Source organism: Bradyrhizobium sp. Ken01 (assembly GCF_055807355.1).
In genome coordinates this window covers 1-55243 of sequence record NZ_JBVVPC010000017.1, presented here as the reverse complement: position 1 = coordinate 55243, position 55243 = coordinate 1, and the positions used below count along the sequence as shown (strand labels likewise).

57 protein-coding genes and 2 pseudogenes (1 of these 59 cut by a window edge) are annotated in these 55243 nt (G+C 63.4%); 22 read left to right on the top strand and 37 right to left on the bottom strand.

Annotation, left to right across the window (positions count from 1 at the left end):
• Positions 1–741, top strand: partial view of a multidrug effflux MFS transporter gene (locus AC0L3S_RS18125; RefSeq protein ID WP_473280220.1) — the 3' portion only. The gene continues 471 nt to the left of window position 1, outside the view; 741 of the gene's 1212 nt are visible here — the last part of the coding sequence; the start codon falls outside the window, past its left edge; the stop codon is at positions 739–741.
• Between the two features lie 10 nt (positions 742–751).
• On the opposite strand, the gene AC0L3S_RS18120 is transcribed toward AC0L3S_RS18125, so the two are convergent.
• The 7 genes from AC0L3S_RS18120 to AC0L3S_RS18090 all read right to left on the bottom strand — a co-directional run bounded on the left by AC0L3S_RS18120 (position 752) and on the right by AC0L3S_RS18090 (position 7075).
• Entirely contained in the window at positions 752–1405 is a 654-nt protein-coding gene (locus AC0L3S_RS18120; protein WP_473280218.1) for a flavin reductase family protein, read from the bottom strand.
• Between the two features lie 135 nt (positions 1406–1540).
• Positions 1541–2554, bottom strand: a complete 1014-nt coding sequence (locus AC0L3S_RS18115; RefSeq protein ID WP_473258657.1) for an NAD(P)H-dependent flavin oxidoreductase — start codon at positions 2552–2554, stop codon at positions 1541–1543.
• A gap of 21 nt (positions 2555–2575) precedes the next feature.
• Entirely contained in the window at positions 2576–3763 is a 1188-nt protein-coding gene (locus tag AC0L3S_RS18110) for an acetyl-CoA C-acyltransferase (protein ID WP_473280215.1), read from the bottom strand.
• A gap of 14 nt (positions 3764–3777) precedes the next feature.
• A complete protein-coding gene (locus AC0L3S_RS18105) occupies positions 3778–4908 on the bottom strand; it encodes an acyl-CoA dehydrogenase family protein (protein WP_473280213.1) in 1131 nt (376 codons plus the stop codon).
• A 23-nt stretch (positions 4909–4931) separates the two neighbouring features.
• Positions 4932–6113, bottom strand: coding sequence for an acyl-CoA dehydrogenase family protein (locus AC0L3S_RS18100; protein WP_473280211.1), 1182 nt, complete (start codon positions 6111–6113; stop codon positions 4932–4934).
• Between the two features lie 10 nt (positions 6114–6123).
• Positions 6124–6861 carry an SDR family oxidoreductase gene (locus AC0L3S_RS18095; RefSeq protein WP_473258665.1) on the bottom strand — a complete coding sequence of 246 codons (738 nt, stop codon included), beginning with the start codon at positions 6859–6861 and terminating at the stop codon, positions 6124–6126.
• A gap of 19 nt (positions 6862–6880) precedes the next feature.
• Entirely contained in the window at positions 6881–7075 is a 195-nt protein-coding gene (locus AC0L3S_RS18090) for a hypothetical protein (RefSeq protein ID WP_473280209.1), read from the bottom strand.
• Positions 7076–7352: 277 nt separating this feature from the next.
• Here AC0L3S_RS18090 and AC0L3S_RS18085 point away from each other — a divergent pair, with 277 nt between their 5' ends.
• Both AC0L3S_RS18085 and AC0L3S_RS18080 read left to right on the top strand, forming a co-directional pair.
• Complete coding sequence (locus AC0L3S_RS18085; protein WP_473258667.1) at positions 7353–8096, top strand: SDR family NAD(P)-dependent oxidoreductase; 744 nt, start codon at positions 7353–7355, stop codon at positions 8094–8096.
• 1 nt (position 8097) lies between these two features.
• Entirely contained in the window at positions 8098–8775 is a 678-nt protein-coding gene (locus AC0L3S_RS18080; protein ID WP_473258669.1) for a glutathione S-transferase family protein, read from the top strand.
• Positions 8776–8808: 33 nt separating this feature from the next.
• On the opposite strand, the gene AC0L3S_RS18075 is transcribed toward AC0L3S_RS18080, so the two are convergent.
• Together AC0L3S_RS18075 and AC0L3S_RS18070 are read right to left on the bottom strand one after the other, a co-directional pair.
• Complete coding sequence (locus AC0L3S_RS18075) at positions 8809–10008, bottom strand: CaiB/BaiF CoA transferase family protein (protein ID WP_473280207.1); 1200 nt, start codon at positions 10006–10008, stop codon at positions 8809–8811.
• A 100-nt stretch (positions 10009–10108) separates the two neighbouring features.
• Positions 10109–10741, bottom strand: coding sequence for a DsbA family protein (locus tag AC0L3S_RS18070; RefSeq protein ID WP_473258674.1), 633 nt, complete (start codon positions 10739–10741; stop codon positions 10109–10111).
• Between the two features lie 239 nt (positions 10742–10980).
• Between AC0L3S_RS18070 and AC0L3S_RS18065 the strand changes: the two genes are divergently transcribed.
• On the top strand, positions 10981–11493 hold the full coding sequence (locus AC0L3S_RS18065) for a winged helix-turn-helix transcriptional regulator (RefSeq protein WP_440639825.1): 513 nt from the start codon (positions 10981–10983) through the stop codon (positions 11491–11493).
• A 33-nt stretch (positions 11494–11526) separates the two neighbouring features.
• Here AC0L3S_RS18065 and AC0L3S_RS18060 read toward each other — a convergent pair whose 3' ends face one another.
• Positions 11527–13329: an AMP-binding protein gene (locus tag AC0L3S_RS18060; protein ID WP_473280205.1), complete on the bottom strand. Its 1803-nt coding sequence runs from the start codon at positions 13327–13329 to the stop codon at positions 11527–11529.
• Positions 13330–13386: 57 nt separating this feature from the next.
• A complete protein-coding gene (locus AC0L3S_RS18055; RefSeq protein WP_473258679.1) occupies positions 13387–14586 on the bottom strand; it encodes an ABC transporter substrate-binding protein in 1200 nt (399 codons plus the stop codon).
• Between the two features lie 343 nt (positions 14587–14929).
• Here AC0L3S_RS18055 and AC0L3S_RS18050 point away from each other — a divergent pair, with 343 nt between their 5' ends.
• Entirely contained in the window at positions 14930–16090 is a 1161-nt protein-coding gene (locus AC0L3S_RS18050; RefSeq protein ID WP_473280314.1) for an iron-containing alcohol dehydrogenase, read from the top strand.
• On the opposite strand, the gene AC0L3S_RS18045 is transcribed toward AC0L3S_RS18050, so the two are convergent.
• From AC0L3S_RS18045 to AC0L3S_RS18015, 7 genes and pseudogenes are all read right to left on the bottom strand, one after another.
• Complete coding sequence (locus AC0L3S_RS18045) at positions 16087–16293, bottom strand: oxidoreductase (protein WP_473259421.1); 207 nt, start codon at positions 16291–16293, stop codon at positions 16087–16089. The genes AC0L3S_RS18050 and AC0L3S_RS18045 overlap by 4 nt on opposite strands.
• A gap of 158 nt (positions 16294–16451) precedes the next feature.
• Positions 16452–16595: pseudogene (locus AC0L3S_RS18040) on the bottom strand (xanthine dehydrogenase family protein molybdopterin-binding subunit); the annotation flags it as partial.
• Positions 16596–16653: 58 nt separating this feature from the next.
• A pseudogene (locus tag AC0L3S_RS18035) lies at positions 16654–16839 on the bottom strand (cyclic nucleotide-binding domain-containing protein); the annotation flags it as partial.
• A 287-nt stretch (positions 16840–17126) separates the two neighbouring features.
• The gene (locus AC0L3S_RS18030) at positions 17127–17540 is read right to left on the bottom strand and encodes a GFA family protein (protein WP_473280203.1); all 414 of its coding nucleotides are present in this window, start codon (positions 17538–17540) and stop codon (positions 17127–17129) included.
• Between the two features lie 52 nt (positions 17541–17592).
• Positions 17593–18297, bottom strand: a complete 705-nt coding sequence (locus AC0L3S_RS18025; RefSeq protein WP_473258684.1) for a class I SAM-dependent methyltransferase — start codon at positions 18295–18297, stop codon at positions 17593–17595.
• 79 nt (positions 18298–18376) lie between these two features.
• Positions 18377–19096: a class I SAM-dependent methyltransferase gene (locus tag AC0L3S_RS18020; RefSeq protein ID WP_473258686.1), complete on the bottom strand. Its 720-nt coding sequence runs from the start codon at positions 19094–19096 to the stop codon at positions 18377–18379.
• A 247-nt stretch (positions 19097–19343) separates the two neighbouring features.
• Positions 19344–21041, bottom strand: a complete 1698-nt coding sequence (locus AC0L3S_RS18015) for a methyl-accepting chemotaxis protein (RefSeq protein ID WP_473258688.1) — start codon at positions 21039–21041, stop codon at positions 19344–19346.
• A gap of 246 nt (positions 21042–21287) precedes the next feature.
• On the opposite strand from AC0L3S_RS18015, the gene AC0L3S_RS18010 reads away from it, so the two are divergent.
• On the top strand, positions 21288–21467 hold the full coding sequence (locus tag AC0L3S_RS18010) for a hypothetical protein (RefSeq protein ID WP_473258690.1): 180 nt from the start codon (positions 21288–21290) through the stop codon (positions 21465–21467).
• 3 nt (positions 21468–21470) lie between these two features.
• Here AC0L3S_RS18010 and AC0L3S_RS18005 read toward each other — a convergent pair whose 3' ends face one another.
• Positions 21471–21635 (bottom strand): hypothetical protein, encoded by a 165-nt coding sequence (locus tag AC0L3S_RS18005; protein ID WP_473280201.1) that lies wholly within the window; start codon positions 21633–21635, stop codon positions 21471–21473.
• 102 nt (positions 21636–21737) lie between these two features.
• Between AC0L3S_RS18005 and AC0L3S_RS18000 the strand changes: the two genes are divergently transcribed.
• Together AC0L3S_RS18000 and AC0L3S_RS17995 are read left to right on the top strand one after the other, a co-directional pair.
• Complete coding sequence (locus AC0L3S_RS18000; protein WP_473280199.1) at positions 21738–22112, top strand: hypothetical protein; 375 nt, start codon at positions 21738–21740, stop codon at positions 22110–22112.
• A 322-nt stretch (positions 22113–22434) separates the two neighbouring features.
• The gene (locus tag AC0L3S_RS17995; protein WP_007602660.1) at positions 22435–22689 is read left to right on the top strand and encodes a hypothetical protein; all 255 of its coding nucleotides are present in this window, start codon (positions 22435–22437) and stop codon (positions 22687–22689) included.
• A 38-nt stretch (positions 22690–22727) separates the two neighbouring features.
• On the opposite strand, the gene AC0L3S_RS17990 is transcribed toward AC0L3S_RS17995, so the two are convergent.
• The 4 genes from AC0L3S_RS17990 to AC0L3S_RS17975 all read right to left on the bottom strand — a co-directional run bounded on the left by AC0L3S_RS17990 (position 22728) and on the right by AC0L3S_RS17975 (position 25391).
• Positions 22728–22970 carry a hypothetical protein gene (locus AC0L3S_RS17990; protein ID WP_018455389.1) on the bottom strand — a complete coding sequence of 81 codons (243 nt, stop codon included), beginning with the start codon at positions 22968–22970 and terminating at the stop codon, positions 22728–22730.
• A gap of 254 nt (positions 22971–23224) precedes the next feature.
• Positions 23225–23932 carry an outer membrane protein gene (locus AC0L3S_RS17985; RefSeq protein ID WP_473258692.1) on the bottom strand — a complete coding sequence of 236 codons (708 nt, stop codon included), beginning with the start codon at positions 23930–23932 and terminating at the stop codon, positions 23225–23227.
• Positions 23933–24221: 289 nt separating this feature from the next.
• Positions 24222–24617: a hypothetical protein gene (locus AC0L3S_RS17980; RefSeq protein ID WP_473259424.1), complete on the bottom strand. Its 396-nt coding sequence runs from the start codon at positions 24615–24617 to the stop codon at positions 24222–24224.
• A 390-nt stretch (positions 24618–25007) separates the two neighbouring features.
• Positions 25008–25391, bottom strand: coding sequence for a His-rich protein BRANT (locus AC0L3S_RS17975; RefSeq protein ID WP_473280197.1), 384 nt, complete (start codon positions 25389–25391; stop codon positions 25008–25010).
• 256 nt (positions 25392–25647) lie between these two features.
• Here AC0L3S_RS17975 and AC0L3S_RS17970 point away from each other — a divergent pair, with 256 nt between their 5' ends.
• Positions 25648–26190, top strand: a complete 543-nt coding sequence (locus AC0L3S_RS17970) for a tetratricopeptide repeat protein (RefSeq protein WP_354058561.1) — start codon at positions 25648–25650, stop codon at positions 26188–26190.
• 108 nt (positions 26191–26298) lie between these two features.
• Positions 26299–27687, top strand: a complete 1389-nt coding sequence (locus AC0L3S_RS17965; protein WP_473280195.1) for a serine hydrolase domain-containing protein — start codon at positions 26299–26301, stop codon at positions 27685–27687.
• On the opposite strand, the gene AC0L3S_RS17960 is transcribed toward AC0L3S_RS17965, so the two are convergent.
• Positions 27674–29236: a S10 family peptidase gene (locus AC0L3S_RS17960; protein ID WP_473280193.1), complete on the bottom strand. Its 1563-nt coding sequence runs from the start codon at positions 29234–29236 to the stop codon at positions 27674–27676. The two genes, AC0L3S_RS17965 and AC0L3S_RS17960, sit on opposite strands and share 14 nt — an antisense overlap.
• A 253-nt stretch (positions 29237–29489) precedes the next feature.
• Between AC0L3S_RS17960 and AC0L3S_RS17955 the strand changes: the two genes are divergently transcribed.
• The 3 genes from AC0L3S_RS17955 to AC0L3S_RS17945 all read left to right on the top strand — a co-directional run bounded on the left by AC0L3S_RS17955 (position 29490) and on the right by AC0L3S_RS17945 (position 31515).
• Complete coding sequence (locus tag AC0L3S_RS17955) at positions 29490–30269, top strand: NAD kinase (RefSeq protein ID WP_007602648.1); 780 nt, start codon at positions 29490–29492, stop codon at positions 30267–30269.
• 88 nt (positions 30270–30357) lie between these two features.
• Complete coding sequence (locus tag AC0L3S_RS17950; protein ID WP_007611745.1) at positions 30358–30903, top strand: response regulator; 546 nt, start codon at positions 30358–30360, stop codon at positions 30901–30903.
• Between the two features lie 33 nt (positions 30904–30936).
• Positions 30937–31515 carry an Hpt domain-containing protein gene (locus AC0L3S_RS17945; protein WP_473280191.1) on the top strand — a complete coding sequence of 193 codons (579 nt, stop codon included), beginning with the start codon at positions 30937–30939 and terminating at the stop codon, positions 31513–31515.
• A 139-nt stretch (positions 31516–31654) separates the two neighbouring features.
• Here the strand turns inward: AC0L3S_RS17945 and AC0L3S_RS17940 are convergent, their stop codons facing one another.
• The 4 genes from AC0L3S_RS17940 to folE all read right to left on the bottom strand — a co-directional run bounded on the left by AC0L3S_RS17940 (position 31655) and on the right by folE (position 35322).
• Complete coding sequence (locus AC0L3S_RS17940; protein WP_473280189.1) at positions 31655–32830, bottom strand: DUF2336 domain-containing protein; 1176 nt, start codon at positions 32828–32830, stop codon at positions 31655–31657.
• Positions 32831–33036: 206 nt separating this feature from the next.
• Entirely contained in the window at positions 33037–34098 is a 1062-nt protein-coding gene (locus AC0L3S_RS17935) for a lytic transglycosylase domain-containing protein (RefSeq protein WP_473280186.1), read from the bottom strand.
• A gap of 81 nt (positions 34099–34179) precedes the next feature.
• Entirely contained in the window at positions 34180–34602 is a 423-nt protein-coding gene (hisI, locus tag AC0L3S_RS17930; protein WP_275168366.1) for a phosphoribosyl-AMP cyclohydrolase, read from the bottom strand.
• Between the two features lie 27 nt (positions 34603–34629).
• A complete protein-coding gene (gene folE, locus AC0L3S_RS17925; protein WP_473280183.1) occupies positions 34630–35322 on the bottom strand; it encodes a GTP cyclohydrolase I FolE in 693 nt (230 codons plus the stop codon).
• Between the two features lie 229 nt (positions 35323–35551).
• On the opposite strand from folE, the gene AC0L3S_RS17920 reads away from it, so the two are divergent.
• The gene (locus AC0L3S_RS17920; protein WP_275168367.1) at positions 35552–36007 is read left to right on the top strand and encodes an iron-sulfur cluster assembly scaffold protein; all 456 of its coding nucleotides are present in this window, start codon (positions 35552–35554) and stop codon (positions 36005–36007) included.
• 59 nt (positions 36008–36066) lie between these two features.
• On the opposite strand, the gene AC0L3S_RS17915 is transcribed toward AC0L3S_RS17920, so the two are convergent.
• Positions 36067–36966, bottom strand: coding sequence for a COG3904 family protein (locus tag AC0L3S_RS17915; RefSeq protein WP_473258712.1), 900 nt, complete (start codon positions 36964–36966; stop codon positions 36067–36069).
• A gap of 253 nt (positions 36967–37219) precedes the next feature.
• Here AC0L3S_RS17915 and yidD point away from each other — a divergent pair, with 253 nt between their 5' ends.
• Positions 37220–37558 carry a membrane protein insertion efficiency factor YidD gene (gene yidD / locus AC0L3S_RS17910; protein ID WP_473258714.1) on the top strand — a complete coding sequence of 113 codons (339 nt, stop codon included), beginning with the start codon at positions 37220–37222 and terminating at the stop codon, positions 37556–37558.
• A 91-nt stretch (positions 37559–37649) separates the two neighbouring features.
• Complete coding sequence (locus tag AC0L3S_RS17905; protein WP_473258716.1) at positions 37650–37862, top strand: hypothetical protein; 213 nt, start codon at positions 37650–37652, stop codon at positions 37860–37862.
• A gap of 7 nt (positions 37863–37869) precedes the next feature.
• Here the strand turns inward: AC0L3S_RS17905 and AC0L3S_RS17900 are convergent, their stop codons facing one another.
• From AC0L3S_RS17900 to AC0L3S_RS17890, 3 genes are read right to left on the bottom strand one after another with little or no spacing between them, the layout of a single operon-like run.
• Entirely contained in the window at positions 37870–38826 is a 957-nt protein-coding gene (locus AC0L3S_RS17900; RefSeq protein WP_473280181.1) for a PDR/VanB family oxidoreductase, read from the bottom strand.
• A complete protein-coding gene (locus AC0L3S_RS17895; RefSeq protein ID WP_473280179.1) occupies positions 38823–39344 on the bottom strand; it encodes an MOSC domain-containing protein in 522 nt (173 codons plus the stop codon). The genes AC0L3S_RS17900 and AC0L3S_RS17895 overlap by 4 nt, the downstream gene beginning before the upstream one ends.
• A 55-nt stretch (positions 39345–39399) precedes the next feature.
• Positions 39400–40713: an MFS transporter gene (locus AC0L3S_RS17890; protein WP_473280177.1), complete on the bottom strand. Its 1314-nt coding sequence runs from the start codon at positions 40711–40713 to the stop codon at positions 39400–39402.
• Positions 40714–41067: 354 nt separating this feature from the next.
• Here AC0L3S_RS17890 and AC0L3S_RS17885 point away from each other — a divergent pair, with 354 nt between their 5' ends.
• Positions 41068–41631: a helix-turn-helix domain-containing protein gene (locus tag AC0L3S_RS17885; RefSeq protein ID WP_473280175.1), complete on the top strand. Its 564-nt coding sequence runs from the start codon at positions 41068–41070 to the stop codon at positions 41629–41631.
• A 24-nt stretch (positions 41632–41655) separates the two neighbouring features.
• On the opposite strand, the gene AC0L3S_RS17880 is transcribed toward AC0L3S_RS17885, so the two are convergent.
• Both AC0L3S_RS17880 and AC0L3S_RS17875 read right to left on the bottom strand, forming a co-directional pair.
• Positions 41656–42870, bottom strand: coding sequence for a hypothetical protein (locus AC0L3S_RS17880; protein WP_473280173.1), 1215 nt, complete (start codon positions 42868–42870; stop codon positions 41656–41658).
• Between the two features lie 2 nt (positions 42871–42872).
• Entirely contained in the window at positions 42873–44240 is a 1368-nt protein-coding gene (locus tag AC0L3S_RS17875) for an APC family permease (protein ID WP_473258731.1), read from the bottom strand.
• Positions 44241–44569: 329 nt separating this feature from the next.
• Here AC0L3S_RS17875 and AC0L3S_RS17870 point away from each other — a divergent pair, with 329 nt between their 5' ends.
• Together AC0L3S_RS17870 and AC0L3S_RS17865 are read left to right on the top strand one after the other, a co-directional pair.
• Positions 44570–45913 carry an alpha/beta hydrolase gene (locus AC0L3S_RS17870; RefSeq protein WP_473280171.1) on the top strand — a complete coding sequence of 448 codons (1344 nt, stop codon included), beginning with the start codon at positions 44570–44572 and terminating at the stop codon, positions 45911–45913.
• Positions 45914–46080: 167 nt separating this feature from the next.
• Positions 46081–46407, top strand: a complete 327-nt coding sequence (locus tag AC0L3S_RS17865) for a hypothetical protein (RefSeq protein ID WP_473280169.1) — start codon at positions 46081–46083, stop codon at positions 46405–46407.
• 44 nt (positions 46408–46451) lie between these two features.
• Here the strand turns inward: AC0L3S_RS17865 and AC0L3S_RS17860 are convergent, their stop codons facing one another.
• Complete coding sequence (locus AC0L3S_RS17860; RefSeq protein WP_473258737.1) at positions 46452–46856, bottom strand: hypothetical protein; 405 nt, start codon at positions 46854–46856, stop codon at positions 46452–46454.
• Between the two features lie 92 nt (positions 46857–46948).
• The gene (locus tag AC0L3S_RS17855) at positions 46949–48121 is read right to left on the bottom strand and encodes an MFS transporter (protein ID WP_473280167.1); all 1173 of its coding nucleotides are present in this window, start codon (positions 48119–48121) and stop codon (positions 46949–46951) included.
• A 186-nt stretch (positions 48122–48307) separates the two neighbouring features.
• Here AC0L3S_RS17855 and thrS point away from each other — a divergent pair, with 186 nt between their 5' ends.
• From thrS to AC0L3S_RS17840, 3 genes are all read left to right on the top strand, one after another.
• The gene (gene thrS / locus AC0L3S_RS17850) at positions 48308–50389 is read left to right on the top strand and encodes a threonine--tRNA ligase (RefSeq protein WP_473280165.1); all 2082 of its coding nucleotides are present in this window, start codon (positions 48308–48310) and stop codon (positions 50387–50389) included.
• Between the two features lie 93 nt (positions 50390–50482).
• Entirely contained in the window at positions 50483–51046 is a 564-nt protein-coding gene (locus AC0L3S_RS17845; RefSeq protein WP_473280163.1) for a nitroreductase family protein, read from the top strand.
• Positions 51047–51109: 63 nt separating this feature from the next.
• On the top strand, positions 51110–52378 hold the full coding sequence (locus AC0L3S_RS17840; protein ID WP_473280161.1) for a serine hydrolase domain-containing protein: 1269 nt from the start codon (positions 51110–51112) through the stop codon (positions 52376–52378).
• On the opposite strand, the gene AC0L3S_RS17835 is transcribed toward AC0L3S_RS17840, so the two are convergent.
• On the bottom strand, positions 52364–54826 hold the full coding sequence (locus AC0L3S_RS17835; RefSeq protein WP_473280159.1) for a putative bifunctional diguanylate cyclase/phosphodiesterase: 2463 nt from the start codon (positions 54824–54826) through the stop codon (positions 52364–52366). The two genes, AC0L3S_RS17840 and AC0L3S_RS17835, sit on opposite strands and share 15 nt — an antisense overlap.
• Positions 54827–55243 lie beyond the last annotated feature (417 nt).

The following is a 55243-nucleotide window of genomic DNA, read 5'->3' as shown; positions in this document are numbered from 1 at the left end:
CCTGGATTTTCGCCGCTGCTTGGCGGCGCACCCGATCACAGCTTTGGCTGGCGCTCCGAATTCGCGCTCGTCGCGGCGTTCGCCGCTGTGAGCGCCATTGGCTACGGCATCGTCCTCGGCGAAACCCACCATTCGATCCGGACGCCGCTCAATCCGGCCGCGATCGTCAGGACCTATGCTGGCCTTTTTGGCGATCCTCGTTTTGCTATCCCGGCCGCAACCGGGAGCCTGATCATTGGCGGCTTGTTCTCGATGTTTTCGGCTGCACCGCGCTTATTGATCGAAGCGCTGCACTTCACGCCGATCCAACTCGGCCTCTTCTTCGCTGGCACTGTCTTTATCGCATTCGCCGCCGGTATGCTGGCGACGAGATTGGCACCGCGCTACGGACTTGATGGCCCGATCCGGGCAGGCTTGTGGGCGACGGCCGCCAGCAGCGTTGCGATCCTGCTCATCTCCATGGTCAGCCCGACTTTCTTGCCATTTCTAGGCGCGATGAGCGTATTTCTCCTCGGCATGGGCATTGTCAGTCCACTAGCCACCGCGCGAGCGCTCTCTCCATTCGGGGAGAAAGCCGGCGCGGCGTCGGCGCTGCTGGGCTTCTCGCAAATGATGACTGCCGCGATCGGCGTATGGCTTGCCGCCACGGTGTCGCATCAAGCAATGTTGGCGCTAGGCGTCGTGTTGAGCACGTATTCTCTGCTGGCTCTTTGCGTGTACGCGTGGCGCCCAGGGTCTTGATTGGCTTCAATCAAGCGCCGTGGAATTCCGGTTTGCTACTGCCAGGCGGCCGCTTCATCTCAAACATGTTTTCCGTCCTGACCTCAAGGTAATCTCCACCACGGCCGGCGCGCAGAATGGGACGAGCAAGTGCCGTGTTGTAGACGCCGTCCTCGATCAAGGACTTGTCGATGTATACCGCGACGACCTCGCCGAGCACGAACCACCCTTCCACCTTCTCGCCGCGCGCATTCGCCAACTGAGAGACGTCAACGACCTTGCATTCCATTGCCGCCCTGCTCTCGCCTACCCGCGGCACAGCTACGTGTCGCCCGGGTACTGGCGTCAGCCCTGCTGCTTCGAACTCGCTCACGCCGTGATCGAGAGGCGCCGCAGTCGTGTTCATGCGCTCGCCCAGATCCATCGTAACCAGATTCCAGACAAACTCCCGGGTCTCGCTTACGTTCTTGACGGTGTCCTTCCATGAAATAGAGGAGAACCCGATGATTGGAGGGTCGTAGAGAAACGCATTGAAGAAGCTGTACGGGGCAAGATTCAGTTGCCCGGCCGCATTCCGCGATGAAATCCAGCCAATCGGACGCGGCGCGACTATCGCGTTGAACGGATTATGTCGGAGTCCGTGACCCTTCGAGGGCTCATAGTAGTGGAAGTCAGCCGGATCCATACATTCTCCTTCCCAAGGCTGCTGACAGTCGGCCGCTCGCCAGTCGAGCTTCATCGATCGTAATCAACGCACGCACGATTATGCGTGCGCAATCTCGTCAAGGCATACGGTAGCAGCACAAGCGTCCGGAAGCCCTCACGCAATCGCCCGGGCGACAGCGGGTCTGTGCTCGGCAGCATCGAGGAACCCGATCAGACGCTCCCGGATGATCTGCTCGGCCTCGCTCATGATACGGTCGATCAGCTCCTTCACCGTCGGGATGTCGTGGATCAGTCCGACCACCATGCCGCAGCTCCAGGCGCCCGCGTCCATATCGCCGTCGACCATCACCTTGGGGTAGACGCCCGCCACCTGCTCATGGATGTCCTCGATCTTGAGGCTGGCGCCTTTCTCGCGCTCAACTTCGAGCAGCTGATCGACCCCCTTGTTCTTCAGCACGCGCTCGGTGTTGCGCAGCGCACGCATCACCAGCACGGTGTCGAGCTCGGTGGCTTTGACCAGAGCCTGCTTCACGTTGGCATGGACGGGGGCTTCCTTGGTCGCGACGAAGCGGGTGCCCATGTTCATACCGGCCGCGCCCATCGACAGCGCGGCAACGAGGCTCCGCGCATCCGCCATGCCCCCCGAGGCCACGAACGGAATCTTCAGCTCATCCGCCGCGCGCGGCAACAGGATCATGTTAGGGATGTCGTCCTCACCGGGATGGCCGCCGCATTCGAAGCCGTCGACGCTGACGGCATCGCAGCCGATCTTCTCGGCTTTCAGCGAATGCCGTACCGAGGTGCATTTGTGGATCACCTTGATGCCAGCCGCCTTCAGTGCGGGCATGTACTGCTCGGGGCTGCGGCCAGCGGTCTCCACCGCCTTGACGCCGCCTTCCTTGATGGCGGCGATGTATTCCGGATAAGGCGGCGCGGTGAAGCTCGGCAGGAAGGTCAGGTTCACGCCCAACGGCTTGTCGGTCATGTCGCGGCAGCGCGCGATTTCCTTGGCCAGTAGCTCCGGCGTCCGCTGGGTCAGGCCGGTGATGATGCCGAGACCGCCGGCGTTCGACACCGCGGCTGCCAGCTCGGCAAAGCCGACATAATGCATGCCGCCCTGGATGATCGGATGCTGGATGCCGAACAGTTCGGTAATTGCTGTCTTCACGTGCGCTTCTCCGCTTTCCGGTCAGTTGACGATTTCGAACAGGCCGGCCGCGCCCATACCGCCACCGATGCACATGGTGACAACGCCGTACTTTGCCTTGCGCCGCCGGCCCTCGATCAGGATATGCCCTGCAAGCCGGCTGCCCGTCATGCCATAGGGATGACCGATCGCGATCGAGCCGCCGTTGACGTTGAGCTTGTCCGGATCGATGCCGAGCTTGTCGCGGCAGTAGATCACCTGGACCGCATAGGCTTCATTCAACTCCCAGAGATCGATGTCACCGATCTTCAGGCCGTGCCGCTTGAGAAGGCGCGGGATGGCCGCGACCGGACCGATGCCCATTTCGTCCGGCTCGACACCGGCGGCGACGAAGCCGCGGAAGATGCCGAGCGGCTTCAGGCCCTTCTTGGCGGCGATCTTGTCGCTCATGATCACGCAGGCTGAGGCGCCGTCGGAGAGCTGGCTGGCGTTGCCCGCCGTGATGGTCTTGCCCTCGAACACCGGCTTGATCTTCGCAAGGCCTTCCGCCGTGGTCTCGGGGCGTGGGCCTTCATCCTTTGACAGCGTCACCTGCTGATAGGTGACCTCCTTGGTGTCCTTGTTGACGACGGCCATCCTGGTCGTAATCGGGACGATCTCGTCATCGAAGCGGCCGGCCTGCACCGCGGCACCGATGCGGCGCTGACATTCGAGGCTGTATTCGTCCTGCTGGTCGCGGCCGATCTTGTAACGCTCGGCGACGATCTCGGCGGTGTCGAGCATCGACATGTACATCTCCGGCTTCATCGCCATCAGTTCGTCGTCGACCGCGTGGAACCTGTTCATGTGCTCGTTCTGCACCAGACTGATCGACTCGATGCCGCCTCCGATTGCGATCTCGACACCATCGAGCGTGATCGAACGTGCCGCGACCGCTATGGCCTGCAGGCCGGATGCGCACTGCCGATCGATTGTGGTGCCGGCGACCGTGACCGGCAGGCCGGCACGAATCGCCCCCTTGCGTGCGACGTTCATTACCATGGTGCCCTGTTGCATCGCGCACCCCATCACCACGTCCTCAACCTCGCCGGGCTCGATGCCCGCGCGCCTGACCGCTTCGGCCATCACATGACCGGCCATGGTCGGTCCCTCGGTGTTGTTCAATGCACCCCGATAGGCCTTGCCGACGCCGGTACGGGCGGTGGAAACGATAACTGCCTCTGTCGTCATGGCTGCCTCTTTGGTTACGCTGCCGCGTCGAGCTGCACATAACGCAGCAAGTGGTGCGCGGGATCACCGAACTGGATGTTGATGGAGGAGATTCGCTTGAAGTAGTGGCCGACGTTCAATTCGTCGGTCATGCCCATGCCGCCATGCAGCTGCACCGCTTGGTCGGCGATGAACTTGCCGGCATAGCCGACCTTCGACTTGGCGCCGGAGGCGAGCCGCGAGATGCCGCTCTCGCCGGCGCCCAGGCTGAGATTGAGATGCTGCATCAGGGAGAGCGCCTCCTGATGAGCGATGAACATGTCGACCATCCGGTGTTGCAGCACCTGAAAGCTGCCGATGGTGACGCCGAACTGCTTTCGGGCCTTGGAGAACTCCAGCGTCGCGGAGTTCAACTCAGTCATCGCGCCGACCGCCTCGGCACAGAGCGCGCCGATGGCCCTGTCGCGGCAGGCTTCCAGGAGAGCTATGCCCTCACCCTCCCTGCCGAGCAACTCGCCGCGAACTTCGCGGAAGGTAATTTCTGCGGCCCGGCGGCCATCAATCGTCTTGAAGCTGCGCACATCGAGATTGGCCGCCCGGGCATCCACGACGAAGAGGCTGACGCCGGCGCGATCGCCGCGCCTGCCTGCGGTGCGCGCCGAGACGATGAGATAATCGGCCCAGGGCGCGGCGATGACAGCGGTCTTCTCGCCAGTGAGGATGTGATCCTCGCCGTCGCGCCGGGCCTCTGCTGCGATACTGGCGAGGTCGAAGCGCGACGCCTTCTCGGTCCAGGCCAATGCCCAGATCTTCTGTCCGGCGATGATATCGGGAATGAAGGCCTGCTTCTGCTGATCACTCCCCGCATGCTCGATCAAGCCTCCGGCGAGCACGACCGTCTCGACGTACGGTTCAACCACCAGATGACGACCGAACTCCTGGGCAATGATCATCGTGGAGAGCGGGCCGCCGCCTAGTCCGCCGCTCTCCTCGGCGAAGGGCGCGGCGAGCAGGCCGAGCTCCGCAAAGGCGCCCCACTGCCTGCGGCTCCACCCCTCTTCGCTGGCCACGATCTTGCGGCGCGCCTCGAAGCTGTATTGGTCGCGTAGCATGCGCTGTACGCTGGAGCGCAACAATTCCTGCTCTTCCGTGAACTGGATATCCATCCGATCCTCTCGTTGCGCTGTTGCTAGAGACCGAGCACCGCTTTGGCGATGATGTTGCGCTGGATCTCGTTCGATCCGCCGTAGATGCTGAGCTTGCGCGCATTCAGGTACTTTTCCGACGCGGTGTGGCCGTAGTCGGGCCCCGGCATGAACTGGTTTGCACTCAACGGTTGCTCGCGAAGCGCCAGTCCGTAATTACCGATGGCGCGATGCGTCAGCTCGGTAATCCCCTGAAAGATCTCGGTGCCGCGGATCTTGAACAGCGAGGCCGCAGGCCCCGGATCGATGCCGCGCGCCATCTGGGCAATGACCCGCAGTTCAGTAGCCTCAAGCGCAAGCACATCGAGCTCGATCCGGCCGATCTCCTTGCTGAACTCGAGACGCGCCGGATCGTCCGCTGCGATCTCCGCCTTCACGACCTTCTTCAGCCGTTCGAGATAGCGCGTCGACCGGCCGATCCCGGCCATGCTGGTGCGCTCGTTACCCAGCAGGAATTTGGCGTAGGTCCAGCCCTTGTTCTCCTCGCCGATTAGGTTCTCGACAGGAACGCGGACATCCTCAAGGAAGACGTCATTGACCTCGTGCGATCCGTCGATCGTGATGATCGGACGCACCGTGACGCCGGGCGATTTCATGTCGATCAGGAGGAACGAGATGCCGGCCTGAGGCTTTGCGCCCGGATCGGTGCGCACAAGACAGAAGATCCAGTCGGCGTGTTGCGCCAACGTCGTCCAGGTCTTGTGACCATTGACGATGTAGTGGTCGCCGTCGCGCACGGCCTTGGTCCGGACCGTGGCGAGGTCCGAGCCCGAGCCCGGCTCGGAATAGCCCTGGCACCACCAATCCTCACCCGACAGGATCCGCGGCAAGAATCTCTGTTTTTGCGCGTCGCTGCCGAAGGTGTAGATGACCGGACCTACCATGGTGACGCTGAATGCCAACGGCGGCAGCGTCCCGGCCCGGCTTGTTTCCTGCTCGAAGATGAAACGTCGGGTGATCGACCAGCCGGGGCCGCCATATTCCTTGGGCCAGAGCGGCGCGATCCAGCCCTTCTTGTAGAGAATGCGGTGCCAGAGCAATGATTGCTCCTTGGTCAGGTCGGTCTCCGGATTGGGGACCCGCATTTCCTTCGGATAGTTTTCGGCGATGAAAGCGCGCACCTCATCACGGAAGGCCGCATCTTCGGGAGACAGTGCGAGTTCCATTATGCGCGTCCTACCACTTCTCACCGAAGGGGCGGATTTCCATCTCGAACGTCCAGGCGCTCTTCGGCTGCTGATAGAGCTGCCAATAGGACGCCGCGACCGAGGCCGGCGGCATCAACAGGTCTGGATCGTCGAGCGCATTGGGGCCGAGCGCTTCCAGGCGCCGCTGCCGTACCCACTCGGTGTCGACGCCGGAATCGATGACGAGGTGGGCGACATGGATATTCTTCGGGCCGAGTTCGCGCGCCATCGCCTGCGCCACAGCGCGCAGCCCGAATTTGGCGCTGGCAAAGGCGGCATAGCCGCTGCCACCGCGTAAGGAAGCAGTCGCGCCGGTGAAGAAAATGTTGCCCTGGCCGCGCGGCAGCATCAGCCGGGCCGCCTCGCGCCCGGCGAGGAAGCCCGAGTAGCAAGCCATCTCCCAGACCTTGCGGAATACGCGCTCGGTGGTGTCGAGGATCGGGAAGTTGACGTTGGCGCCGATGTTGAAGATACAGACCTCCAACGGCGCGTGCTTGTCGGCGTCGTTCAGGAAGGAGATGATCTCCTCCTCCTTGCGTGCGTCGAGCGAGCGGGCCTGGATCTCGCCTCCTGCAGCTTCGATCTCCTTGACCAACGGAGCCAGCTTGTCCCCGTTGCGGCGGCCAGCGAAGACAGTAAAGCCCTCGGAGGCAAACTTCTTGGCGATTTCGCCGCCGATGAAATCGCCGGCGCCGATCACGGCGACGGTTGCATTTCTCTTTTTCAAGGAACTTCTCCCGGTTAGGTTAGGCGCGCTTTTTGCGAAGCTGTTCTATCGACTCCGAACGTGGATCACGGTGTTTGAGCCAGACAAACGATGGGGATTCCGCCATCGCGCTGATCGAGGCTACGATGGCCACGGCGCAGTTCTCGATCGGCGCGATTTGGTCGAGCGCTTTGGCAAGATGGCTGCCGGTAGATTGCTCGATGGGGCCCGACATACTGAAAAGCAGTCGGACCAAGACCGAGTGCTTGCGACAGCTTCGCCACGACTAACCACCTCCCGACTGAAGAACATCGGCGCCATTTTCAGCATTGCGCCTCGCGGCGAAACATGCGTTCTTTTTTAGAACTCGTCAATCGATATTTTGTAGTCACGGTTAGGATCAGGAAACGGCAAGTTTGCTGCCCCATTCAGAGACTCCAAAACCCCGTTTACAACGTAGCTTTCAGACGATACCGATAACGTATCAAATAAGAACTTATGGAGAGGCGAGCATGGGAGAAAATCGCGGGGTCGCGATTCTGGTCGGCGCGGGTGATGCCATCGGCGCGGCCGTTGCGCGGCGCTTTGCCAGCGAGGGCTACATTGTTTGCATCTGCAGGCGCGATGCGGCCAAGTCCCAGGCGCTGGTGGATGAGCTCAGGGCGAAAGGCTGCGGCATCCACGCATTCAGCGTCGATGCCCGCCAGGAAGCGGAAGTGCAGAAGCTGTTCGCGGACGTCGAACGCGACATCGGGCCGATCGAGATCTGTCTGTTCAATGCCGGATCGAACGTCAACAAGCCACTGCTGGAGACCACCGAGAAGCTCTTCTTCAAAGCCTGGGAGCTGGCGTGCTACGCGGGCTTCCTGGTCGGACGTGAGGCCGCGCGCGTCATGCTTCAGCGCGGACGCGGCACCATCTTTTTTACCGGCGCGACCGCAAGCATCCGCGGCAGCAAGGGGTTTGCTGCGTTTGCATCGGCAAAATTCGGCCTGCGCGCGGTGGCCCAGGCCATGGCACGCGAGCTCGGGCCCAAGAACATTCACATCGTCCACCTCATCATCGATGCCGGCGTCGATAGCGAAGCCATTCATCAGCGCATGAAGGCGGCCAGGGGGGTCGAGGCCAGCGAGATCCCTCCCGACAGCCTGACCAAGACCTCCTCGATTGCCGAAGCGTATTGGTTCGCTCATCAGCAAAGCCGCGACGGCTGGACCCATGAACTTGACCTTCGTCCCGCTGCGGAGAAATGGTGACATGAGCGACAGTCCAGACCTCACTCTGTGGGGCGTTGGGACAAGCCGCACCGTTCGACCTCACTGGGCGATGCACGAGCTTGGCTTGCCCTACAAAACCAAGCCGATCGGCCCGCGGACCGGCGAGACAAAGACCGCCGAATATACCAGGCTCAATCCGCGCCAGAAAGTTCCGCTGCTGCAGGACGGCGATTTCTGCATTGGGGAAAGTGCCGCGATCGTCGCATATTTGTCGCGCATGTACTCGACGCCAGAGCGTGCGTTGATTCCGGAATCTACCCGCGACTATGCCGCGTGGCTGGAATGGTGCTTCTTCATCGTCACCGAGCTCGACTCGACCAGCCTGTATGTGATGCGCCGTCACAGCGCCGATGCGCTAGGCCCGATTTACGGCGTTGCGCCGGAGGTCGTCGCTCAAGCCGCCGAATATTTTCGGGCGCAGATGCGCCACGTCGAGGTCGCGCTGGCCGACGGCCGGGATTTCCTCATGGGCGAGCGCTTCAGCAGCGCCGATATCCTGCTGACGACGTGCCTGGACTGGGCGGTCGCCTACGGTGTCGGCATCTGTGACAATGCTCAGCCCTATCTCGAGCGTATGCGAATCCGGGAGGCTTACCAGCGCGCGGCTGCGGCGAATGTTCCGGCAGCACCGATTACGCCGATGCCTGCCAAGGCTTGAGAGCCGATCACCGATCGCGCGAAGCGCTTCAGCTTACACCGCCACGCGCAACGTGCGCGCGGCCACCATGTCGTCGATCGCGCGATCATCGTAGCCCAGCTCGCGCAGCACCTCGCGCGAGTGCTCGCCGACGCGGGGCGCCGGTCCGCCGATGGCAGCTTGGTTGACCTCGAAGCGGGCTGCGGGCTTCGGCTGCCGCACCCGGCCGACCTTCGGCTGATCGAATTCCGCGATGATCCCGCGCGCCACCACCTGCTCGTTGTGGATGATTTCGCCGCGCCGCAGGATCGGCGCGCAAGGCACATCCGCAGCGTCCAGCCGCCCCAGCCATTCGGCGGTCGTGTGCTGGCCGATATACTCCGCCATCTTGTTGATGCGCGCCGTGGCGTTGACCGAACGCGCCGAAGGGGTCGCAAACCTGATATCGTTGGCAAGCTCGGGATCGCCGGACGCGTGGCAGAAGCCCTGCCATTCGGAATCGGAGATAGTGCCTGCCGTGATGAAGCCGTCGCTGGTCTTGAACACGAGATCCGGCCGGTCATTGGGATCGGCGGCAGCGGCCTCGGCTCCGACCACCGTGTACTGCATCATGCCCTCCGGCCAGAGGTATGAGATCATGGCATCGAGCATCGCGACCTGGATATGATCCCCCTGCCCGGTCTTCTCACGCGCGTAGAGCGCCGCCGCCACCGCCTGTGCGGTGAACACGGCGGTGGTCTTGTCGCACACGATGGTGCGGATCATTTGCGGGCGGTTAGTGACCGGCTGCGACTGGATATCGGCAAAGCCCGACAGGCCCTGAATGATCGGATCGTAAACGCGTTTCTTCACATAAGGTCCGGTCTCGCCGACGCCGCTGATCGATACGTAGATCAGGCGCGGATGTCGCCGGCGCAGCTCTTCGACGCCGAGGCCGAGGCGCTCCATGGTACCGGGCCGGAAGTTCTGCACAAGGACATCGGCTTGCGCGACCAGTTTGGCCAGCACCTCGCGCCCGGCCGGGCTCTTGACGTCGATAGAGAGCGAACGCTTGCCGCGGTTTGATGAGATGAACAGCGCGGAGAACTCGCCGTCCTTGTCGATGGTGGCCCGGCTGCGACGGGTGATATCGCCACCGATCGGCTCGATCTTGAGCACGTCGGCGCCCTGATCTGCGAGAAACATCGTCGCAAACGGGCCCGACACCACGCCGGTTAGATCGAGGACACGAACGCCGCCGAGCGGACCAGCCATTGCACTCTCCCTGGATCTTTTTTCTGCCAACGAGCCGAGGGTAAACTCTGGCTTACCGTCAGCCGTTCGCCTCAACGCGCACGGACTGCAACTCGGTAAACTAACCGGTCTTGGAAACGGGCTGCCGGGTCTGCTCGACGATCGATTCCTCGACGTCGCGGAGTTGGTCCTTGCCGAAAAACATCTCCTTGCCGACGAAGAATGTCGGCGAACCGAAGGCGCCGCGGGCGACGGCGTCATTGGTCAGATCGATCAGCTTCTTCTTGACGTCATCCTGCTGAGCGCGTGCAACAAGCCTGTCGATGTCGATTCCCGAGGAAGCAAATGCGGCCCGGAACACTTCGGGGTCGTCCATCTTCTTGGGCTCTTCCCACATGTGATGATAGGCGGCTCGGAAATAAGGTTCGAATACGCCTTCGAACTGGGCCGCGACGGCCCCGCGCATCAGCATCAATGTATTGACCGGAAAGAAGGAGTTTTGGCGAAATTTCGTGATGTTGTGGCGCCGGATGAACCGCTGGGTTTCGAGCGCTTGATATTCCGGCTTGTTCTTGATCCCGCGAAGCGAATCGAACGGCGACATGTTGCCGGTCGCCTTGTAGATCCCGCCGAGCAGGACCGGGACGTACTCGAATTTTACGCCCGTCCGCCGCTCGATCCCTGGGATGGCGACCTCCGCCAGATAGGCGTTCGGGCTGCCGAAATCGAACTGGAATTCAACCTTGAGGGTCATGACCGCTTTCTCCCGCAGAGCGTATTGGATGGTCAGGGACCGGCGATCCAATCGCGCGGCTTACCAATTCTCACTTCTACAGTTCTAAAATCGAACTGTCAAATTTGGCCGGATTTGTGCTGGTTTGACTAGCCTATCTGGTATTGTTTGAAATTCAGTACCTATCTAGAATGCTAGGGAAATGCGGCGACCTCGGCGGCGATTCGAGCGGGCCTTGCCGGGATGACTGGAGAGTACGGATGAAGTGGAAAGAACTGGAGGAAGAGCCGTGTTCGATGGCCCGAACCATCGGCGTAATCGGCGACCGCTGGACGCTTCTGATCCTGCGCGAATGCTTTCTGCGCACGCGGCGCTTTGAAGGATTTCAGTCGGCGCTCGGAATTACACGCCATCTGCTCGCCGAGCGGCTGAAGAAGCTGGTTCGGTTGGGCATCTTGCGCCGCATTCCCTATCAGGAAGCGCCCAAGCGTCACGAATATATCCTGACCCAGAAGGGCCTCGACCTCTATCCGATCATGATGGCGCTCGTGCATTGGGGCGACACTCACATGGTCGACGAGCGCGGCCGGCCGCTGTTGCACCAGCACCGCAAGTGCGGAAAGGATTTCGACCCGGTCATGGTGTGCTCTGAATGCGGCGAGCCGCTCCTGGCCAGGGAGGTTCATACCCATCCAGGGCCGGGCGCCCAAAGCCCCCGGATGATGGAGGCACCCGAAAAGCCGAAGGCAAAGGCCCGCCGCAGCGCCGCTTGAGCAGACCACCGGCGTGACGCGCGAAACGCATCCTCAGACTCGAATCACAGCCGCGTCGGGTTCGTTGCGGTGGAGACGGTCCGCTAGTAGAGCCCGGTGTTTGAGCACAGCACGTTGATTGACATAGGCCTTGTCAGTGATTTCTCCCGCGGCCAATGAGGGCGGATCCTTCAGCAGGGTGAACGAGCAGATTTTTTCGCTGCTTCCAACAGCCTCATTATATTCCTGCAGACGATGTCTCAGGAATTCGATCACTTTGGGATCGCAGGTCAAATCCGCAGCCGGCGCGTTCGATATCCGCGCCGCCTCGGTCGGATTCAGCCAGCACAGCAGCGCGCAGGCTTCACGGTTTTCTCCGGCAACGACAATGTCCAGCAGGACGCCGCGCGTTGCGGCCAGGATGGCCGCGCGCATATTGCCGATCGCAACCCACGTGCCGTTCGCGAGCTTGAAGTTCTCCGAAATTCTGCCCGTGAAACGCAGACCAAGCTCCGGCTTCTCGGGATCGATAAACGACACGGTGTCACCGATGCGATAGAACCCCTCCTCGTCAAAGGCCTTCTCGGTCAGATCGGCCCTGCCGAGGTAACCGGGGGTGACGTTGGGCCCCTTCACCCTGGCCTCGTACGTGTCGGAAACAGGAATCAGTTTCAGCTGTACGCCCGGAGCCGGAAGACCAATCTCGCCCGGCCGATCCGTTGCCCAATGCGTCGTGCTGATTGTCGGCGCCGTTTCGGTCGTTCCATAGCCCGACATCACCGGAATCCGCCGGCCCGTGATCGACGATGTCAGTCGATAAAGTTTTTCAAGCGTGCCTTGCGAGATTGCAGCCCCTGCGTAGCTCAATCGATCCAGCCGTTTGAAGATGCTCGCGCCGAGGGCCGCGTCGCTCTCGATGGCATCACACAAAAGATTGTAACCGGCGGGCACATTGAACATCGCCGTCGGCGAGATCTCCTTGAGGTTCGCCACCGACTTGTGAAAGAGCTGAGGCAGCGGCCGGCCGTCATCGATGTAGAGAGTCCCGCCGTTCTTGAGAATGCCGTGAAGAATGACGTTGCTGCCCATCGTATGGTGCCACGGCAGCCACTCGACCTGGACCGGCGCCTCCGGAGGCGACACGAGAAGGCCCCCCATTTGCAGGGAGCTCGCCATCATGCGGTGCGTGTTCAGCACGCCCTTTGGCAGGCCGGTCGAACCGGACGTGAAGAGGACTTTTACAACGGCGTCAGTCGAGACTGCACTCGACGCTTGCGCAAATCCTGTCCACTCCGTTCGATCCGTCAGGACGCGGAAAGGCGTCGTGTCCGGCGCGCCATCGACGCTGATCCAGGCCGCATCTGCCAATTCGGGAATGGAACGGGCCGGGGAAAAATCGCGTCCACTCTGAACGAAAACGAAGTTCGGACGCAGCACCTGTGCGATGTCCTTGAGACGCGCAAGGCCGCCGGGCATCAGCGTGTAGTTCGGCGATATTGGCGCCAGAATGACGCCTATCGACATCGCCGCAAAAGACATCACCGCGTTCTCGATGGAGTTACCCGAGAGCACGGCCAGCCTGTCGGCCGGCTTTGCGCCCATATCGATCAGGCTCTGGCCGACCGCCTGGACCTGCGACCATGCTTCGCCATAAGTGATCTCGCCCCATCCCCCATTGGCATTGCGTTGCGCGAGAAATATTCTGTCCGGAACCGCGCTTGCCCAGCGCGGCAGAAAATCGGTGACCCGCCAGTCGCATGGCCCTAATTCGAGCGGCGACCTCAATACGAGCGTGCCGTCGGTCCGGGGCTCGACGGAGAGTTCCCTTGGCGCAAACGTCAATGGCTTCGTCGACATCGAGAACGATCTCCTGAATCACCGCGGATGCGATAGAACGGGCGGGCTGCGCCAGAGTCACTCGGACCTGGCGTCCAGGACTTCTCCGAAGGCTTGCCACGTCGTGCCGGTCCAGCGCTGCAGCCGCATCTGCGTCCAGATCATGTTCTCGGTCTCGCTGGTGTTGACCTTGATCCCGGGCAACACGGTCGGAACGACGATGTCCTTCAGGTTCTTCGCCTGCGCCAGAATATTCTTCCGCGACAGATCATCACCGCATTGCTTGAGGATCTGCTCGAGCAGGACGCCTTGCTGATAACCGGTCAGATAGCTGCCGTTGGTGATATCGGCGCCCGTGAGATACTTGTCGAAAAATGCCCGGTAAGCCTGCATGCCCGGGTCACTCTTCCATGTCTCATCCAGGACATCCTTGTTGGTCGTCCCGACCATCACGCCGACCGATTTGTCGAGGCCGGCCGGTGCAAGCGTGCCTCCGACGGATCCGGACGGGAAATTGATGATCACGGTCGCCTTCCAGCCGATCACGGAGGCTTGCCGGATGGCCTGGGCCGCGAACTTCGGCGTGCCGGCGATTACCAGGGCTTCGGCACCCGAGCTCTTCAGATTGGTAATCTGCGAATCAATCGTCGGTTCGGTGACCTCGTAGGAAGCACTGACGATCTTGCGGTCGAAATCCTTGCCGAGAAACGCCTTGAAGGCAGCGAGGTAATCTTTGCCAAGATCGTCGTTCTGATAGAGGATGGCATACTTGGCGTTTGGCAGCGTCTTTGTCAGATATTTGGCGTAGATTTTTCCTTCGGTGTCGTAGCTGACCAGACCCGTGGTGATCAGCGGGTAATTGGTGACGTCAGTGAACTTGGACGAACCACTGACGATAGCGACACTCGGGACCCCCTTGGCCTTCAGGTATTTCGCAGTGGCCGAAATGCCGGGCGTGCCGAGCTGGCCGAACATGAACGACACTTCGTCGCTTTCAACGAGCTTGCGGACGTGCTCCACCGCCTTGGGAGGGCTATATCCGTCGTCATAGGCGATGTAGTTGATCTTGCGTCCGTTGACGCCGCCGCGGTCATTCAAGGCCTGAATATAGGCCATGAGTCCCTTGCCCACGAGACCGATCGATGATGCCGGGCCGCTGAACGGAAAAACTCCGCCGATCTTGATCTCGGTGGCAGAGATTCCCGGCTCGTCGGCGGCCAATGCGGGTCCGCTCAACAATAGAGCCAGGGCCGCGAGGATCTTCCATCTCACCAACATTGCTCGTCCTCCCAAACGTGCACCCCTTTTCGGGTGTGCGGCTTTGTTTTGTTGCGCCAGCGCCGGCTCGTCGCGGCCTTGCGAAGAGGCATCGCGCTGAACGGGTCCAGCCGTAAATCCGGCACGTCGCTGCCGTTGCGTTCGGCCGTCTTCTCCTCCTAGGATACAGTTCTTTTTTTGAACCCGTCAAGCGATTAGATCGTCATCGACCGGTCCACGCGTGACGGGGCCTGTCTGAACAAAGTCAGTATTGCAGCCCTTATGGGTCACGGGTGGTTCGTTGCACCCTCCAGACCTTCACCCTATAGTCACTTCCGTTTTTGAACTAACGGGGAGAACGCAAATGCGCAAAGCAGGGATACACAATTTTCCGGCAATCGATCGTGTCGTTTACGGCAAGGCTGCGTCTGAGGCCTTGAACGATGAAGCGGTGCGACTTGATGCCAAACGCGTCTTCCTGATCGTCAGCCGCACCTTGAACACCAGGACCGACGAGATCGAGAAGATCCGGCGCGCGCTCGGCGGCAGACATGTCGCGACCTTCGATGGAATCGCAGAGCACACCACGCGCAAGCAAGCCGCCGAGGTTGCCCGTCAAGCCAAGGACGCCGGAGCCGACCTGGTCGTAGCCGTCGGCGGAGGCTCGGCGATCGACCTCGCCAAGATCGTCATCATGGCGATGGAACATGACATCCCCGACGAAGCGGGTTTTGATCCATTCCCGATGGACCCTGGGGTCACCGTCTCACCATTTCGATCGCCCAAAATTCGACAGATCGCGGTCCCGTCGACGCTGAATGGCGGCGAGTACAATGCAGCAGCGCTTGTCACGGATGAACGCAACAAGCTGAAGCAGATTTTCTTTCATCCCCGGATGATGCCGGTGGCGATCATTCTCGACCCTGCCCTCACGGTTCATACGCCTTCCAAGCTGTGGATGGGATCGGGAACCCGCTCGATGGATCACGGCATCGAAGCATTGTGCTCACCCGCCGGCACGCCGCTCGCCGACGAGGTGGTCCTGGCTGGCATCCGCACCCTGCGCGAGGGAATGCTCCGGACCTTGCACCAGCCTGATGATCTGGAGGCGCGCCGACTGTCTCAATATGGCGCGTGGCTCGCGGCTTTCGGCCTGCAGGCGCGGGTCCCGATGGGAGCCAGTCACGGCATCGGCCATGTCCTTGGCGGGACCTTCGGCGTTCCGCACTACTATTGCACACCGGTCATCATGCCGAGCCTGCTTCGCTACAACAAGGCGTTCACTGAGGATGCGCAGCAGCGCCTGGCGATGGCCCTTGGCGAGCCCGGTATGGAAGCCGCCGCCGCCTTCGCGCAATTCACCAAGAAACTTGGATTGCCCGGCCGTCTTGCCGACGTCGGGATTGGCGAAGACAAGTTTGACCAGATTAGCAAGATTGCAATCAATCATCGCTTCGTCCAAGCCAATCCGCGGCCATTCAAAAGCGAAGCTGACATCCTCGATCTGCTGCGAATGGCTGCTTAGCCGTGCGCGGCGTGCAATTCGACGGCATCGAATCCCCGGCGCTTAGCCACAGGCGCCGCATCCGCAAAAGCGCGAATGGCGTCCGCGATTTCCTCTTCGCCCATCGGCTCGCCGAACTTCTTCTCCGGTGGCGAAAGACCGGACGGACTTTCGTAAGCACCGGGAGCAGACCAATCCTGAGCGCGCGTGCGAACGGCGCCAATATGCCGTAGCTACGGTGCCATCGGCCCGCCGGCGTGCACCTCGTCGATGACACGCCGCCACCCAGCTAGTTCCCGGCGGGCGTGCTAACGCGCGACGTCTCCAGTCGGAATTCCGCCAGGAGAGAATGAAATTGCGCCGAGTGTCCCGCGTGAACTCGCTATAGCAGCTTGTCCAATGTTATCGGCAGGTCGCGAATACGACGGCCTGTCGCATTGAAGATGGCGTTTGCTACCGCCGCGCCAACTCCTGTGATACCGATCTCGCCGATGCCACGTGCGCCCATCGGGGCGTGCGGATCGGGTCACTGAGCGCACCGCTGCATGGGGAATGAAGCCGAGAACGCTATCGCCAAGCGTGCTGACGTCATGGTCCATCACATGTAGGAAGAGGCCCTGCAGATCGGGAATGTCGCCGGGCTGGTGAAAGGCCATGATCTGGCGGTGGCCATCGCCGACGATCTTTGATCTCAGGATAGAGCCATCAACGACAAGGCAGCATGCCGAAGGTCGGTCTCCGAGAGAAACGACCGGTTGACCGCCAGCCATCCGCTTCACCGTGATTGGTAGATCACGGATAGCGACCTCGTCCTCTTCGTCAATTTCGGTGCTGACCCGCAACCGCTTCAAGAAAGGTTCGAAAATTTCCGCGTTGTTCATCGTTAGCTCCGGTCGGCAAACGAGTTTTGTCAATTTCGTTCCAACCCGGACCACTAGCTATTGTCTCACGCGAAGCAGAGGGACTGCCGCCAATTCCGACCCTCAGCGGAACCACACGGGAACGGCGTCAACTCATCTCGACGCGAAGCCTTGGCGCGAAACTTGACGCGCAACTCTCACTTCGAATGCTTCGGTGCGCTGCTTTGCTGGAAGTGCTCAGCGCCTGATATCTCCACCCAGGCATGTTTCGACTGTTCAAAAACCGAGCGGATGGGCGCCGGGTAGTTCGGAACCGCGATCGCGCCCACGCCAACGCCGATCATCGCAGGCAGATTGTCCGCCTTCCAATAGACCGTCGAACCGCACTCGGGGCAAAAATAGCTGCGGACCTTGCCGCCGCTTGCGGCTGTCCGGACGTACTCCTTCGGCGTTCCCGAGATCGCGACGCCCTCCGCCGGATAGAACGCACCGACGCCGAACGGCGCGCCGGTTCGACGCTGGCAGTCAATGCAGTGGCAGGCGACGACGAGGCCGGAAGGTCCGGGAAGCGACAGCGCGAGAGCGCCGCACCTACATTGGGCATCGATCATCGAGACACTCTCCTTGCTCAGTTGACCGCAGCGCTTGCCCACTCGCACGCTCTCAGCATCGTATCCCGCCGTCAGATAATTGCTCCAGCGCCCACAGCCCGAGGCTTTTGTCGCGCCAGCCGCCACCACCCTCCTCGCAACGCTCGTTGATCAGCGCGCGCGGTGGCGGCCAGTCGAACGGCGCCTTCTCCATGTTCAACGCCCGCCAGTCGCCGTCCTCGCAATCGCGATTGTCTTCCCATTCGGGAAACGTCGTGACCAGCAGGAAACGCGCTCCGCTGGCGCGAAAGTTCGCGATGGCGCGGACGATATGGTCGAAACTCAAATGCACCAAGCAGTCCCGGCACAGCACCACATCGGCGCGGGGGAGCGCATCGCGCGTGATGTCGGCAAGGAGAAACCGGCCTGACAACTCGCCGCCAGCCACGCGCTTGCGATTTTCCGCGATGAGCGACGGCACGATATCGACGCCGGTGTAGTCGAGATCCAGCTTGATGCGACCGATCCAGCCCGCGTCGCCGCAGGGCGCATCGAGCAGCGAGTGTGCGCCGAGCCGTTGCAGCAGTGGTGGAAGCATCTCGCGGATCGCTGCGGTCGCGGGATCCTCCGAGCCGAGGCCCGACACCGAACTGGCCGCGCCCCACAAATTGGTCTGCTCGATCCGCTCGAACCGCGCGGCAAGGTCGAGGCCCGCGAAATTGTCGCGGTCGGCGGCGAACCGCTCATGGGCGAGCACGGGTGGACGCTTGGAGATCATCGGGCGGACCTCAAAACAAGATTCCGTCGCGAACACACTAGCAGTTCAACTGCGCCTTCGAAATCGCAGGCCTCGTCCCTTAAGCCGGCTTCTGCCACTCCATGACGTGGAAAAATGGTACCCGGCGATGACGGGCAATTCTGTCGGGATCCCCGCCCGTAGGCTGCGGCTCAGCGAACAGGCGCAACTGAAGTCCGTGATCGAGCAGCAGCGTCATGTAGGTGCTGAGCGGACGATGCCAGTTCTGAACTCGGATGCCGCGCCAAGTCACCCAGGTCGGCCGCTCGTCCATGTAGTGATCGATGGTGAAGCGCAGGGCGCCATCACCGTCACGCGTCCAGCCGTTGGGCGGACCGGCCGTGTTGAAGCTGGTGAGGTTCGCGATCAGCAGCGTACCACCCGGCCGCAGCGCTGCCACCATCTTCACGATAGCTGCAGCCAGATCGGGCATGTCGATCAGGCTGAGATAGCTCACGACGAGGTCATAGGAGGCATCCACCTCCATTGTCTCGGCTCGGCCGAGCCGGTAGTCGCCCTGCGGGTCCAATTCCATGGCACGCGCGAGCAGCGCTTTGGTTGGATCGACGCCAGTGGTGCGGATGCCCGCGCGCTGCATGATCCGACAGAAGCGCCCCTCCCCGCAGCCGACGTCGAGGGCATTGCGGAAGCCTCGCCCTTCGATCCGCGCCCGCATCGGCGCGTCCAGCACAAAGCGGCGGCCATAGTCGCCGTCCTCGCCCTGCTCGACGATCCAGGCGGCCGCGGACGCGGCCCAGCCGTCGCTGACATCCTCGTTCATGGGTCGACCTTCGGGAATGCACGTTGGCCGCGCGTGTCGCGGGCGCGGCTACTGATCATAGATTGGATCAGAGTTCAACATGAGGTAGATTGCAGCACCGATGCGCCCCACCATCAAAGAAAAGGCCAGGATCGCCGCCGGCGCGGCGGCGGCCGTCGTCCTGACGGCCGTACTGTTCGCATTCGCAATGGCATTTCTGCTGGCGCGATGAGTGCGCAACGCGGCGGACGGATGCCGCCGCGTTGACTCAGGCGGCGCGCACCGTGTGGAGGAATTTCCCGACTTCATCCTTCAGCCGATTGCTGTCGGTCGCCAGCATCTTGGCGGTGGAAAGCACCTGCGAGGAGGCCGAGCCGGTCTCGGCCGCACCGCGCTGCACGTCGGCGATGTTGGTGGAGACCTGCTGGGTGCCGTGGGCGGCCTGCTGCACGTTGCGCGAGATCTCCTGGGTGGCGGCGCCCTGCTCCTCGACGGCCGCGGCAATGGTCGACGACACTTCGGAGAGCCGCTCGATCGTCGCGGAGATGTCGCGAATCGCGTTGACAGATTCTTGGGTCGCGGTCTGGATGCCAGAAATTTGCTGGCTGATCTCGCCGGTCGCCTTGGCCGTCTGCTCGGCCAGCGTCTTCACCTCGGCGGCAACGACGGCGAAGCCGCGGCCGGCCTCGCCGGCACGTGCCGCCTCGATCGTGGCGTTGAGCGCCAGGAGGTTGGTCTGGCCGGCAATGGTGTTGATCAGCTCGACGACGTCGCCGATGCGCGTCGCCGCAACCGAGAGCTCGCTGACGCGCACCGTCGTGGTGCGGGCCTGGGTGACGGCCTCGCCCGCCATCCGCGCGGATTCCTGCACCTGCCGGCTGATCTCGTTGACCGAGGAGGACAGTTCTTCCGTAGCGGTCGCAACCGACTGCACGTTGCTGGTGGCTTCACCCGAGGCGACCGCGACGACCGAGGTCAGTTCCTGTGCACGCTGCGCGGTGGTGGCCAACGTCGAGGACGACGCTTCGAGCTCGGTGGACGCCGAGCCTACCGTCTCGATGATCTCGCCGACCGCACGCTCAAAGCCGTCGGCAAGGTTGACCATGTCGCGCTTGCGCTGATCGGCGGCCTGCTTCTCCACTTCGGCCTGCGAAGCCTTGAGGCGCTCGACTTCGATGCCGTTGGTTTTGAAGATTTCGACCGTCTTCGCCATGTCGCCGATCTCGTCGCGGCGGTCCTTCTCGGGCACTTCGGTCTTGAGATCGTTGCGGGCAAGGCCCTCCATGGCGAGCTTGAGGCGGGCAATCGGCCGTGACATCGCATTGAGGCCGATGAACAGCGCGATCGCGATCCCCAGGATCAGGCCGCCGGCGCTGACGCCGATCACGGTCCAGGTTGCGGATCTGGCGTCGCGGTTGATGGCGTCCTTGCGCTTGGCGACCGCCTGTGCGGTCTCGCCCACGAACTGGGCAATGCGCCCCAGCGCCGCATCCATCACCGGATCGCACTCCTTGTGCGCACGTTCGGATGCCTTGGCGTTCTCTTCCGGGCTGCTTGCGAGCGAGCCTGCCTTCAGCACCGGATCGCAGCCGGCGAACACGGCTTTCAACTGGTCGCCGATGCTCTTGATCTGGCTTGCGCGCGCGGGATCGTCCTGCTCGGCTGCCTCGAGGTATTGGCGGATTTCATCGCGGTTCTGGGTCGCGGTCTTGAGACGGTTGGCGTTGCCCGCCTCCGTCGCCTCGGTGAAGACCGCATAGAGCGCAGCATGATAGGTCTCGGCGCGGCGCTGGGCCCGAGTCAGGTTGAGCGCTGAGGATTGTGCTGCGGAAAGCTCGGCGAAGCCATCGACGGTTGCCGAGAGCTCGCGCGTGCCGAAGCCGGCGACGGCGACCATGGCAAAGCCCATCACGGCCACGATCAGCGCGACCTTCCACACGATTTTCAGATTGTTCAAAACGCTCATTGCAGCCGCCCCAGTGATTTTCTGCCGATGCATATTCCCAGCACCGTGCATTGGAACCAGCTGACGTTAAGATTTGATGCCAAATGTCCCGGGTAGTCTTACGGAAAACTAACTATTTGGGCTTCCGCCGTAAGCTTCGCGTAAGCTTCGGCCTGTTCCGGGGTGCGAGCCGGGCGTGGAATGCCGGAACCGGTCGCCGGTGTCCTCCGTTGTCGGCCCATGCGGATCAGGGAAGAAAACCGAAACATGTTTCTGCTGGCCGCGGTGACGCTGTGCTGTAGCGCCTTGGCCGCGGCAATTGCGCTCTTCGAACCGGCTCCGGCAAAGCGGCAGGCTGAAACGGCGGCGATCGACGTGGCCGCTCCGACGCCGGTTCGGGTGGTCGGGGCTCCGTTCCGGCCCAACCTCAATCCGCGGGAGCGCTAGCCCTCACCCCGGCGAGACGTCGGCACCTTCCTCGGGACGGCGTTTGGCGCGGGCCAACTCCTCAACCAACGCGATCACCTCCGCCCGTTTGTCGGCCGGCAGCGACAGGAACGCGCGGACGAGCCTCAAGCCCTCGGCTTCGGCTGAATGATCTGCTTTGGCATCCATTCCCCACTGTCGAGCGGCCGGGAAAAATATGCAATCCCCCTCCCAACACCTTCTTGATTCGGCCGGCCAGCTTTGCTGGAATAGCTCCAACAAGGGTGCACCATGAAGTGGATCACGGAACGCGACGCGCTGATCGCGCAGACAATGGCCTTCGTCCAATCGGTAAGCGGCAAAAGGGCTGACTTGCATCCACCGGAGATCCCGATGGCGACAGTGGCCGCGTCGGTCCAGATCGTCCCCGTCAACGCCGTCGTCGAGACCGAGCCACTTCAGGCCGCTCCGCCGCAGCCCCTACCTCTCCCGCCGCCGCGGGTGGCGAGCCACGACGTCCGCACCGAGATGCAGGCCCGCATCGCCAATTTCCGCAAGCATCAGGAGCGGTTCGAGCGCGAGCGCGAGGAATATTGCGCGGCTACCCTGACTAAACTGCGCGCCGCTATTCGCGACGCCTCCACACGTCCACCGGCTGACAAGTAAAGCCGGATCTCCCGTCGCTGGCCTAAAGCCAGGACCACACCAGCCAGAGATTGGCCGCGCAGGCGCCGAACAGGGCCAGCGTGAGGGGCAACAGCATGTGCCCGCAGGAGGTTTTCAGGTCCGTCGACATGGCCGAAAACATCCCCTGATTCCGCCAAATGAGTCCCGGGGATTCTTTTTTCCGGGATTCAGGACTCGTTAAGGACTCAGGGCCCGGCAAGGGCTCAGGGGCCCGTCGCCCCCGATCACGGCCGCGTGATCAACCGGCGAGCGGAACCCTCTCATCGCAAAGTCGTTAATGCGGTTTCCGGGAGCGGGAAGAATGCCCTACGCCCTGTTCTGCAACGATGCCCAGATCAGCAAAGCCTATCCTGACGAGTCCGACGTCTGGAGGCTCGCGCAGCGAAGTGGCCTCGTCGTGGACGTATCCGCGGATGACAACCGCCCCGGGCCACGCCGGGTGCTCGACAACGACTACGAGATCAAGCCGTGCCGGGCCGCACAGGGCGAGGACCCGGCCCGGAACAAGGCGGAGGCCGATCGCCAAGCGAGGATGGAGCTTGAGCTGAATTCCTAAAGACGGATCGAAGCTGGGAACCAGAGCTCGGGAAAAGCTCAGGGCGTCGCGGTCGCGAGCGAGGCCTGCTCGCCCGCCAGAGCCACACAGGCCTTCCGGCGATGCAGCCCGCGGATCGCGCCGGTGACCTTCAGCACCTTGCCGGAGGAGCAAGAGGCGTCCTTGACGAAGGCTACCTCATAGGGTGCCAGCATCAGAGGCTCGGATTTGAGGATTGTTTGGGCAGCGCACGGCAAACTGACGAAGCACGAGAGCACCACAGCCGACACCAAGATACGCATGTCCGTCGTCCCACCAGCCCGGTAATTCTCATATAACGCGTTCCGGCGCGCGAGTTCCGTAAGCTGCAAAAATTATTTTTGCTTTACCCGAGCTCCATGACGCGCGTGAGAAAGCGCGCGCCAAAACGTTTGCTTGCAAATGACGCGCCAGATGGTTGACGCAATGCAAACGACAGAAGGCTGGCAACCAGAACCCGGCAAACGAAAGGCCGGCGGGAGTCGGCCTTTGTCAGATCGTGGTCGTTGGTGGCGTGTCAGTAGCGAGACGCTGCCGGACCGCCCCAGCCAAAGCGGTAGTTCACGCCGACCTTGACGGTATGCTCATCCTCCCGGCCGCGGACGCCGACAACGTCGACCGGACCGGAGGTGATCGTCGTGCTGCCGAAGTTGTAATACTGGTACTCGGCCTTGGCCGACCAATTCGGCGCGAACATGTATTCGAGGCCAGCGCCAACGGTATAGCCATCCTTGCTGTTGCCGGTGGCGGTGAAGGGCTGCGGGACGCCGGCAATATTGACGCCGAGGCCGCCGTTGCGCCAGGCATAACCGCCCTTGGCGTAAAGCAGCGCCGGACCCCAGGTGTAGCCAATGCGGCCGGTCACCGAGCCGAGCTGGTCGGTATTGGAGGTCACCTGCGTGCCCAGCGGGAACGTGGCACCGCTGTTATTGGTCGGCAGCCAGGAATACTGGGCCTCGACACCCATGACCCAATTGGGCGCGAACTGGTAGTCGAAGCCGCCCTGGACACCGCCGAGGAAGCGCGCGTCGCTCGACTGGAAGCTGCTGTCGCCGGCAAAGGCGCCGCCGACATGGCCGCCGATGTAGAAGCCGGTCCAGTTGTAGATCACCTGCGGCGGCGTGTAGGCCGGAGCCTTGGTGTAGGTGCGCGCCTGCATGTCGGCTGCGGCAGCGGGCGCGGCCAGCGCAAGCAGGGCAACCGCACCCAGCAAAATCCTCTTCATGATCATCCCCGTTCTTTCAAATTCGACACTCAGGAAACAACGTGGCGTGAATTGGGTTGCTTCGAGGCGATGCCGGAACGTTGATCGTTCGTGACTGTGACGGAGCGGCAACAACGCGATTTTGTTCCGTCCCGCAGGCTCGTGCCGACGGTTTTTTTTCGTCGGAAACAGAACCCGCCGTAACGATTAGTCGCGACGCAAAACCACTCCGTTCAAAGCTCCCCGAAATGTGATCCGGCAGCTCCGGCGGGCTTTGTTCTATCACCCAGCGATGAAGGTGGGCTTTGCGCTACCGCGTCATCTTTTCAAGTTCCGGAAAGGGTACGTAAACCGCGCCCGCGCACAGCTCGCTGGCACGATCGACGACGCGGTCCGCCCGACCGTTGACGAAGATCACGGCGCGCTCCCTCATGGCCTTGTAGGTGCCGTCGGTCTCGCGTGGGGTGAAGTGGAGGCAGCTAACGTAGAACTGCCGGCCGCCGACCTCGCGCTGCGCCGGCTCGGCCATGCTGGCGTCACGCACGCCGACGGGATTGTTCAGATAGCTGCGCATCAAGGCCAGCGTGTCGCCACGGAAATTATCCGGGAACGGTTGTGGACCTCCGGCCTGGGCCCCGTCCATCAGGGTTGGACGGTCACCGTCGCTGCCGAAACATCCCGTGAGCGCCAGCGGCAGTGCCAGCATCAACGCCAAGCTCACTGCGCGTTCCGCTCGTCGCCGCACTGCCTACGCTCTCCGCTCGATCAGTCTCGGAGACGTTCCAGCCCCAAGGTTGCAATGATGCAGGTCTACAGGTGTTTTGCCCGACGAGTCAAACAGATTCGTAAAATCCGCAGATGAGCCCACCCCTTAAACCATTGATTTATCTACGACCCGCTACTGTGCATGGGGTTGTTTTCGAGGTTTTGTTTGCGGCCACCAAACCTGGGACGTTGCTCGCGGGCTTCAGCATGGTCGTACCGGCCCGCCGCCAGCACCTCGAGCTTTCGCGCAAGGCGTGACGAACGGGCCGGGTCTGAATTCCTCACGCGGCGGCTGGGGCAATGCTAGGACGCCGCCGCGCAGGATCAGTGGTTAGCTGCGCTTGTCCATCGTCGCCGGCTTGGTCACGTCCGGCTGCGTCGTCAGCGACTTCTTCGCCGACAGATGCTTGTGGTGGTGGCGATGCGTGCGCACGGTCTTGTGCGCGTCCGGTGCGACTGCGGCGTTGGCGTTCATCGCCTTCGACTTCGCGTCCACCTTGGCGTCGGCCTTGACGTCCGAAGCCTTGACGTCTGAAGCCTTGACGTTGGCCTTGAGGCCGGCGTCGGGTTTCGCCGCGGTGGTCGACACCTTGGTCTGGCTCTGGTCTGCCTTGATCACCGGCGTGGTCGTCGTGATCTTGCCGGTCTCGGCTGCGAAGGCCGGGGCTGCGATTACGGAAGCTGCGAGCAAGGCTGCGGAAATGGTCTTCAACATGGTTGGTCTCCTCTCCTCTTGGAAGGATCTTGAGGCGGGCGCCCTCTCGCCAACCCTTTGATCGTAGGTGGAGCCTAGGGGGCACGCACTGAACCCAATCTGAAGCCCGCAGCAGGCTCCCGTTCATCTGGATGACACGTTTGTCATCCGTCCGCAGGGCGAATAGGCCAGGATGCCGGGAATGTTTTCGCCTGATGGGTGTTCCGGTCTTTGGGCAATCGTGTAGGATCGCCACGTTCCATACCGGAGAACTTAGATGCGCAAACTCTCAACGCTTCTTGTGCCGGGACTTGTCGCCATGACATTGGCGGCCGGGCCGGCTCTGACCAGCGCCTATGCCGCGGGTGGCGACACCCCCTCGTCGCCGCCGGCCTCGGACACCTCGACCAAAAAGGGCAAGAAGAAGAGCTCCTCCATCAGCGATCCGAAATTCCTCGCCGCCTATCGCACCGCCTACACCACGATCTACGACAATCACGACTACACCGGCGCGATCGGCCAGCTGAAGTCGCTCAAGCGCGACGACGTCGCCGACGTCGCCAATCTGATCGGCTACTCCTATCGCAAGCTCGGCGACTACCAGTCGTCGAAGGTCTACTACGAGCTCGCGCTGAAGGACGATCCGAACCACGTCCGCACCTGGCAGTATTATGGCCTTTGGCAGCTCGAGCAGGGCAATCGCGAGCAGGCGCAGTATCACCTCAACAAGCTCGCCTCGCTCGCCGGCACCGACAGCTCCGAATATCGCTCGCTCGCCGCCGCGCTCGACAAGCCGACCGGGGCGACCCTCGTTTATTAAGAACATCGCATCTTCGAACGAAGCGAACGGGCACAACCGCAGGGTTGTGCCTGTTCTGCGTTCTCGGCTAGCTTGCCCACCAATCCTCCCCTCGCAAATCGGTGCGCAATGGACAAGTGGCTGCGATCCGCGATCGACTACATCGGCTCCTGGATCGAATTCCAGCACACCACAATCCAGCAGCCCGGCGTCGTCATCGCATTCGCCCATCGCGGCGAAATCGTCGCCGAGCACGCGTTCGGCCTCGCCAATCTCGACACCGGCGAGAAGCTCACCCCGCGCCACCGCTTCCGCATTGCCTCGCACTCGAAGAGCTTTACCTCGGCCGGCATCATGAAGCTGCGCGAGCAGCGCAAGCTGCGGCTCGACGATCCCATTGGCCAATATGTCGCCGGCATGCATCCGCGCGTCGCGGAAACGACGATTGCGCAAGTGCTCTCGCACAGCGCGGGACTGACGCGCGACGGCGCCGATTCCGGCCAGTTCATCGACAGCCGTCCCTATCTCGAAGCGAGCGAGCTGCTCGCGGAATTGAAGCTGCCGACCGCAATCGAGCCGGGCACACGCTTCAAATATTCCAACCACGGCTTTGGGCTGATCGGTCTCGTCATCGAGGCCGTGACGAAGGAGCCTTACCGCGCCTGGATGAAGCGCGAGATCATCGAGTCTGCGGGCCTGCGCGAGACCGAGCCGGACGCGCCGCTTCCCAAGGGTGCGCCGTTCGCGCGCGGCCACACACGAAGGGTGCCGTACGGAGAGCGTTGCGTCATTCCCGGCGACAATCCCGCGCACGCGATGGCCTCCGCCACGGGCTTCGCCGCCACCGCCGCCGATACGGCGCGCTTCTTCGCGCAGCTCGCGCCCAATGCGAAAAAGAGCCTGCTGTCGGTCGCAAGCCGCCGCGAGATGACGCGACATCATTGGCGCATCCCGCAGAGTTTCGAGGCCTATTACGGCTTGGGTATCGGCGCCGGCAAGCTCGACGGCTGGGACTGGTTTGGCCACGGCGGCCATTTCCAGGGCTATATCTCCCGGACCTGCTCCATCCCCGCCTGCGAGCTCGCGATCAGCATCATCAGCAACTCCATCGACGGCGCGGCGCCGTTCTGGATGGACGGCGCGATGCAGATCCTGCGCGTCTTCCAGTCCCGTGGTGCACCCGACCGGCGCGTGCGCGACTGGACCGGCCGCTGGTGGACGATCTGGGGCGCGACCGATCTGGTACCCGCGGGCAACCGCGTGCTGGTCGCCAATCCGCAGTTCAACAACCCGTTCATGGATGCCGGCGAGATCGAGGTCACCGGCCGCGACACCGGCAAGCTTGCCTGGGCCGCTGGCTACTCGAGCCACGGCGAGCCGGTGCGCCGCGTCCGCGACAAGCGCGGCAAGGTCAGTGACGTCTGGATCGCGGGCGCCAACATCAAGCCTGCGGCCGTCGTGGCGCGCGAGATCGCGCGGAAATACAAGCCGCGCAAGCGCCGGCCTACTCCCGAATGAGAGTCTCGACCTCGCTCCGAAGGGCCTGGCGAGAGCCGTCCCGCGAATAGAACATGTGGCCGCCGGGATAGACCACGAACTTGACCCGCTGTGTTGCGAAGACCGGCAACTGGTCGAGCACGCGCTTCGATCCGAAATAGGGCGTGGCGAGATCGAACAGGCCATGCGCGACCAGCACGCTCAGCTTCCGATCCGTGGCGAGAATCTGGCGCAGCTCGGAGACCGACTGCGGCGGATTGATGCCGCGGCCGAAATCCCAGTGACCCTCGACGGTGCCGTTCAACACCTCGTAGGAGCCATCGGGCCGCCAATTGAGCTTGTGTGTCAGCAGGTCAACCGCGGCACTCGTCAGCGGCGCCTGCAGCGCATCGCCGGAGGGATCACCGAACCGCGAGCTGCTCGAATCCGGATAGGGATCGAAGCCGCGCACCGAGGCATCGTAGCGCCCCGTGACCTTGCCGTTCTTGCGGTCGAGCTCGCGGCGGAATTCGCCGACGTCGAAGCGGCCGGCAAGCCGGCGGCTCACCGCCTGGTCGATGCCAGTGAGCTCGGCGACCTTGTCGGCAAGACGAGTGGTCGCCTCCTTGTCCGCCTCGCCCTTGACGAGGTCGGCCAGGAATTCGCCGCGCGCATAAGCCTCGACGTCGGCGAGATCGGCGCGCTTGACCGGGCCTTTCGCCTCGCGCGTCACCGCGACATAGCTCGGCAGCGTCGCGACATATTGCAGGAGGCTGGTGCCGGTGAACTCGCGGAAGTCCAGGAGCGGCGACACCAGGATCAATCCCCTGACGCCGACGCCGTGCTGGAGCTGCAACTGGCGCACCACCTTCGGCCCGCGAATCCCGCCATAGCTTTCGCCGGCGACGTATTTCGGCGAGGTCAGCCGGTCGTGCTTCTCGAGCCAGCGGCGGATCACCAACGCGATCGAATTGACGTCACCGTCAACGGAGTAGAACGATTTGCGCGCGTCATCATTGCTCGCGACAAAGCGGCTATATCCGGTGCTGACGGGGTCGATGAAGACGAGATCGGTGAAATCGAGCCAGGTCTCCGCGTTAGGCTTCACTTCGGGTGAGGCGGACGGCGACAGCGCTTCGCCATCGAGCGGCAGCCGCCACGGCCCGGCCGCGCCGAACTGGAGCCATGCCGACGACGCACCGGGCCCGCCGTTGAACAGGAACGTCACGGGGCGCGTCGCCCGGTCGGCGCCGTCGAGCTCATAGGATGTATAGGCGATGTCGGCCACCGGCTCGCCCTTGCCGTCGAACACGCGGATCGATCCGGCGGTCGCTGCGAAATTGAGGGTGCGGCCGGGAAGATCGAGCGTGTGCTTCGTAGTCGAATCCGACGGAAGACGGTGCGGCTCGGCGGCTGACGATGAATTCTGCGACGCGCTTTGTGCGCCGCCGCGACCGGCCTTCTGTCCGGCTGCCGCCGCCTCGGAGCGCGGCTGCGGCGGATCGTCGGCGCGCGCCAATCCTGCGAGCGCGAATGCGGACACTGCCAGCACCAAGGTCGCGCGGCGGAGCGCCGGCATAGTCGTGGCCATGGTCGTTCTCCCTGCCCGGCGACGACACCGGTGCGGACCGCAAGGCTAGCGCGGAATTACGACGGTTTGGGGGATCATCGCTCTGGTGGTGCCTGAAGAGCCGGGTTGGGCACAAACCGACCCGGTTTCGTCCTCAAACCGGAATGGGCAGTTGCCGGTCTGCTGTGAAGGCGGTCATCCTCGACAATCCCGGTCGAGATCGTTAGACGAGCCCGGCGGAACTTTCTCCAGCCAGCGGCCCTGCCCGGAAGCCATGACCAAGCCAGCGCGATACGACCGGATCGCCTTCGTTGCCAGCCCGAGCAGCGAGGCGCAAGCCGCCTTCGGCCAGCTCACCAGGGACTTCGGCAATTGCGATCCGAAGGACGCCGACATCGTGGTCGCACTCGGCGGCGACGGGCTCATGCTCCAGACGCTGCATCAGCACATGCATACGGGCAAGCCGATCTACGGCATGCACCGCGGCACCGTCGGCTTCCTGATGAACGAGTACTCGACCGTCGATCTTCGAGCCCGCCTCGAGGCGGCGCAGGAATCCGAAATCCACCCCCTCCTGATGCGCGCGACCGACGCCAACGACCGTGTTCACCTGCATCACGCCATCAACGAGGTCGCCCTGTTCCGGCAGACCTACCAGGCCGCGCGCCTGCGAATCCTGATCGACGAGCGCGAGCGCATGTCCGAGCTGATCGCCGACGGCATCATGGTGGCAACGCCGGCCGGCTCGACCGCCTACAATCTGTCCGCCCAGGGACCGATCCTGCCGATCAACGCCGCGCTCCTCGCGCTGACGCCGATCAGCGCCTTCCGCCCGCGACGCTGGCGCGGCGCGCTGCTGCCGAACACGGCTTATGTCGTGATCGAGGTGCTTGAGGGCGACAAGCGCCCCGTGGCGGCAGTCGCCGACCACGACGAGGTGCGCGACGTCCGCCGCGTCGAGGTGCTGTCCGACAGGACCATCTCGATGCGCATGCTGTTCGACCCCGGTCACAGCCTGGAAGAGCGTATTCTGCGCGAGCAGTTCGGCTCCTGAGCCGCCTCGCCGGACTGCCGATCGCAACCCTTCATTAACCCCCGGCGAGATATGGTTAACGAAAGTTGACCGCTCCGGCCCGGGCTCCATGTTCCGCATCGATTTCAACAAGCTGCGTTTCCTTGTCTGCGACGACAATCCGCACATGCGCCGCATCCTGCGGACGCTGCTGCATTCCTTTGGCGCACGTGAAGTCTACGAGGCCGAGGACGGCGCCACGGCGCTGGAAATGTACAGCCATTACGTGCCCGACATCGTCATCACCGACTGGGCGATGCCGATCTTCGACGGGCTCGAGCTGGCGCAGATGATCCGGCAGCCGGAATCCAAGGGCAATCCTTACGCGCCGATCATCATGCTGACCGGCCATTCCGAGAAGCGCCGCGTCACCGTGGCGCGCGATGCCGGCGTCACCGAATTCCTGGCCAAGCCGATCTCGGCCAAAGGACTCTACCAGCGCATCCTCAACGTGGTCGCCAGTCCTCGCCCCTTCATCAAGACCAAGACCTATTTCGGCCCGGACCGGCGCCGCAACATCAACTCCGCCTATATGGGCCCCGAGCGCCGCGTCGGCGAAAAGCACGAGGTGCTGCAGCAGCCCTCGCTGCTCGACAAGGCTCGCTCTTCCATCTAGCGCGCAACGTCTCTCACGATCGAGGCCGATATCATGGCGAAGAACAGCGCAAGAGACATCGAGATCACGGCCTTCGCCACGCATCAAGTTATCACGCAGCCCAACCCGCTGCGGTCGGTCCTGCGCCGCGTCGAAGACAAGGACATGGACGATCCGATCGGCCGCGCCGAACAGGCGCTCGCGGGCCTCGCCGGCGAGTTCAAGGACTGGATGGCAACCGAGATCAACCGGCTGTCGGCGGCCTACGTCGCCATCCGGCACGACGGCTTCACCAAGGACAGGCGCGACGAGTTGTTTCGCGCCGCGCACGACATCAAGGGCGATGCCGCGACTTTCGGCTATCCGGCGGCGGCGGGCGTAGCCGAGAGCCTGTGCCGCGTCATCGAGCACGCGCCAGATCTGGAAAAGGTGCCGGCCGAGCTGTTCACGCACCACATCAACGCCATCCTCGCCATCGTTCACGAGAACACCAAGCTCGACAGCATCAGCGTCTCCGCCGAGCTCAGCCGGCGCCTGCGCAAGGTCGCCGACGATTATCTCGCCGACGCCAACCGCGATCGACCAGAGCATCTCGAGGTGATCCTGGCGCCGAGCATCGCGCCGGCGGGGTAGCCATAGGCGTCGTTCCGGCGAAGGCCGGAACCCATACCCACCAGCGGAAATTGTTGCAGAAGGCGTCGGCCATCTCGCTTCGCTTGCGAGACCTCGCGGTATGGGCCCCGGCCTTCGCCGGGGCGACATAAGCGACAATTCAGGCCGCAATCAGACCGTCGTAGACCCGATCAACCGCCTCCTCCGCAACCAGCTCGTCGCAGAACAGCCTTGCCTCTTCGCGCGCGGATTCGGTGGCGAAGCGGCGCAGCAGGACCATCAGCGGCTCGGTCGCGCCACGGTCGGTCTCGCAATGGGTGAGCACGCGCTCGACCATGCGGCGGCGCAGCCTCGCTGCATTGTCGTCGCTGTCGACGAAGCCCTGCTCGTGGCAGGCATCGAGCGCGACCTGGAAGGCCGCAAACGTCGCCTCGGGAAGCCCGGCGCGGCGGAGCAGCGCGTGCAGGCTGTTGCCGCCGCGATCGTGCAGCAGCGCGGACACGCGCGCCAGCGGCAGCTCGGCGAGCTCAGCCAGCGCTGCATCGAACAGATCCAGATTGCTCGACAGCAGCGCGCGCAGAATGAGACCCGCGGTGAGCTGGCCGGTGATGCGCAGGTGCCGAACAAGACCTTCCATGTCTTCGCCGCGCGAGCGCGCCGCGATGTTCATGGTAGAGCGGTCGCGCGCCTCGGTCGCGATGCGCTCGGCGCGGTCGGCAGTCAGCCAGTTCCGGGCCACGACGAATTGAGCCAGCGTCTCCGAGAGTTTTGCCACCAGCGCGGCGCGCGTTGCGGACGGCAGATCCTCCAGCACCAGCATCGCCTCGCGGATCGCGGCGAGATGCCCGTGACGCTCGACGATGCGATCCCAGGAGAACGGCGCAAGCTCGGCATGAGGATTTTCGATCAGCTCGAGCGCTGCCGCCGCGCAGCCGACTTCGGCAATAGCGGCGCAGACCGATACCGGCAGCGCGATGCGGCGCGCGACCGCGCACTGCACCTCGTCGTTGCCGGTCGCGACGATGTCGACGAGATCGGCGTCGATCAGCAGCGGAGAATGTTCGAGCACGGGCAACGCGACGGTCGGCTGGTCCGCCGACAGTGCCCGCACGATCGACGCCGGGGCCTCGCTACTGCGCGCAAACGCCTCGGCCATCGCCTGCCGCACCAGCGGCGAGGGATCGTCGAGCAGCATCAGAAGCGCACCTTCAGCGGCAACCCGGTCGTCATGGGAAAGGTCTGAGATCAGCCAGGCCCGGGCCAGCGCCCGCGTTGCCTCGGCCCGCTCGCCAGCGGGCGCCGTCCTGATCCAATTGATGAACTGCCGAACAATCATGGTGCTTCCGGCTTACGCAACGAAGACGAAGCGGTGACGGCTTGTCACCTGCAACACAAAATAAACCACGACGCTTAACAAAGCGTTCACCATAACTCGCTGGTTTTATTGACGTTTTGTTAAGGGAACAAAGACGGCCCGTTGACGCACCGGACCCTGCGCAGCAGCGTTCACGCCGCGACGTGTCCGAGACACGGGAGTGCGTGTTAGCTTGAGAACGTGCCGCTGCGATCGCTGAAAAGATCAAGGGGCTGGGGCGGCCGGACGTCGGGCGTCGCGGGTGCGACCGAAGTGAGCGAGGCATTGTTGCCCCACAATTTCTGCACGGTCGTCGAGACCGGCTGGGTGGTGTCGCCGGGCTGATAGATCGAGCGAAACACCGGCGTGCTCGGTGCATTTTCCGCGACCGTCGTCGGCGCCGTCGCGCTGACCGGCGTCACCGCACGCGTGTTCGGAAAGGTCTGGAGATACGCGGCATTCTCGATCAGCGGCGCGGCAGGCTGTATGCCGTTGGCGCTCGCGACCTGCGTGGTCGACGGCGTGCCACCATACATCGCCATCGCGCTGCGAGTGGTTTTCGAATTTGCCGCGCCGGCGTAGCGTGCATCCAGCACGGAATAGACCTCGGAGACGCTGCGCGCGCGGCCGTCTTTGGCGTAGAAGATCGAGCGATTGGCGGACGCCGCGTTGGGAAACAACCGCGCGCCGACCGCTTGCGGATTGTCCTCGGCATTGGCGATCAGTTTCGCGGCGCCGCCGACGCCCATGAAATGCGCCATGTAGAGTTCGCTGTCGGACGGCCTGCGGCCGAGCAGGCCGGTGAGCTTGAAGCTGTTCGACTGCGTCAGCGCCGCCGCCATGCTGGAGGCGGCCTCCGGATCGTCGCGCAGCTTCATGATCGACCGCTTCATCGCGGGATCATCGACGGTGTAGGTGCCCGACGACGTCCTGGTGATGGCGTCGGAATAATTGCCATAGCCGAGCTGGGTGCCCGCTTCCTTGACCGTGCCGAGCCAGGTCTGCTCGATGAACTGATAGAGCCCGTGCGCGGATGACGTAGTCGCCCCCGCCGTGGGATCGAAATCCGATTCCATCTTGGCGGTGGTCAGCATGTATTGGAAGCTGACGCCACCGACGTTAGAGGCCTGCTTGATCGCACCGGCGACGCGTGCCCGCGACGGATCGAGAACCGCCGTCTGAGAGGCACTGGAATTGTCGACCGACATAATGAAGTGCCCGGCCCGTGCGGCGTTGAGCGGCGCCGGCAATTCGGCGCCCTGTCGTCTCACCGTGGGACAGGTATGGTTAATGCGGGGTTAATCCAGGCCAGCACCCGCAGGACCGAAGGACTATTTCTTGTACACCGCGTCCGGATCGAACAGCCTGTCCGCATCGACAAAGACAAGCCTGGCGCCGCCGTCTTCGGCCTCTACCTTGCGGTAGAAGCAGGACCGGCGGCCGGTGTGACACGCCGCGCCGATCTGCTCGACGCGGAGCCAGACCGCATCCTGATCGCAATCGGTGCGGATCTCGACCACGCGCTGGGTCTGACCCGAGGTCTCACCTTTTCGCCACAAGGCATTGCGCGAGCGGCTGAAATACCAGGCCTCGCCGGTCGCAATGGTCTTGCGCAGCGCCTCGTCGTTCATGTGCGCGACCATCAGAACGTCGCCGGTGGCGACGTCGGTCGCGACGACCGTCACGAGACCGGCCGCGTCGAACCTGGGAAGGAAGGCGAGACCTTCCTCGGTTTCATGGGAGTGAGCGGACACAGTGCCCTCGCCGGTCTATTCGCGAGGTCAGCGCTGCAGGCCTCGCACCAGGGACAGAAAACGAGCCTGCTCCGCCGGATTGTCGCGGAACATGCCGGTGAAGCGGCTGGTGAAGGTGGAGGCGCCATGCTTGGCGACGCCGCGCACCGACATGCAGGTATGCTCGGCCTCGATCAGCACGGCAACGCCGCGCGGCTTGAGGCTCTCGTCGATCGCCGCCGCGATCTGCGCGGTCATATGCTCCTGGGTCTGGAGCCGGCGGGCGAAGATGTCGGTGAGGCGCGCAAGCTTCGAGAGGCCGACCACGCGTTCCACCGGCGTGTAGGCGATGTGCGCCTTGCCGTAGAACGGCATCATGTGATGCTCGCATTGCGAGGTGAACTCGATGTCGCGCACAAGGACGAAATCATCATAGCCGGCGGTCTCGCCGAAGGTGCGATCGAGCACCTCGGCCGGGCACTGGTGGTAGCCCTGATAGAGTTCGTCGAAAGCCTCGACCACGCGGCGCGGCGTGTCGAGCAAGCCCTCGCGGTTGGTATTCTCGCCGATATAGGCGAGCAGCGTCTTCACCGCCTGCTCGGCCTCGGCGCGCGCCGGGCGCGGCTGGTCGGCGCGGACGGCGGCGGCGAGGAATTCGGAAGGATCAAGCTCCGCCGGACGGCTCTCGGGCTGCCGGTCGGAGGGCTTGTTGGGGCGGATGGATTTGATTGTAGCGTCCATGTCTACTCCGTTCGACGGCCTTGCGGCCGGAGTGTCACCGGCAGACGGGGCGGCGAGCCGCCGGACGCCTGAGAGAACAGTTTCGGCGAAAAGGTCTTCAAATTAACGCCGGCAGCACGGTTCTGGATCACACCACTGCCGCAGCGCTCGACTGTTTTTCCGCCAGTTCCGACCCTATATAGGGCCGTGGACGGCGCACGCCAAGGCCGATCCTGCTGGACTCCATCACATGCTGAACGACATTTACAACAAGCGGATCATCGAACTGGCCGGGAATATTCCGCGGCTCGGACGGTTGTCGGATCCCGATGCCACCGCCACCGCCCACTCCAAGCTGTGCGGCTCGACCGTCAAGATCGACCTCAAAATGGAGGGCGACAAGGTCACCGACTTCGCCCACGACGTGAAGGCTTGCGCGCTGGGACAGGCTTCTTCATCCATCATGGCAAGTCAGATCGTCGGATCGACTGCGAGCGAACTCCGTGAGTTACGCGAAACTGTTCGCAAGATGCTGAAGGAGAACGGCGCGCCTCCCGAAGGCAAATGGGAAGAGATCAAGTTCCTCGAGCCGGTCCGCGACTACAAGGCGCGCCACGCCTCGACGCTCCTGACCTTCGATGCCGTGGTCGATGCCATTGGCCAGATCGAGGCGAAGGCGAAGCAGCCGGCTGCGGCGCAAGGCTGATTGCGGAGGCCGATCCCGGGCTCGTCGCTGGGCCCGGAAATAAGATCAGAGATTTGAGGCTATTTTTGCGACGCCGCAACCGGCGTGGCCACGCCGCCCGTCGGCACCAAGGCTTCCGCCGTCTTGGTCGACTTGGCAGGCTGCTCCGGTTCCGCACCGAATCTCGCCTGGGTCTTCGGTGCAAGCTCCGCCATTGCCGGCGCGGAGATGTCGACATGCGGCAGCACGTCGGCCACGAGATCCGTCGTGACGAGATTGGTGAGCTTGAGCTCGCCTGCATCGAGCTCGTGCAGATCTTCCCAGGGCGGGACGCTGAGCGCGAGCGATAGCAGATCGCCGGCACCGCCCATGTCGAACGTGTATTTGGCGAGCCGGCCAATGTCGCGCTCCACGATCATCAAATCCTGCGCGCTGTAGCTCGCGGCCTTGGCATCGTCGGCGCGATCGCCCATCCAGATCTGGTGGACCCGCACATGGGCCGCTTCCGGCACGTAGCGCTTCTTGCCGGCAAGCAGCAGGAACACGCACATGGATTCGCAATAGGCCTGAGGCGCGACCGCCGGACGAACCGACTGCCCGCCGCGGTTCTGAATGCTGATACCGACCGTGGTTAAGAGTCCGAGATTGCGGAAGCGCCGGCCGAGCGTGATCGCGTCGTTGACGGAACCACCGCTGGAATCGAGCACCACGGTGGCGCCGCCGAGCTGGCGTCCGCGGGAAAACTCTTCGAAGTCTTTGGGCGTATCGGCGGTGATGATGCCGACCGCACTGACCCACCCGCGGCAATTCGGCTCGCAGGCGACCCAGACGAACTTCATTGGCAGCTTGCGCTCTTCGAGGGCAACACCGGCCCGAGCCGACGACCCGAGCGTCGCGACGGCGCCAGCCAGCACGACTCCACAAGCAGCGGTTCCCACCAGCAACCAGCCGCGAAGTTTGAGCGCCTTCAGAAGTTTCAAACTGGTCCCTTCCCCAAGTCCCAAGCTTTAGCCCAAGCCTTACGGCGAGCCGACTCAGCCAAGCCCCGTTCTGACGTTCCAATGAGTCTCACATGAACGTCACAAAAATGGTATCCGGGGGAATACAGCTCGTCCATAGGCACTTGCTGCACTGCTCCCAAAAAGCACGCAAAATATGACGTACAAACAACAGCTTATAGTTCCCTGCGCCGGAACCGCGCAGAACCTCGCCCACGATCTCGGCAAAGCGCCCATGAAGCAATCAGCCTGCGAGCACTGTTCCAATCCCGTCGCGGGCGCACTCCGGCTTCCGCGCAGATTCGGCCGCGCGCTGATCTGGCTCTATCGCCACACGCTCTCGCCGCTGGTTGGCTACAATTGCCGGCACCTGCCGACCTGCTCCGCCTATGGCGACGAGGCGATTGAAAGATTCGGGCTGTGGGCCGGCGGCTGGATGACGCTGGCGCGCCTGCTCCGTTGCAACCCTTTCGGCACCTCGGGCATCGACAACGTGCCCCTCACCGCGCCGCAAGCTTCGCGCTGGTATCTGCCCTGGCGATACGCCCGCTGGCGCGGTGTCAACGCATCCTGAGCACGACGCGGCGCCTCACGCGTCGCTACCTTGAGTGGAACCGAAACTCTCTTCTCGCATTGATGTGATGCTCCCGCGGGAGGAAACAACAATGCGCTGGAAAATCAGCCCTCATTTTCACTTCAGGTCTGGACCGGATTCGCGGGGTGGTTCGCGAGGCCACGATCCCAGAACGCTCGACATGCTCGCCATTATCGTCCTCCTGACGCTCGCGGTCGGCTCCGGCTGGTATCTGGCGACGAGCACGGCCACGCCGCCCAGTACGACGGCGTTCATCGTGCCGAGCCAGAGCGTGCACTGGTAGGCTGGACTTAGAGGTCCAGCACCAGCCGGTCGGCGTCCGATCCGGCGACACAGATCATGAGAAAGCGTTCGCGCTCATACGGCGACAGGACGCGATCGCGGTGCACGGGCTTGCCCTCGATCCAGCCGACCTTGCAGGCGCCGCAAATGCCGCCGCAGCAGGACGTCGATATATCGATGCCTTCTTCCTGCAAGGCGGCCAGCATGGTCTGGCCGGCGCGAACCTGGATTTCCGTCCCCGTACGCGCCAGCGACAGCGTGAAGGGCTTTGCGTCAGGGTCGATCACCGGTGGCGGCGCGACGAAACGCTCGATGTGAACATTGGCTGCGGGCCAGGCTGCGGTCAGGCGCTCGAACTCGTCGGTCATGCCTTCCGGCCCGCAACAGGCGACCATCGTCTGCACCCCGACCTCTCCGACCAGCGACGCCAGATCCGGACGCCCGGCCGAGGAGGTGCGGTGCACGACGACACGCCCCGCTTCGATCAGCGGCGCGAGGCGGGCGGCAAGCGGCACCTCCTCGCGCACGATTAGGTGCAGCACAAAGTCTGCATTGCCAATCTGCAGGAGGTGACGTGCCATCGACAGGAACGGCGTCACGCCGATGCCGCCCGCGACGAACACATGGCGCGCAATGTCCGCAGCCGGCCCCAGCCCGCCGCGCGGCAGTGACACGCCGATGATGTCACCTACGCCAACCTGGTCGTGAAGCGCGCGCGAACCGCCGCGCCCGTCGGCCTCGCGTTTGACCGCGATGACGTAACGCGAGTTGTCGGCTGGCTCATTGCACAGCGAATAGGTCCGCACGAGACCGTTCGGCAGATGCAGGTCGATGTGGGCGCCAGGCTTGAACGACGGCAAGGCCCAACGGTCGGGATCGGCCAACGTGAACACCTTGATCCCCGTACCAGCCCCTTCGATGCCGGCGACAACCGTCTTGATCGTCGTTATGGGCCGCGCACTCATGGCGCGTTCCGCACGGCGTCGCCGACCCTGACGATGCCGCCTTGCAATATCCTGCAGTTGAGGCCCGAGCGGTTGATGAGCGGATCGAAGATCGCCTTGCCGGTGATCTCCTCGATATGCCGGCATGGAATCGATAACCGGGTTGCTTCCAGCAAGGTCTCACCTAACCAGAAGCGGCGGCCGACCAGGTGGTTCAACGGCACGCCCTCGACCGTCACGTTGCGGCGATGCTCCTCGGGACCGAGTTCGATTCCCGCGTCGCGCTTGAGCGCGATCAAGGTTTCGAGTTCGAACAGGGTGACCTGCCGGCCCTCTTCGGGCTTGTGCGAATAAAATCCTTCCTCGCGCCCGATCATGTAGCGGTCGCCCTCGATCCCTTGGCCGGCGACGAGCGCGAGTTGCTCCATCGCGCGCATTGGCAGGAACGCGCGCGGGGCGAGATGGAGGAAGCGGACCAAGCCAGTCCAGCCAAGGCGTGCTGTGCTATCGGCCGAGCCGGCGTCTATCTCATCGAGCATGACAAAATCCTTTTGAGAACCGATGGCGCGCCGCCAGCAGCGGCGCGCCGCGGGATCAGGTCAGTTCCTTGTTCGCCGTTTCCGGCGCGAACGTGGTCGCGGTCGCCGTGATGGCGGCGCAGCCAATCAGCAGCAGCGAAACCGGCCAGGTGGCGCCACCACTCCAGGCCATCAGAGCCGCCGCAATCAGCGGCGTCAATCCGCCACTGATGGCAGCACCGACCTGAAACCCGAGCGAGGCGCCGCTATAGCGCAGCCGCGCGGAAAACAGCTCGGAGTACCAGGGCGCGCCGATGCCGAACATCACCATCTGTCCGAAAGTAATCGCGACCACGATGGTGCAGATGACGATGGTGGGATCGCGCGTGTTGAGCAGCCAGAACAGCGGAAAGGCAAACAGCGCCGAAAACAGACAGCTTGCATAGAACATCTTTTTGCGGCCGACGATATCGGACAGCCAGCCGAACAGCGGAATGGCGAGCAGCGCGACCAGCGATGCCGCGAAGGCGCCGTTCAACACCACCGTACGAGACAAGCCAAGATTCGCCGTGGCGTAGGACATCACGAACACGCCGCCGATGCTGGCATAGGCGATCTCCGAGATCTTCAGCCCGACCGCGGTAAAGAAAGGCCGGCGGTGATGTCTGAAGATCTCGACCAGCGGCAGACTTGCGACCTCCTTTTTGGCCTGGACCTGACGGAAGGCCACGGTCTCTTCCATATTGAGGCGGATGTAGAGACCGACGCCGACCAAGAGGATCGAGATCAGGAACGGAATGCGCCAGCCATAGGACATGAACTCACTTTCCGGCAGGCTCGCCACCAGCGCAAACATGCCGATCGCGGCGAGATTGCCGATGGGATTGCCGACCTGCACCATGCTGCCGAGCAGGCCGCGGCGGTGCGTCGGGCAATTCTCCACCACCATCAGCACCGCACCACCCCATTCGCCGCCGAGGCCAATGCCCTGGAGGAATCGCAGGCCAATCAAGAGCAGCGGCGCGGCGATCCCGATCTGCTGATAGGTCGGAAGCAGGCCGATCAGGAAGGTGCCGATGCCCATCACCATGATCGTGATCGCGAGCATCGCCTTGCGGCCCACCCGGTCGCCGTAGTGACCGAAGATCGCGGCGCCAAGCGGTCGCGCCAGAAAGCCGACCGCATAAGTGCCGAAGGCCGCGATGGTGGCGAGCGCGGGATTGCCGGCAGCGAAGAAGACCTTGTTGAAGACCAGCGCTGTCGCCGTGCCGTAGATGAGGAAGTCGTACCATTCGACCGCGGTGCCGATCACGCTCGACCACACGATCCGCCGCAAGCTCGCCGCCTCGTCCGGCGCTACGTTCAGGGTTACGTCGTCTGCTACGGTCATCGATGTCTCCAAAAGGTACCGGCGCCATGGAAAGCAGTTGGCTCTGTCCGCGGAGCCCATCGGCAGCCCGGACGGTAAAAATCGATCATGTTTACTGGTGGAAATTAACGGCGCGGAACGCGGCAAATGCCGTATGGAGCGGCAAAACACGCTAAGTGCACTTCTTTTGAGCCGATTCACGCCATGTTCCAGAGTTTCTGCTTACAATATCCGCGCCCTTGCTCTAAATTTCTGCGCACTAGTTTTCTTTTGGAAAACATCCTCACGGGGCCGAAGGGACAGCACGCCCCGCCGGACTGGCAGTCGAGCGGCATCTGTTGCAAAAGAGACGTCAGCAATTCGGGAGACTCATGCGTGCTTGACGTCAGCAAAGCGGCAGCTGTCGGGGCCAACATTCGCCAGGCGCGGATCGCCAAGGGCCTGACGCTGGACCAGCTTGCCAAGCAGAGTGATCTCACGCGCGGCTATATCTCGCTGGTCGAGCGCAACCTGAAGATCCCTTCGCTCGCCGCCCTGCTGCGGATGGCAGCCGCGCTCGAGCTCAACGTCGCGACCTTCTTCGACCCGAACGCCGAGCCCGCGCCGCGCTACACGCTGTTCCGCCGTGAGGGCGGCAACGCACCGCTGTTTCAGGACACTTTTGGCGTGGTGCCCCTGGCAACCGGCCGCACCCGCAAGATGATGGAGCCGTTCCTCCTGAGCCCACCGCACAAATCGGCGACGCGCGCCTCACATGCGGGCGAGGAGTTGCTGTTTGTCATCAACGGCAAGATCGCGATCAAGCTCGACGGCGAAGAACTCGTCCTCGGCAAGGGCGATTGCCTGTATTTTTCGGGCGAGACACCGCACGAGGTCAGGAGCCTCGGCCGGCAGAAGGCGGAGGTCCTGGTCGTCGTCGCCCAGAGCTCCGCGGCGTAACGCCGGGCCTACCTAGCACCACGCTTAACGGGACCAGAAAAAGCGCCCGGGTGGCGGCGGGACCGGCTCGGGCGGACGTGGCCGCTTCGGACGCGGCGGTTTCGGCGACGGCTCGGCGGACGAGGTGGTCTCAGCGCCCGGCGCCGTCTCGCTTCCCGGCACCTTCACCGCCAGCAGCAAGTTCGATTCGTGCATCCGCCACCGGTAGCCGACGCCGAAATCGATCGGCTGGGCGCGCGTGAACAGCGCAGCGTAGCGTTCCTGGTAGCGGCCGGGAAATTCGCTGATGGGTCCGAGATAGCGGCCGAACGGGAAGAACCGCCATTGCCGCGAATTGTAGCTCGAAAGCGGAATGCCGGAATCGTCCTGGACGATGGTCGCGCTGTTGGCGAGCAACCAGTCGCGCGCCACGGTGAAATTGCCGGAGTGCAGCAGATAGGACGCGCTCTTGATCAGGCTGTTGCCGGGGCCGAGCGTCTCGCAGAACTTCAGGAACCCTGCTGCGCGTGCACCCGAATTGGAGAGATCGGTCGAGAAATAATACAGCGTGCGCGCCTCGCCGTCGGGGCCTGCAAAGGTGATACGGGCGCCGCGCGTCGCGTTCGGTCCGGGATTGCCGTTGCCGACATGCACACCGCCCTTGTCGTCGAGGGCGACCATCTCGACATTGCGGATCGTCTTGCCGGAGCGGACGAGGAAGACATAGAGGATCGGCAAGGTGCCGTTGACCTGGTTGGTGTGCAGGTCGACCTTCATCTGCTTGGTGATGAAGAAGGAAAAACTCAAGATCGAGCCAAGCGAGCGCTCGACATTGTAGAGCGCGGCGCCGACCGAACCGCGCGGCAATCGCGTCAGGTCAGCCACCGCACCGACCGGCTCCAGCGCGCCGAGCACGTAAGTGCTGGCCTTGGGATAGAAGGCGTTGGCGTAGAGAAAATCGGGGCCGCTGAACAAATAAAACATGGTCGGCCTGGGCGCCGCCAGATTGACGTCGGCCCAGTTGCGGATCTTCGAGAGCTGGCGCTCCTCGAGCTGGGCGAAGGCGCCGTCGAAGAATCTCGCGTGGCGTTGCCAGCCCGGGTCCTTTGTGAGCGGCACCAGCGGCGAATCCGCGGAAGGCTGCATGCCCGCGAGGAAGCGCGCGGTATCATCGAAGGTTGCCTCGGCGGCACGTGCGGACGAGACGGCCGCAGCCAGCAAGGTGAGAGCGACGGCCGCAATTCTCATGGGTCGAAACATGTCTATTCGCAATGTGATGAGATGCCAGCGGCGACCGGCCGCCTGCGGAAAACAGCATAAATCAACAGGCCCGAGACCATGACGAGCATCCCCGACAGCGATTGCACGGGCCGCTCGATCAACAAATAGTACATCATGAAGGCGGTCACGAGCAGGAAAACGAGCGGCGTGAACGGGTATCCCCAGGCGCGATAGGGCCGGGGCAAATCGGGATCCGTGATGCGCAGCTTGATGACGCCGGCGACCGTGAAGAACGAGCAGAACAGCAGCGCAAACTGGATGAAGTCGAGCACGGCCTCGAAGCTGCGCGTGAACAGCAGCAGATTGGCGACGGCGAGCTGAAACAGGATGGCATACGCCGGCGCGCCGCGCACCGATCTCTGCGAAAACACGCGCAACGCCGGAATGTCCTCCCCCATCGTCATCATCACGCGCGGGCCGATCCACATCATCGCGCTGATCGAGGAGATCAGGCCGAAACAGATCATCGCGCCGACGATCCGGCCGCCGAAATTGCCGAAAATCGCGCTGCCGGCGACGCTGGCGACGTCGAGCTGACCCGCGAGCGCGCCGACCGGCGTCGAATGGAGAAACACTGCATTCAGCGCGACGTACAACACGAGCACGATCAGCGTGCCCGCGAGCAGCGCACGCGGCAGGTCCCGCTGCGGCATGTTCATCTCGCCGATGATGTAGGTGGCGGCATTCCAGCCCGAGAACGAATACATCACGAAGACGAGCCCGATCGCGAAAGGCGCGCTGACAATGTGCGCGAGATCGCCCGCCTGCGGCGTGAAGGCGATCGGCTGCGGCACGCCGACGATGAAGCCTGCAACCAGGAAAGCAACGATCAGCACGACTTTCAAAATGGTCGAGATCAATTGGAAGGTCGAGGAGTGCCTGACCCCGGTCAGTTGCACGACCGAGACCAGCCACACCACGGCGATGGCAAGCGGGATCGGCGGCACACCGGGCACGACCGATTTGGCGTATTCGCCGAAGGCCATCGCGGCGAGCGCGACAGGTGCTGCAAAACCAACCGTCGCCGACACCCAGCCGGCGAGAAAGCCGAAGGCGGGATGATAGGCACGGCCGAGGAAATTGTATTCGCCGCTCGAGCGCGGAAACATGGCGCCGAGCTCGCTGTAGGAGAACACCCCGCACAGCGCGACGATGCCGCCGACGGTCCACAGCAGGAGGATCGAGAAGCCCGATGGGATGTCCTTGACCTGGAAGCCGAGGCTGGTGAAGACGCCGACCCCGATCATGTCGGCCACGACGATGGCGGTCGCAACCAAAACGGAGACCCCCGACCCGCTTCCGGTCAGCCGGCCGGTCCAGGGTGCAGTACCCGCATCTGATGCCGTCATCGCCGTCCTCAACCTCAGGCGTCACGCCTCGTGGGAAGCATCGTGCAGCTCGGTCCAGTCAATTCAAGCAGGGTTAACAAGGGTTAAATGAGGCGGGGTCACTTCGGTACTCTAGCACCATTAATCCACGATCAGGGCAATAAAGCTTCGTAAACACCGGGACATCCCGCTCCCGTCCCCCACAATCACGACACGATTGCGTGGTCCTTTTGAGCGTTCCGGATGTGGGGAAGTTTCTCCGGACACTTAACGTCGCCTAAACGCCCATCGGCTCAATTGCCTTAATGATTGCCGATGGACTTGTGGTCATGACTTGGGGTCATGGGTGAATGGTCGGGGCCGTTCCGAAACCGAGAGCTGACATCCGCGCCGACCGGACCACGTCCGGCGCACGCGGTCGTGCGCCTCGGATCGCTCTGATCTCAGCCTTGGTGCCGTTGTCGCTGACCCTGGTTCAATGCGGCAAGGCGCCCAATCCGGCAGCTCTCGCGGCGAACTCGCAGGCCAACGTCCAAGGCAACGCCCAAGCCAACGTTCAGATCGTTGTCAAGACAAACCAGCAGGTCGCGAGCAACGACACGTTCGAGGATCGCTTCCCGGCCCCTCAGTTCAAGGAGCGCTTTCCATCCGCGAGCGAGGGTTTTCTGCAACGGCAGATGTCGGACTTCTCACCCAAGCGCGCCGTGCAGCAGCAGCCGGAGCAGGCGCCTTACAAGGTCGCTTCGCTCGCGCCGCAGGCCCCCTACCAGCGTCCGCCGCGCGAGGACCTGACGACGCTCGTCAGCATGAAGTCGTCAGCTTTCCCCTATTTCGGCAACAACCCTGCCTCCGACGCGCCATTCCTCAACATCTCCAAGGGCGACCGCCGCGGCCACCGCAGCTATTCCGGGCGCGTGTTCTGGCAGGACGAGACTTACAACGATAACCGCGTCTTGATGCACGTGCCCGAACATTTCGACGTGCGAAAGCCAGGCGTGATCGTGGTGTTCTTCCACGGCAATGGCGCGACGCTGGAGCGCGACGTGCGCGACCGCCAGCTGGTGCCGCAACAGATCACCGATTCCGGCGCCAATGCCATCCTGCTCGCACCGCAGATGGCGGTCGATGCCGCCGATTCCAGCGCAGGAAAATTCTGGCAGGCCGGCGGTCTCAAACGCTTCATCGACGAGTCGGCGAACCATCTCGCCCGCCTCACCGGCGATCCCAACAGCGCCCGCGCCTTCGCCAACATGCCGATCGTGATCGTCGGCTACAGCGGCGGCTTCCTGCCGACGGCCTGGAGCCTCGAGGTCGGCGGCATCAGCGATCGTGTCCGCGGCGTCGTGTTGCTCGACGCGGTCTATGGCGAGATGGACAAGTTCGCCTCATGGATCGAGAGCCACCGCTCCGGCTTCTTCGTCAGCTCCTACACCCGCTACACCGCGCGGCGCGACCGCGAACTGATGAGCACGCTGCGGCAGAAGGGCATCACCGTCTCCGAAGACATGGACGGCCCCTTGCGTCCGGGCAGCGTGGTGTTCGTCGAAACCGGAGACGGCATCACCCATCGTGACTATGTGACCCGCGCCTGGACGCGGGACCCGCTCAAGGACGTCCTGGTGAAGATGTCAGCGACGCCATCACTCGCGCTCACCCGCGTGGCCTCCACCAATCCACCCGCATCGAGCCGGTAGCGATATTGCGCCCGTCGGCATTTGGCTGCACGGCCCGCAATTCTTTCGAGCCTTGATCAAAACGTGATGTTGACGGCCGACGTTCCCGGGGCCCACCGGATTGCTTCCACTGGCAACAATCATACTTTGCCGGCCAAGTTGTATTTTGGATTCTGCGGGGACATGCAGTGCGTCAGGGACTCTACAAGGTCGACTTCCACACGGTTCACGGCACCGGTTGCGGCGTCGTCTATGTGACCGATGGCAAGATGCGCGGCGGCAATTCCGCGTTCGCATTCATCGGCACCTGCACGGGCGAAGGCGACAGCATCAGAGTCAAGATCTCGACCGAGCGCCACAATGACGACCCTTGCTTCAAGGCGTTGTTCGGTCTTGACCGGATCACGCTGACGCTCGCCGGCCGGGAGGATGGCGACACGGCGGAATTCGAAGGCACCGCACTGCAACTGCCGGGCGTTGCCTTCAGGGCCGTGCTGAGCCGGATCAGCGACTAACCGCCCGGCTGCTGGACCTTGGCCATGGGCCTCAGGTCTTGCCCTCAGGTTTTTGGCAGCTTCGGAATGCTCTCGGCAAAGCCGTTGAAGCAGGCCAGCCGCTCGTCCTCTTCCTTGAAGAAACGACAATCGGCGTAGCCTTTGGCCTTTGCGGGCTTCGGCTTCGGAGTCGGCGCGATGACGGCGTCGTAGCAATTGAGCCGGTCTTTGGTGCCGTCATCGAGTTCCAGGCAAGCCTGGAGCCGCGCCGCGATAGACTGTGGCTTGCCCTTGGGCGCCGCAGCCGGCTTGGCCGCGGCCTCCTTGGTCCCCGCCGTAGTGCCCCCCTTGGTGCCCTTGGGCTTGACCTGAACCAACGGCTTGTCCCCGACCATTGGTGGTGGCTTGTCGGCTTGTGCAAACGCGGAGGCTGAATAGAGCACCGCGGCAACCGCCAGAATCATCCTCATTTCAGTCAACCCTCTTTGGTCCCCATGACCGGCCTTCTAGCCTCCCGGCGCGCGGTTTGCCAAGCACCTTGCGCACACAGGCACGCTTCCGTTCAGGCCGGGGCGGCAGTTGCCAGCGGGGGCCGGGTCAGGACCACCAGGATCAGCGCCAGCACGACGAAACCGACCGCGACGAAGCCGAGCGTATGCAGGAGTTCGCGGGCGAACAGCAGTCCGCCGACGGCCGAGCCGACCGCTTGGCCGATGTAGAGGACGGAGGTGTTGAGTGCGACGGTCGCCGATGCCAGCGACGGTGCGGCCGAGACTAGCCGGACCTGCTGCATCGAATTGGTCGAGGCAAAACCGAGGCCCCAGATCGCGACCGCACCCGCCATCAACGCGAGCGTGCCGGCGCCGAGCGCCCAGCCCGTGATCCCCGCAAGCAACAGGCAGGTAAACAGGAGCGAGGTGCGATAGGGCCCTGATGTGTCGACGATGCGGGTCGCGATGACAACGCCGAGGAAGCCGCAGACGCCGTAGAGAGCGAACACCAGGCCGATCGCATCCGGCCCCGCGCCGGTCAGCTTGTTGAGCAGCGGCCCCATGAAGGTGAACACCACGAACTGCCCCGACATCTGCAACATCGTGATCGCAAGCAGCAGCAGGATCGTCCTGTTGCGACCGACCGCGCTCCAGGTCTTCAGGTCCACCGGCGTCCCCTTCAAGCCCGCCGGCAGCCGCATCAGCAACAGCAGCAAGCTGACGCAGCCCAGCGTGCCGATGCCGCCATAGGCCGCGCGCCATCCATAGCGGCTGGCGATGAAGGTGATCAGCGGCAAGCCGACGGCGGCAGCGAGCGACCAGCCGAGAAAGATGTAGGCAATCGTGCTGCCGCGACGCTCCACCGGCACGATCAGCGCCGCCGTGCCGGCGGCCTGCGGCGTATAGAGCGCGCCGACCGCGAGCATCACCAGGCGGATGACGAGGAGGCTCGCATAATCGGGCGCAATGGCCGAGGCCAGATTGCCAAAGGCGAGCACCGCCAGCGTCGTGGTGAGCAGCGTTCGGCGCTCGATCCGGCTGGTGAGCCATGCCGTCAGCGGCGAGCCGATGCAGAGGATGACAGCCCCGAAGGTGATCAGGAGCGCGGCCGCGTGGATGCTGACGTCGAGCCCCGTCGCCAATTCCGGCAGCATGCCCGCCGGTGCCAACACCGAGCAGCCGGTGACGAGATTGCCGAGCATCAGGGCGGTTGACGCGAAACGGCCGGCGTGTGCATTTTCCATGCAAGCGCATGTAGAACCGCCTTGCGACCAGTTAAAGGGCATTGCTCGGAATAGTTCGTGCAGCGCCCCCGCTTTTGCGCGCCGGTTTCTTGGAAATGCCGGATTGCGCAGGCCGAATCGCCTGATATATCGCTCGTTCCCGCTTACCTGCGCTCGTTCGCAGGAGTGAGCCTCAGGAGACATGCCATGACCGACCAGCCCAAGGACCCGTCCAAGGACCAGTCCAAGTCCGAACAGCCCAAATCCGAATCCGGCTTTCAGTACAGCCTCAGCAATTTGAGACCCGTGACCCCACCGGAAAAAATCACCCTCACCTTCCCGGACGGCGCCCGGCGTGAATACGCCAAGAGCATCACCGGTCTCGATCTCGCCAAGGGCATTTCGCCGTCGCTGGCCAAGCGCACGGTCGCGATGGCGCTCGACGGCGTGGTCTCCGACCTCGACGATCCCATCGAAGCCGATGCCAGGATCGAGCTGATCAACCGCGACGATCCGCGCGCGCTCGAGCTGATCCGCCATGACTGCGCCCACGTGCTGGCCGAAGCCGTGCAGACGCTGTGGCCGGGCACCCAGGTCACCATCGGCCCCGTGATCGAGAACGGCTTCTATTACGATTTCTTCCGCAACGAGCCGTTTACGCCGGAAGACTTTGCCGCGATCGAGAAAAAGATGCGCGAGCTCATCGCGCGCGACAAACCTTTCACCAAGGAGGTTTGGGATCGCGAAAAGACCAAACAGGTGTTCCGCGACAAGGGCGAGGCGTTCAAGGTCGAGCTGGTCGACGCCATTCCCGGCAACGAGCCGATCAAGATCTATTACCAGGGCGACTGGTTCGATCTCTGCCGCGGCCCGCACATGACTTCGACCGGCAAGGTCGGCAACGCCTTCAAGCTGATGAAGGTGGCCGGCGCCTATTGGCGCGGCGACAGCAACAACCCGATGCTGACCCGCATCTACGGCACGGCATTCTCCAAGCAGGAGGACCTCGACGCTTATCTGAAGCAGATCGAGGAAGCGGAAAAGCGCGACCATCGCAAGCTCGGGCGCGAGCTCGACCTCTTCCACTTCCAGGAGGAGGGTCCGGGCGTCGTGTTCTGGCACGCCAAGGGCTGGACCATCTTCCAGCAGCTGATCGCCTATATGCGGCGGCGCCTGGCCGGCGACTACAGCGAGGTCAATGCCCCGCAGATCCTCGACAAGTCGCTGTGGGAGACCTCCGGCCATTGGGGCTGGTACCGCGAGAACATGTTCGCGGCGCAGTCGGCCGGCGAGGAGGCCGAGGACAAGCGCTGGTTCGCGCTGAAGCCGATGAACTGCCCAGGCCACGTGCAGATCTTCAAGCATGGCCTCAAGAGCTACCGCGACCTGCCGCTGCGGCTCGCCGAGTTCGGCGTGGTGCACCGGTACGAACCATCCGGCGCGATGCATGGATTGATGCGCGTGCGCGGCTTCACCCAGGACGACGCGCACATCTTCTGCATGGAGGATCAGCTCGCCGACGAGTGCCTGAAGATCAACGAACTGATTCTGTCGACCTACGCCGATTTCGGCTTCACCGGCGACCTCACCGTGAAGCTGTCGACCCGGCCGGAGAAACGCGTCGGCACCGACGCGATGTGGGATCACGCCGAGCGCGTGATGGCGACGGTGCTGCGCGAGATCCAGTCGCAGAACAATCACATCAAGACCGAGATCAATCCGGGCGAAGGTGCCTTCTACGGGCCGAAGTTCGAATATGTGCTGCGCGACGCCATCGGCCGCGACTGGCAGTGCGGCACCACGCAGGTCGACTTCAACCTGCCGGAACGGTTCGGTGCGTTCTACATCGACCACGACAGCGGCAAGAAGCCGCCGGTCATGGTGCATCGCGCGATCTGCGGTTCGATGGAGCGCTTCATCGGCATCCTGATCGAGCACTATGCCGGCAACTTCCCGCTCTGGCTGTCGCCGGTGCAGGTGGTGGTCACCACCATCACGTCGGAAGCCGACGAGTATGCCAAGCAGGTGCTGGAGCAGGTCCGGCGTGCGGGACTTCGGGCCGAGATCGACCTGCGCAACGAAAAGATCAACTACAAAGTCCGCGAGCATTCGCTGGCCAAGATTCCGGCACTGCTCGTGGTCGGCAAGAAAGAGGCCGAGACGCAATCGGTCTCGATCCGCCGGCTCGGCAGCGACGGTCAGCAAGTGACGACGACGGTGGAGGCCATCGCCGCCCTGGTCGACGAAGCGACCCCGCCGGATGTGAAGCGGGCGCGCGGCGCGGCCTGACATCTGAAATCGGTCTAAACTCGCTTTCGGTTGCGGGCGTGCATTCCTATGTGGGGACTGCACGCCCGACGACCAGCCGAAAAGGAAACCGCAGTGCCCGACGCCATCGAACTCCTGAAGACCCGCCGCTCGGTCAAGCCGCGCGAGATGTCCGGACCCGGCCCCTCCCCGGCCGAGCTCGAGACCATCCTCACCATCGGCGCGCGCGTGCCCGACCATGGCAAGCTCGCGCCCTGGCGCTTCATCATCTTCGAGGGCGATGCGCGCCAGCGCGCCGGCGAAGTGATCGCGAAGGTGTTTGCCCGGAACAATCCCGGCGCGCCGGCGTCCGATATCGAGATCGAGCGCAAACGCCTCATGGATGCGCCGCTGGTGATCGGCATCGTCAGCTTCACCAAACCGCATCCGAAGGTGCCGGCGTTCGAGCAGGAATTGTCGGCCGGCGCCAGCGTCATGAACATCGTTACGGCCGCGACCGCGCTTGGCTACGGCGCCTGCTGGCTGACCGGCTGGTTCTCGTTCGATCGCGACGTGCTGGATGGCCTCGGCCTCAAGCCGGACGAGAAACTCGCCGGATTCGTCCATATCGGCAAGCCGACCAGGCCGAGCGAAGACCGGCCGCGACCGGTCCTTTCTGAAATCGTGACGCGATTTTAATCGAAGGCGTGTTGACGCCTTCGACGTCTTGCGGCTTTGATCCCGGCAAGGGAGGAAGCCCGGATGAAGCGTCGTGAATTTCTGGTCGGAGCCGCCCTGCTGGCCGGCACGATGGCGCGAAGCCGCGCCGCCGACACCCCTGCTCCGTCGTCCGACGGATTCGATCGTATCACAGCGTATTTCGACAACGAGGTGACGAGCGGCCGGCTGCCGGGCGTCGTGGTGCTGGTCCAGCAGCACGGCAAGCCGGTCTATCTGAAGACTTTCGGCGTGCGCGACACCAGGACGGGCCTCGCGATGACGCCCGACACGATCTTCGCCATCCACTCCATGACCAAGCCGGTCACGTGTCTTGGCGCGATGATGCTGATCGACGAGGGCAAGCTCGCGCTCGCCGATCCCGTGTCGAAATACATTCCTCTCTTCGCCGACACCAAGGTGGGCCTCGAGGTCACCAATCCCGACGGCACGTTACATCTGGATCTCGTGGCCCCGATCCGTCCCGTCAACATCGAGGATCTGCTGCGGCACACCTCCGGCATCAGCTACGACTACATTGGCGGCAAATGGGTCGAGCAGGCCTACAAGGCCGCCAACATCTTCGAGGGTCAATTCAACAACAGGGAATTCGCCGTACGCATCGCAAAACTGCCGCTGGCGCGGCAGCCGGGGACGCTGTGGCGCTACGGTCATTCCACCGACGTGCTCGGCAGCGTCATCGAGATCATCTCCGGCCAGACGCTGTACGCGTTCCTCAAGCAGCGTATCTTCGATCCGCTCGGCATGAGCAGCACCAAGTTTGCGCTGGCGACAGAAGACGAGCTCGCGCGGATGGCGCGGCCGCTGCCGAACGACAACATCCTGCTTGCCGCCGAGCGCGACCGCCTCGACCATCCCGAATGGCAGTCCGGCGGCGGCGGGCTGCTCTCGACCATCACCGACTATCAGCGCTTCGCGCAGATGCTGCTCAATGGCGGCGAGTTCGACGGCAAGCGCTATCTGAGTCCTGCGGCCTTCAAGGCCATGACGACCGATCATATCGGGCCGGGCTCGGGCGTCGCGCGCGACTATTTCTATTTTCCGGGCGACGGCTTCGGCTATGGCTATGGTCTCGCGGTGCGGACCGATCCCGGAAACGCCAAACCGCCGCCGCCGGGCTCGCTCGGCGAGTTGAAATGGGATAGTGGCAGCGGCACCTATTTCGGCGTCGATCCCAAGCTCGACATGGTCTACCTGCTGATGCAGCAGACCCAGAACGAGCGTAGCCGCATCACGCCTGCTTTCAAGGCGCTGGTCTATGACTGTTATCCGTCCGAGTTACGCCGCCCGTGAAGCGCGTTGGCCGAAATCCGCGAGCAGCTTTGCGATCTCGGCGGCGGGCCGCGCCGCGCTGAACAAGAAGCCCTGCACTTCGTTGCAGCCTTCGGCGCGCAACCACGCGAGCTGATCCTCGGTCTCGACGCCTTCCGCGGTCGTGGTGATGTTGAGGCTGCGGCCAAGCCCCGAGATCGCGCGAACGATCGCGACGCAATCGGGCCGCCCTGCCAGATCTTTGACGAAGGAGCGGTCGATCTTGATCTTGTCGAAGGGGAAGCTGCGGAGATAGCTGAGGCTGGAATAGCCGGTGCCGAAATCATCCATGGAGATGCTGACGCCGAGCTCGCGCAACTGGTGCAGGATGGCGAGATTGGCGTCGGTTTCGGCCAGGAAGATCGACTCCGTGATCTCCAGTTCGAGCCGCGTCGGCGACAGGCCGGACTGCGCCAGTGCCGAAATCACGACCTGAACCAGGTTGCGGCTGCGGAACTGCGCCGGTGACAGATTGACCGCGACCTTGACGTCCGCGGGCCATTTCACCGCCTCGGAGCAAGCCACGCGCAGCACCCATTCACCGAGCTGGGTGATCAGGCCGATGTCCTCGGCGACCGGAATGAACTCCGCCGGCGAGATCATGCCCTTGTCGGGGTGATGCCAACGCAGCAGCGACTCGAAGCCCGAGATGCGGTCGGAGGCGATCGAGACCAGCGGCTGGTAGTGCAGCTCGAACTCGCCATTGGTGAACGCACGGCGCAGATCGAGCTCCATGTCACGGCGCTTCTGCGCCTGCAGGTCCATCTCGCGCTCGAAGAAATGATGCACGCCGCCGCCGTCCGATTTCGCCCGGTACAGCGCCATGTCGGCGTTCCGCATCAACTCTTCCGACGTCGTACCGTCGCCCGGCGACAGCGCGATGCCGATGCTGGCGCCGATCACCATCTCCTGCCCGTCGATCTCATAGGGCGCCTTCAGCATGTCGATCAGCAAGCCCGCGCAGGCGCTGGCCTCGTTGGGCGAGACGTCGGCTGCCAGGATCACCGCGAACTCGTCACCGCCGAGCCGGGCCGCGAGATTGGCGCCGCGGACCGCGGTGCTCAGACGGGCGGCAACCTCCTTCAACAGGCGGTCGCCCACCGGATGGCCGAAGGAATCGTTGATGTTCTTGAACAGGTCGAGATCGACGTAGAGCACGCCGACCCGTCTTCCGCCGGCCTGGTCGAGCGCCTGCTTCAAGCGCTCCTGGAAATACTCGCGGTTCGGCAGATCGGTGAGCCCGTCATGGTGCGCCATATGGGCGATCCGCGCCTCGGCCTTGCGCCGTTCGGTGATGTCGACCACCGCGACCAGATAGCCGTCGCGATCGTCGAAGGCGACGCGGCGGCCGAAGGTGAGCACCTCGATCTCGCTGCCGTCGGCGCGCAAATGCCGCCAGTTGCGCAAGGAGTGATAGGAGTCGCCGACGCGTTCGAGCGCCTCAGCGTGGCTGTCCCACTCGTCCTGCGGCCAGATCTCGTGCAACTTCATGCGCAGGAAGGTGGCGCGGCTATAACCGTAATGCTGGACCGCGGCGTCGTTGACGCTGAGGAACTGCTTGCTCCCGGCGTCGAACACCCACATCGGCATCGGGTTGTTGTCGAACAGCAGGCGGAACGAGGCGTCGCGCCGCTTCAACACAGTGACATCCGAGATCGTCAGCGAGACCACGTCCGCGAACGCCGTGGCGCTCAGCCGGAGATGCCGTCCGTCGCTCTCGATCTCGAGCTGCTCGCCGCGGCCGCCGGAGACGGCCCTGAGCAGGAATTCCATGACTTCAAGCGAGGCCAGCAGCGTGTCTCCCTCGCCGATCCGGCGCCACAACAGGCCCGCGCCTTCGGCCTTCAACAGAAGGCCCGCACTCTTGTTGTGGTGCACGATCTGGAGATCGAACGGCTTACCACCCGCATCGCGCAGCGTCGCCAGCGAGACCACCGCGTCGTCGGTCGAAGCGAAGATCGCGTCCAGGAGATTGTATTGCGCGCCGCGTTCGTTGATGTAGGCGCCGACCAGCGTCGCGCCCCAGCGCGATGCGGTCGGCAGCGCCAGCACATCAAATGTTCTGACCATGCCGTCGCGCACGCAATGGGCGCTCGCCAGGTGCGGCCGCCCGTTGGCAAGCGCGCTCGCCGCGGCTTCCGACAGCGCGGTTGCGCAATCGGGCGAGAGCGCGGCGACCGGGATGTCCCAACGCTCTTCGTCGAGCCATTTCTGCACGTAGCGTCCGCTGCGCGACAGTTCGAGCGCGCCGTCGCCCTTGAGCAGCGCGATGTGGTCAGCGAGCCGTCCCAGGCTGCCGAGCATCACGTCCTCGTAGCGCGGCAGCCGTTCGCCCGGCTTCAACGCGGCACGCCATTTGCGCTGAAGCACCGGGATGTCGTCGAACATTTCGGCGGCCGGTTTTCCCGACACTTTCTTTACGGCACTCATGGCAGTCCCCAACGCACATTCCCGCCGCATCCAATGCAGCCGCTCTTAACGACGTGTAAAGAGCGCGCGAGCGCGGGTTCCGTTCAGCGATTATGACAGTTTAAAGTCGGACGTTGGTTAGTGGGCGTTAGAGACTATGACGGTTGTGCGAAGGCGCCGAGCGTCCGGCATAGTCATTGCGAGCGGACGTGTCGCAACAGGGTCCGCTGCTCTCGTGTCCCGGACGCGCTGCAGCGTTCTTACGCTGCTGCGCAGAGCCGGGACCCAGCAGGTCCCACGGCACGCTGTCGCATGGGCACCGGCTCTGCAGCGCACCGCCAAGAGGCGCTGCGCTGCGTCCGGGGCACGAGACCGTTGTTGGACAACCGACATGGGATCGCAGCCTCGCGGCGCATTTCGCCCGAGCTTTGCTTCGTC

Coding starts and splice junctions, on each gene's coding strand:
- AC0L3S_RS18120 (WP_473280218.1), bottom strand. CDS start 1,405: ATGGATCCGGCTGACTTCCACTACTATGAGCCCTCGAAGGGTCACGGA.
- AC0L3S_RS18110 (WP_473280215.1), bottom strand. CDS start 3,763: ATGACGACAGAGGCAGTTATCGTTTCCACCGCCCGTACCGGCGTCGGC.
- AC0L3S_RS18105 (WP_473280213.1), bottom strand. CDS start 4,908: ATGGATATCCAGTTCACGGAAGAGCAGGAATTGTTGCGCTCCAGCGTA.
- AC0L3S_RS18100 (WP_473280211.1), bottom strand. CDS start 6,113: ATGGAACTCGCACTGTCTCCCGAAGATGCGGCCTTCCGTGATGAGGTG.
- AC0L3S_RS18090 (WP_473280209.1), bottom strand. CDS start 7,075: ATGTCGGGCCCCATCGAGCAATCTACCGGCAGCCATCTTGCCAAAGCG.
- AC0L3S_RS18085 (WP_473258667.1), top strand. CDS start 7,353: ATGGGAGAAAATCGCGGGGTCGCGATTCTGGTCGGCGCGGGTGATGCC.
- AC0L3S_RS18080 (WP_473258669.1), top strand. CDS start 8,098: ATGAGCGACAGTCCAGACCTCACTCTGTGGGGCGTTGGGACAAGCCGC.
- AC0L3S_RS18075 (WP_473280207.1), bottom strand. CDS start 10,008: ATGGCTGGTCCGCTCGGCGGCGTTCGTGTCCTCGATCTAACCGGCGTG.
- AC0L3S_RS18070 (WP_473258674.1), bottom strand. CDS start 10,741: ATGACCCTCAAGGTTGAATTCCAGTTCGATTTCGGCAGCCCGAACGCC.
- AC0L3S_RS18065 (WP_440639825.1), top strand. CDS start 10,981: ATGAAGTGGAAAGAACTGGAGGAAGAGCCGTGTTCGATGGCCCGAACC.
- AC0L3S_RS18060 (WP_473280205.1), bottom strand. CDS start 13,329: ATGTCGACGAAGCCATTGACGTTTGCGCCAAGGGAACTCTCCGTCGAG.
- AC0L3S_RS18055 (WP_473258679.1), bottom strand. CDS start 14,586: ATGTTGGTGAGATGGAAGATCCTCGCGGCCCTGGCTCTATTGTTGAGC.
- AC0L3S_RS18050 (WP_473280314.1), top strand. CDS start 14,930: ATGCGCAAAGCAGGGATACACAATTTTCCGGCAATCGATCGTGTCGTT.
- AC0L3S_RS18030 (WP_473280203.1), bottom strand. CDS start 17,540: ATGATCGATGCCCAATGTAGGTGCGGCGCTCTCGCGCTGTCGCTTCCC.
- AC0L3S_RS18025 (WP_473258684.1), bottom strand. CDS start 18,297: ATGATCTCCAAGCGTCCACCCGTGCTCGCCCATGAGCGGTTCGCCGCC.
- AC0L3S_RS18020 (WP_473258686.1), bottom strand. CDS start 19,096: ATGAACGAGGATGTCAGCGACGGCTGGGCCGCGTCCGCGGCCGCCTGG.
- AC0L3S_RS18015 (WP_473258688.1), bottom strand. CDS start 21,041: ATGAGCGTTTTGAACAATCTGAAAATCGTGTGGAAGGTCGCGCTGATC.
- AC0L3S_RS18010 (WP_473258690.1), top strand. CDS start 21,288: ATGTTTCTGCTGGCCGCGGTGACGCTGTGCTGTAGCGCCTTGGCCGCG.
- AC0L3S_RS18005 (WP_473280201.1), bottom strand. CDS start 21,635: ATGGATGCCAAAGCAGATCATTCAGCCGAAGCCGAGGGCTTGAGGCTC.
- AC0L3S_RS18000 (WP_473280199.1), top strand. CDS start 21,738: ATGAAGTGGATCACGGAACGCGACGCGCTGATCGCGCAGACAATGGCC.
- AC0L3S_RS17995 (WP_007602660.1), top strand. CDS start 22,435: ATGCCCTACGCCCTGTTCTGCAACGATGCCCAGATCAGCAAAGCCTAT.
- AC0L3S_RS17990 (WP_018455389.1), bottom strand. CDS start 22,970: ATGCGTATCTTGGTGTCGGCTGTGGTGCTCTCGTGCTTCGTCAGTTTG.
- AC0L3S_RS17985 (WP_473258692.1), bottom strand. CDS start 23,932: ATGAAGAGGATTTTGCTGGGTGCGGTTGCCCTGCTTGCGCTGGCCGCG.
- AC0L3S_RS17980 (WP_473259424.1), bottom strand. CDS start 24,617: ATGCTGGCACTGCCGCTGGCGCTCACGGGATGTTTCGGCAGCGACGGT.
- AC0L3S_RS17975 (WP_473280197.1), bottom strand. CDS start 25,391: ATGTTGAAGACCATTTCCGCAGCCTTGCTCGCAGCTTCCGTAATCGCA.
- AC0L3S_RS17970 (WP_354058561.1), top strand. CDS start 25,648: ATGCGCAAACTCTCAACGCTTCTTGTGCCGGGACTTGTCGCCATGACA.
- AC0L3S_RS17965 (WP_473280195.1), top strand. CDS start 26,299: ATGGACAAGTGGCTGCGATCCGCGATCGACTACATCGGCTCCTGGATC.
- AC0L3S_RS17960 (WP_473280193.1), bottom strand. CDS start 29,236: ATGGCCACGACTATGCCGGCGCTCCGCCGCGCGACCTTGGTGCTGGCA.
- AC0L3S_RS17955 (WP_007602648.1), top strand. CDS start 29,490: ATGACCAAGCCAGCGCGATACGACCGGATCGCCTTCGTTGCCAGCCCG.
- AC0L3S_RS17950 (WP_007611745.1), top strand. CDS start 30,358: ATGTTCCGCATCGATTTCAACAAGCTGCGTTTCCTTGTCTGCGACGAC.
- AC0L3S_RS17945 (WP_473280191.1), top strand. CDS start 30,937: ATGGCGAAGAACAGCGCAAGAGACATCGAGATCACGGCCTTCGCCACG.
- AC0L3S_RS17940 (WP_473280189.1), bottom strand. CDS start 32,830: ATGATTGTTCGGCAGTTCATCAATTGGATCAGGACGGCGCCCGCTGGC.
- folE (WP_473280183.1), bottom strand. CDS start 35,322: ATGGACGCTACAATCAAATCCATCCGCCCCAACAAGCCCTCCGACCGG.
- AC0L3S_RS17920 (WP_275168367.1), top strand. CDS start 35,552: ATGCTGAACGACATTTACAACAAGCGGATCATCGAACTGGCCGGGAAT.
- yidD (WP_473258714.1), top strand. CDS start 37,220: ATGAAGCAATCAGCCTGCGAGCACTGTTCCAATCCCGTCGCGGGCGCA.
- AC0L3S_RS17905 (WP_473258716.1), top strand. CDS start 37,650: ATGCGCTGGAAAATCAGCCCTCATTTTCACTTCAGGTCTGGACCGGAT.
- AC0L3S_RS17900 (WP_473280181.1), bottom strand. CDS start 38,826: ATGAGTGCGCGGCCCATAACGACGATCAAGACGGTTGTCGCCGGCATC.
- AC0L3S_RS17895 (WP_473280179.1), bottom strand. CDS start 39,344: ATGCTCGATGAGATAGACGCCGGCTCGGCCGATAGCACAGCACGCCTT.
- AC0L3S_RS17890 (WP_473280177.1), bottom strand. CDS start 40,713: ATGACCGTAGCAGACGACGTAACCCTGAACGTAGCGCCGGACGAGGCG.
- AC0L3S_RS17880 (WP_473280173.1), bottom strand. CDS start 42,870: ATGTTTCGACCCATGAGAATTGCGGCCGTCGCTCTCACCTTGCTGGCT.
- AC0L3S_RS17875 (WP_473258731.1), bottom strand. CDS start 44,240: ATGACGGCATCAGATGCGGGTACTGCACCCTGGACCGGCCGGCTGACC.
- AC0L3S_RS17870 (WP_473280171.1), top strand. CDS start 44,570: ATGGTCGGGGCCGTTCCGAAACCGAGAGCTGACATCCGCGCCGACCGG.
- AC0L3S_RS17860 (WP_473258737.1), bottom strand. CDS start 46,856: ATGAGGATGATTCTGGCGGTTGCCGCGGTGCTCTATTCAGCCTCCGCG.
- AC0L3S_RS17855 (WP_473280167.1), bottom strand. CDS start 48,121: ATGGAAAATGCACACGCCGGCCGTTTCGCGTCAACCGCCCTGATGCTC.
- thrS (WP_473280165.1), top strand. CDS start 48,308: ATGACCGACCAGCCCAAGGACCCGTCCAAGGACCAGTCCAAGTCCGAA.
- AC0L3S_RS17840 (WP_473280161.1), top strand. CDS start 51,110: ATGAAGCGTCGTGAATTTCTGGTCGGAGCCGCCCTGCTGGCCGGCACG.
- AC0L3S_RS17835 (WP_473280159.1), bottom strand. CDS start 54,826: ATGAGTGCCGTAAAGAAAGTGTCGGGAAAACCGGCCGCCGAAATGTTC.